Origin of the sequence: Metabacillus schmidteae (genome assembly GCF_903166545.1) — a bacterium.
GTDB classification, from domain to species: Bacteria; Bacillota; Bacilli; order Bacillales; family Bacillaceae; genus Metabacillus; species Metabacillus schmidteae.
This window is the reverse complement of the sequence record NZ_CAESCH010000001.1, coordinates 3,425,296-3,481,762: the sequence shown is the minus strand read 5'-3', so window position 1 is coordinate 3,481,762 and position 56,467 is coordinate 3,425,296. Positions and strand designations below refer to the sequence as shown.

General features: G+C 33.8%; 70 protein-coding genes (2 of these 70 running past the window's edge). 49 read left to right on the top strand and 21 right to left on the bottom strand.

Annotated elements, in window-relative coordinates; translation table 11 throughout:
• A protein-coding gene (locus tag HWV59_RS16905) for a S1C family serine protease (RefSeq protein WP_175639565.1) crosses the window boundary here: on the top strand, positions 1-572 show its 3' portion. 550 nt of this gene lie to the left of the window's left edge; 572 of the gene's 1,122 nt are visible here — the last part of the coding sequence; its start codon lies beyond the left edge, outside the window; its stop codon occupies positions 570-572.
• A gap of 45 nt (positions 573-617) precedes the next feature.
• The gene (gene ypmT, locus HWV59_RS16900; protein WP_102229034.1) at positions 618-806 is read left to right on the top strand and encodes a protein YpmT; all 189 of its coding nucleotides are present in this window, start codon (positions 618-620) and stop codon (positions 804-806) included.
• Positions 807-853: 47 nt separating this feature from the next.
• On the opposite strand, the gene HWV59_RS16895 is transcribed toward ypmT, so the two are convergent.
• Positions 854-1,027, bottom strand: a complete 174-nt coding sequence (locus HWV59_RS16895; RefSeq protein WP_175639564.1) for a hypothetical protein — start codon at positions 1,025-1,027, stop codon at positions 854-856.
• A 311-nt stretch (positions 1,028-1,338) separates the two neighbouring features.
• Between HWV59_RS16895 and HWV59_RS27320 the strand changes: the two genes are divergently transcribed.
• On the top strand, positions 1,339-1,464 hold the full coding sequence (locus tag HWV59_RS27320) for a hypothetical protein (RefSeq protein WP_268921770.1): 126 nt from the start codon (positions 1,339-1,341) through the stop codon (positions 1,462-1,464).
• A 55-nt stretch (positions 1,465-1,519) separates the two neighbouring features.
• On the opposite strand, the gene HWV59_RS16890 is transcribed toward HWV59_RS27320, so the two are convergent.
• The gene (locus HWV59_RS16890; RefSeq protein ID WP_102229033.1) at positions 1,520-1,765 is read right to left on the bottom strand and encodes a DNA alkylation repair protein; all 246 of its coding nucleotides are present in this window, start codon (positions 1,763-1,765) and stop codon (positions 1,520-1,522) included.
• 176 nt (positions 1,766-1,941) lie between these two features.
• The gene (locus HWV59_RS16885) at positions 1,942-2,364 is read right to left on the bottom strand and encodes a MarR family winged helix-turn-helix transcriptional regulator (protein ID WP_102229032.1); all 423 of its coding nucleotides are present in this window, start codon (positions 2,362-2,364) and stop codon (positions 1,942-1,944) included.
• Between the two features lie 178 nt (positions 2,365-2,542).
• Here HWV59_RS16885 and msrA point away from each other — a divergent pair, with 178 nt between their 5' ends.
• From msrA to HWV59_RS16855, 6 genes are all read left to right on the top strand, one after another.
• Complete coding sequence (gene msrA / locus HWV59_RS16880) at positions 2,543-3,499, top strand: peptide-methionine (S)-S-oxide reductase MsrA (RefSeq protein WP_102229031.1); 957 nt, start codon at positions 2,543-2,545, stop codon at positions 3,497-3,499.
• Positions 3,500-3,592: 93 nt separating this feature from the next.
• Positions 3,593-3,970, top strand: coding sequence for a VOC family protein (locus HWV59_RS16875; RefSeq protein ID WP_102229030.1), 378 nt, complete (start codon positions 3,593-3,595; stop codon positions 3,968-3,970).
• Between the two features lie 153 nt (positions 3,971-4,123).
• Positions 4,124-4,246 carry a YjcZ family sporulation protein gene (locus HWV59_RS16870; protein ID WP_102229029.1) on the top strand — a complete coding sequence of 41 codons (123 nt, stop codon included), beginning with the start codon at positions 4,124-4,126 and terminating at the stop codon, positions 4,244-4,246.
• A gap of 123 nt (positions 4,247-4,369) precedes the next feature.
• The gene (gene bioB, locus HWV59_RS16865) at positions 4,370-5,347 is read left to right on the top strand and encodes a biotin synthase BioB (protein WP_102229028.1); all 978 of its coding nucleotides are present in this window, start codon (positions 4,370-4,372) and stop codon (positions 5,345-5,347) included.
• Between the two features lie 231 nt (positions 5,348-5,578).
• Entirely contained in the window at positions 5,579-5,806 is a 228-nt protein-coding gene (locus HWV59_RS16860; protein WP_102229027.1) for a YozE family protein, read from the top strand.
• Between the two features lie 162 nt (positions 5,807-5,968).
• Positions 5,969-6,658 carry a hypothetical protein gene (locus HWV59_RS16855; RefSeq protein WP_175639563.1) on the top strand — a complete coding sequence of 230 codons (690 nt, stop codon included), beginning with the start codon at positions 5,969-5,971 and terminating at the stop codon, positions 6,656-6,658.
• 2 nt (positions 6,659-6,660) lie between these two features.
• On the opposite strand, the gene HWV59_RS16850 is transcribed toward HWV59_RS16855, so the two are convergent.
• Positions 6,661-6,846, bottom strand: a complete 186-nt coding sequence (locus HWV59_RS16850) for a hypothetical protein (protein WP_102229025.1) — start codon at positions 6,844-6,846, stop codon at positions 6,661-6,663.
• Between the two features lie 165 nt (positions 6,847-7,011).
• On the opposite strand from HWV59_RS16850, the gene HWV59_RS16845 reads away from it, so the two are divergent.
• Complete coding sequence (locus HWV59_RS16845) at positions 7,012-7,188, top strand: YozD family protein (RefSeq protein WP_102229024.1); 177 nt, start codon at positions 7,012-7,014, stop codon at positions 7,186-7,188.
• A 169-nt stretch (positions 7,189-7,357) separates the two neighbouring features.
• Here HWV59_RS16845 and HWV59_RS16840 read toward each other — a convergent pair whose 3' ends face one another.
• On the bottom strand, positions 7,358-8,410 hold the full coding sequence (locus HWV59_RS16840; RefSeq protein ID WP_175639562.1) for a DUF2515 family protein: 1,053 nt from the start codon (positions 8,408-8,410) through the stop codon (positions 7,358-7,360).
• Positions 8,411-8,560: 150 nt separating this feature from the next.
• On the opposite strand from HWV59_RS16840, the gene HWV59_RS16835 reads away from it, so the two are divergent.
• The 9 genes from HWV59_RS16835 to HWV59_RS16795 all read left to right on the top strand — a co-directional run bounded on the left by HWV59_RS16835 (position 8,561) and on the right by HWV59_RS16795 (position 14,212).
• The gene (locus HWV59_RS16835; RefSeq protein WP_102229022.1) at positions 8,561-8,740 is read left to right on the top strand and encodes a hypothetical protein; all 180 of its coding nucleotides are present in this window, start codon (positions 8,561-8,563) and stop codon (positions 8,738-8,740) included.
• A 5-nt stretch (positions 8,741-8,745) separates the two neighbouring features.
• A complete protein-coding gene (locus HWV59_RS16830) occupies positions 8,746-9,537 on the top strand; it encodes a serine/threonine protein kinase (protein ID WP_235991766.1) in 792 nt (263 codons plus the stop codon).
• 12 nt (positions 9,538-9,549) lie between these two features.
• Positions 9,550-10,320, top strand: a complete 771-nt coding sequence (locus HWV59_RS16825; RefSeq protein ID WP_175639561.1) for a sporulation protein — start codon at positions 9,550-9,552, stop codon at positions 10,318-10,320.
• Between the two features lie 171 nt (positions 10,321-10,491).
• Complete coding sequence (locus HWV59_RS16820) at positions 10,492-11,682, top strand: CapA family protein (protein WP_235991765.1); 1,191 nt, start codon at positions 10,492-10,494, stop codon at positions 11,680-11,682.
• A gap of 148 nt (positions 11,683-11,830) precedes the next feature.
• The gene (locus HWV59_RS16815) at positions 11,831-12,550 is read left to right on the top strand and encodes a YebC/PmpR family DNA-binding transcriptional regulator (protein ID WP_102229020.1); all 720 of its coding nucleotides are present in this window, start codon (positions 11,831-11,833) and stop codon (positions 12,548-12,550) included.
• 131 nt (positions 12,551-12,681) lie between these two features.
• Complete coding sequence (locus HWV59_RS16810) at positions 12,682-12,822, top strand: hypothetical protein (RefSeq protein ID WP_175639560.1); 141 nt, start codon at positions 12,682-12,684, stop codon at positions 12,820-12,822.
• Positions 12,823-12,867: 45 nt separating this feature from the next.
• Entirely contained in the window at positions 12,868-13,008 is a 141-nt protein-coding gene (locus HWV59_RS16805; protein ID WP_175639559.1) for a hypothetical protein, read from the top strand.
• Positions 13,009-13,219: 211 nt separating this feature from the next.
• A complete protein-coding gene (locus tag HWV59_RS16800) occupies positions 13,220-13,855 on the top strand; it encodes a phosphatase PAP2 family protein (protein WP_102229019.1) in 636 nt (211 codons plus the stop codon).
• A gap of 48 nt (positions 13,856-13,903) precedes the next feature.
• Positions 13,904-14,212 (top strand): YodL domain-containing protein, encoded by a 309-nt coding sequence (locus HWV59_RS16795; protein WP_102229018.1) that lies wholly within the window; start codon positions 13,904-13,906, stop codon positions 14,210-14,212.
• An 84-nt stretch (positions 14,213-14,296) separates the two neighbouring features.
• Here the strand turns inward: HWV59_RS16795 and HWV59_RS16790 are convergent, their stop codons facing one another.
• Both HWV59_RS16790 and HWV59_RS16785 read right to left on the bottom strand, forming a co-directional pair.
• Complete coding sequence (locus HWV59_RS16790) at positions 14,297-14,437, bottom strand: hypothetical protein (protein ID WP_175639558.1); 141 nt, start codon at positions 14,435-14,437, stop codon at positions 14,297-14,299.
• Between the two features lie 12 nt (positions 14,438-14,449).
• Positions 14,450-14,587, bottom strand: coding sequence for a hypothetical protein (locus HWV59_RS16785; protein WP_175639557.1), 138 nt, complete (start codon positions 14,585-14,587; stop codon positions 14,450-14,452).
• A 191-nt stretch (positions 14,588-14,778) separates the two neighbouring features.
• Here HWV59_RS16785 and deoD point away from each other — a divergent pair, with 191 nt between their 5' ends.
• The 3 genes from deoD (at position 14,779) to HWV59_RS16770 (ending at position 17,051) form a co-directional block, all read left to right on the top strand.
• Positions 14,779-15,486, top strand: coding sequence for a purine-nucleoside phosphorylase (deoD, locus tag HWV59_RS16780; RefSeq protein ID WP_175639556.1), 708 nt, complete (start codon positions 14,779-14,781; stop codon positions 15,484-15,486).
• Positions 15,487-15,698: 212 nt separating this feature from the next.
• On the top strand, positions 15,699-16,520 hold the full coding sequence (locus HWV59_RS16775) for a M15 family metallopeptidase (protein WP_175639555.1): 822 nt from the start codon (positions 15,699-15,701) through the stop codon (positions 16,518-16,520).
• A 12-nt stretch (positions 16,521-16,532) separates the two neighbouring features.
• Positions 16,533-17,051 (top strand): mismatch-specific DNA-glycosylase, encoded by a 519-nt coding sequence (locus HWV59_RS16770; RefSeq protein ID WP_175639554.1) that lies wholly within the window; start codon positions 16,533-16,535, stop codon positions 17,049-17,051.
• 40 nt (positions 17,052-17,091) lie between these two features.
• Here the strand turns inward: HWV59_RS16770 and HWV59_RS16765 are convergent, their stop codons facing one another.
• The 3 genes from HWV59_RS16765 to HWV59_RS16755 form a co-directional block, all read right to left on the bottom strand.
• Complete coding sequence (locus HWV59_RS16765) at positions 17,092-17,346, bottom strand: hypothetical protein (protein WP_102229014.1); 255 nt, start codon at positions 17,344-17,346, stop codon at positions 17,092-17,094.
• An 84-nt stretch (positions 17,347-17,430) separates the two neighbouring features.
• Positions 17,431-18,141: a class I SAM-dependent methyltransferase gene (locus tag HWV59_RS16760; RefSeq protein WP_175639553.1), complete on the bottom strand. Its 711-nt coding sequence runs from the start codon at positions 18,139-18,141 to the stop codon at positions 17,431-17,433.
• A 54-nt stretch (positions 18,142-18,195) separates the two neighbouring features.
• Entirely contained in the window at positions 18,196-18,468 is a 273-nt protein-coding gene (locus HWV59_RS16755; protein ID WP_102229012.1) for a hypothetical protein, read from the bottom strand.
• Between the two features lie 240 nt (positions 18,469-18,708).
• On the opposite strand from HWV59_RS16755, the gene HWV59_RS16750 reads away from it, so the two are divergent.
• Positions 18,709-20,100: a S41 family peptidase gene (locus HWV59_RS16750; RefSeq protein WP_235991764.1), complete on the top strand. Its 1,392-nt coding sequence runs from the start codon at positions 18,709-18,711 to the stop codon at positions 20,098-20,100.
• Positions 20,101-20,145: 45 nt separating this feature from the next.
• Here HWV59_RS16750 and HWV59_RS16745 read toward each other — a convergent pair whose 3' ends face one another.
• The gene (locus HWV59_RS16745; RefSeq protein WP_175639552.1) at positions 20,146-20,769 is read right to left on the bottom strand and encodes a nitroreductase family protein; all 624 of its coding nucleotides are present in this window, start codon (positions 20,767-20,769) and stop codon (positions 20,146-20,148) included.
• Between the two features lie 144 nt (positions 20,770-20,913).
• Between HWV59_RS16745 and HWV59_RS16740 the strand changes: the two genes are divergently transcribed.
• The 3 genes from HWV59_RS16740 (at position 20,914) to HWV59_RS16730 (ending at position 22,302) form a co-directional block, all read left to right on the top strand.
• Positions 20,914-21,249, top strand: coding sequence for a winged helix-turn-helix transcriptional regulator (locus HWV59_RS16740; RefSeq protein WP_102229010.1), 336 nt, complete (start codon positions 20,914-20,916; stop codon positions 21,247-21,249).
• A complete protein-coding gene (locus HWV59_RS16735) occupies positions 21,246-21,986 on the top strand; it encodes an SDR family oxidoreductase (protein WP_175639551.1) in 741 nt (246 codons plus the stop codon). The genes HWV59_RS16740 and HWV59_RS16735 overlap by 4 nt, the downstream gene beginning before the upstream one ends.
• Before the next feature lie 112 nt (positions 21,987-22,098).
• Positions 22,099-22,302 carry a hypothetical protein gene (locus HWV59_RS16730; RefSeq protein ID WP_407941584.1) on the top strand — a complete coding sequence of 68 codons (204 nt, stop codon included), beginning with the start codon at positions 22,099-22,101 and terminating at the stop codon, positions 22,300-22,302.
• Positions 22,303-22,412: 110 nt separating this feature from the next.
• Here the strand turns inward: HWV59_RS16730 and HWV59_RS16725 are convergent, their stop codons facing one another.
• Positions 22,413-22,862: an Hsp20/alpha crystallin family protein gene (locus HWV59_RS16725; protein WP_102229008.1), complete on the bottom strand. Its 450-nt coding sequence runs from the start codon at positions 22,860-22,862 to the stop codon at positions 22,413-22,415.
• A 163-nt stretch (positions 22,863-23,025) separates the two neighbouring features.
• On the opposite strand from HWV59_RS16725, the gene rarD reads away from it, so the two are divergent.
• Genes rarD through bshB2 form a run of 4 tightly spaced genes read left to right on the top strand, consistent with a single transcriptional unit; the run spans position 23,026 to position 25,318 of the window.
• A complete protein-coding gene (rarD, locus tag HWV59_RS16720) occupies positions 23,026-23,964 on the top strand; it encodes an EamA family transporter RarD (protein ID WP_175639550.1) in 939 nt (312 codons plus the stop codon).
• Between the two features lie 11 nt (positions 23,965-23,975).
• Entirely contained in the window at positions 23,976-24,263 is a 288-nt protein-coding gene (locus tag HWV59_RS16715; protein ID WP_175639549.1) for a hypothetical protein, read from the top strand.
• Positions 24,260-24,610, top strand: coding sequence for a YojF family protein (locus tag HWV59_RS16710; RefSeq protein WP_175639548.1), 351 nt, complete (start codon positions 24,260-24,262; stop codon positions 24,608-24,610). The genes HWV59_RS16715 and HWV59_RS16710 overlap by 4 nt, the downstream gene beginning before the upstream one ends.
• Before the next feature lie 42 nt (positions 24,611-24,652).
• Entirely contained in the window at positions 24,653-25,318 is a 666-nt protein-coding gene (gene bshB2, locus HWV59_RS16705; protein ID WP_175639547.1) for a bacillithiol biosynthesis deacetylase BshB2, read from the top strand.
• Between the two features lie 91 nt (positions 25,319-25,409).
• Here the strand turns inward: bshB2 and HWV59_RS16700 are convergent, their stop codons facing one another.
• Positions 25,410-26,774: an MATE family efflux transporter gene (locus HWV59_RS16700; protein ID WP_175639546.1), complete on the bottom strand. Its 1,365-nt coding sequence runs from the start codon at positions 26,772-26,774 to the stop codon at positions 25,410-25,412.
• A gap of 297 nt (positions 26,775-27,071) precedes the next feature.
• Here HWV59_RS16700 and cdaS point away from each other — a divergent pair, with 297 nt between their 5' ends.
• The 7 genes from cdaS (at position 27,072) to HWV59_RS16665 (ending at position 38,354) form a co-directional block, all read left to right on the top strand.
• Complete coding sequence (gene cdaS / locus HWV59_RS16695; RefSeq protein ID WP_235991763.1) at positions 27,072-27,695, top strand: sporulation-specific diadenylate cyclase CdaS; 624 nt, start codon at positions 27,072-27,074, stop codon at positions 27,693-27,695.
• Positions 27,696-27,938: 243 nt separating this feature from the next.
• The gene (locus tag HWV59_RS16690) at positions 27,939-29,000 is read left to right on the top strand and encodes a C40 family peptidase (RefSeq protein WP_175639544.1); all 1,062 of its coding nucleotides are present in this window, start codon (positions 27,939-27,941) and stop codon (positions 28,998-29,000) included.
• Between the two features lie 149 nt (positions 29,001-29,149).
• Positions 29,150-30,037 carry an AAA family ATPase gene (locus HWV59_RS16685; protein ID WP_102229002.1) on the top strand — a complete coding sequence of 296 codons (888 nt, stop codon included), beginning with the start codon at positions 29,150-29,152 and terminating at the stop codon, positions 30,035-30,037.
• 10 nt (positions 30,038-30,047) lie between these two features.
• On the top strand, positions 30,048-31,967 hold the full coding sequence (locus HWV59_RS16680) for a vWA domain-containing protein (protein ID WP_175639543.1): 1,920 nt from the start codon (positions 30,048-30,050) through the stop codon (positions 31,965-31,967).
• A 529-nt stretch (positions 31,968-32,496) separates the two neighbouring features.
• Positions 32,497-35,337 (top strand): 2-oxoglutarate dehydrogenase E1 component, encoded by a 2,841-nt coding sequence (gene sucA / locus HWV59_RS16675; RefSeq protein ID WP_175639542.1) that lies wholly within the window; start codon positions 32,497-32,499, stop codon positions 35,335-35,337.
• 125 nt (positions 35,338-35,462) lie between these two features.
• Positions 35,463-36,716 (top strand): 2-oxoglutarate dehydrogenase complex dihydrolipoyllysine-residue succinyltransferase, encoded by a 1,254-nt coding sequence (gene odhB, locus HWV59_RS16670; RefSeq protein WP_175639541.1) that lies wholly within the window; start codon positions 35,463-35,465, stop codon positions 36,714-36,716.
• A gap of 291 nt (positions 36,717-37,007) precedes the next feature.
• The gene (locus tag HWV59_RS16665) at positions 37,008-38,354 is read left to right on the top strand and encodes a sodium-dependent transporter (protein ID WP_102228999.1); all 1,347 of its coding nucleotides are present in this window, start codon (positions 37,008-37,010) and stop codon (positions 38,352-38,354) included.
• 163 nt (positions 38,355-38,517) lie between these two features.
• On the opposite strand, the gene HWV59_RS16660 is transcribed toward HWV59_RS16665, so the two are convergent.
• Together HWV59_RS16660 and shc are read right to left on the bottom strand one after the other, a co-directional pair.
• Positions 38,518-39,420: a superoxide dismutase gene (locus HWV59_RS16660; RefSeq protein ID WP_175639540.1), complete on the bottom strand. Its 903-nt coding sequence runs from the start codon at positions 39,418-39,420 to the stop codon at positions 38,518-38,520.
• 102 nt (positions 39,421-39,522) lie between these two features.
• The gene (gene shc, locus HWV59_RS16655; protein ID WP_175639539.1) at positions 39,523-41,427 is read right to left on the bottom strand and encodes a squalene--hopene cyclase; all 1,905 of its coding nucleotides are present in this window, start codon (positions 41,425-41,427) and stop codon (positions 39,523-39,525) included.
• Between the two features lie 211 nt (positions 41,428-41,638).
• On the opposite strand from shc, the gene HWV59_RS16650 reads away from it, so the two are divergent.
• The 4 genes from HWV59_RS16650 to HWV59_RS16635 all read left to right on the top strand — a co-directional run bounded on the left by HWV59_RS16650 (position 41,639) and on the right by HWV59_RS16635 (position 44,524).
• Complete coding sequence (locus HWV59_RS16650) at positions 41,639-41,848, top strand: DUF6501 family protein (protein WP_175639538.1); 210 nt, start codon at positions 41,639-41,641, stop codon at positions 41,846-41,848.
• Positions 41,849-41,971: 123 nt separating this feature from the next.
• On the top strand, positions 41,972-42,502 hold the full coding sequence (locus tag HWV59_RS16645; RefSeq protein ID WP_175639537.1) for a helix-turn-helix domain-containing protein: 531 nt from the start codon (positions 41,972-41,974) through the stop codon (positions 42,500-42,502).
• Positions 42,503-42,608: 106 nt separating this feature from the next.
• Positions 42,609-43,118 carry a GNAT family N-acetyltransferase gene (locus tag HWV59_RS16640; RefSeq protein ID WP_175639536.1) on the top strand — a complete coding sequence of 170 codons (510 nt, stop codon included), beginning with the start codon at positions 42,609-42,611 and terminating at the stop codon, positions 43,116-43,118.
• Positions 43,119-43,315: 197 nt separating this feature from the next.
• A complete protein-coding gene (locus HWV59_RS16635) occupies positions 43,316-44,524 on the top strand; it encodes a DHH family phosphoesterase (RefSeq protein ID WP_175639535.1) in 1,209 nt (402 codons plus the stop codon).
• A 28-nt stretch (positions 44,525-44,552) separates the two neighbouring features.
• Here HWV59_RS16635 and HWV59_RS16630 read toward each other — a convergent pair whose 3' ends face one another.
• The 3 genes from HWV59_RS16630 to HWV59_RS16620 form a co-directional block, all read right to left on the bottom strand.
• Positions 44,553-44,714, bottom strand: a complete 162-nt coding sequence (locus HWV59_RS16630) for a hypothetical protein (RefSeq protein WP_217708471.1) — start codon at positions 44,712-44,714, stop codon at positions 44,553-44,555.
• A 66-nt stretch (positions 44,715-44,780) separates the two neighbouring features.
• Positions 44,781-45,227: a cupredoxin domain-containing protein gene (locus HWV59_RS16625; RefSeq protein ID WP_102228993.1), complete on the bottom strand. Its 447-nt coding sequence runs from the start codon at positions 45,225-45,227 to the stop codon at positions 44,781-44,783.
• Positions 45,228-45,366: 139 nt separating this feature from the next.
• Positions 45,367-45,711 (bottom strand): general stress protein, encoded by a 345-nt coding sequence (locus tag HWV59_RS16620; protein WP_102228992.1) that lies wholly within the window; start codon positions 45,709-45,711, stop codon positions 45,367-45,369.
• Between the two features lie 348 nt (positions 45,712-46,059).
• Here HWV59_RS16620 and proC point away from each other — a divergent pair, with 348 nt between their 5' ends.
• The gene (proC, locus tag HWV59_RS16615) at positions 46,060-46,860 is read left to right on the top strand and encodes a pyrroline-5-carboxylate reductase (protein ID WP_268921769.1); all 801 of its coding nucleotides are present in this window, start codon (positions 46,060-46,062) and stop codon (positions 46,858-46,860) included.
• 60 nt (positions 46,861-46,920) lie between these two features.
• Here the strand turns inward: proC and HWV59_RS16610 are convergent, their stop codons facing one another.
• The 3 genes from HWV59_RS16610 to HWV59_RS16600 all read right to left on the bottom strand — a co-directional run bounded on the left by HWV59_RS16610 (position 46,921) and on the right by HWV59_RS16600 (position 48,723).
• Positions 46,921-47,130 (bottom strand): cold-inducible protein YdjO-related protein, encoded by a 210-nt coding sequence (locus HWV59_RS16610; protein ID WP_102228991.1) that lies wholly within the window; start codon positions 47,128-47,130, stop codon positions 46,921-46,923.
• 173 nt (positions 47,131-47,303) lie between these two features.
• Positions 47,304-47,486 (bottom strand): H-type small acid-soluble spore protein, encoded by a 183-nt coding sequence (locus HWV59_RS16605; RefSeq protein ID WP_102228990.1) that lies wholly within the window; start codon positions 47,484-47,486, stop codon positions 47,304-47,306.
• Between the two features lie 97 nt (positions 47,487-47,583).
• Positions 47,584-48,723, bottom strand: coding sequence for a DUF418 domain-containing protein (locus tag HWV59_RS16600; protein WP_175639533.1), 1,140 nt, complete (start codon positions 48,721-48,723; stop codon positions 47,584-47,586).
• 93 nt (positions 48,724-48,816) lie between these two features.
• Here HWV59_RS16600 and HWV59_RS16595 point away from each other — a divergent pair, with 93 nt between their 5' ends.
• The 7 genes from HWV59_RS16595 to HWV59_RS16565 form a co-directional block, all read left to right on the top strand.
• Positions 48,817-49,452, top strand: coding sequence for a DUF421 domain-containing protein (locus tag HWV59_RS16595; protein ID WP_102228988.1), 636 nt, complete (start codon positions 48,817-48,819; stop codon positions 49,450-49,452).
• A gap of 301 nt (positions 49,453-49,753) precedes the next feature.
• Positions 49,754-50,320, top strand: coding sequence for a tetratricopeptide repeat protein (locus tag HWV59_RS16590; RefSeq protein WP_102228987.1), 567 nt, complete (start codon positions 49,754-49,756; stop codon positions 50,318-50,320).
• Positions 50,321-50,322: 2 nt separating this feature from the next.
• On the top strand, positions 50,323-52,434 hold the full coding sequence (locus HWV59_RS16585; protein ID WP_175639532.1) for a tetratricopeptide repeat protein: 2,112 nt from the start codon (positions 50,323-50,325) through the stop codon (positions 52,432-52,434).
• Positions 52,431-53,765: a phenylacetate--CoA ligase family protein gene (locus HWV59_RS16580; protein WP_175639531.1), complete on the top strand. Its 1,335-nt coding sequence runs from the start codon at positions 52,431-52,433 to the stop codon at positions 53,763-53,765. The genes HWV59_RS16585 and HWV59_RS16580 overlap by 4 nt, the downstream gene beginning before the upstream one ends.
• 11 nt (positions 53,766-53,776) lie before the next feature.
• On the top strand, positions 53,777-54,532 hold the full coding sequence (locus tag HWV59_RS16575) for an amidohydrolase family protein (protein ID WP_102228984.1): 756 nt from the start codon (positions 53,777-53,779) through the stop codon (positions 54,530-54,532).
• Between the two features lie 13 nt (positions 54,533-54,545).
• Positions 54,546-55,799, top strand: a complete 1,254-nt coding sequence (locus tag HWV59_RS16570; RefSeq protein ID WP_175639530.1) for a phenylacetate--CoA ligase family protein — start codon at positions 54,546-54,548, stop codon at positions 55,797-55,799.
• Between the two features lie 20 nt (positions 55,800-55,819).
• On the top strand, positions 55,820-56,467 hold the 5' portion of the coding sequence (locus tag HWV59_RS16565) for a 3-dehydroquinate synthase II (protein ID WP_175639529.1). It continues 459 nt past the right edge of the window; 648 of the gene's 1,107 nt are visible here — the first part of the coding sequence; its start codon is at positions 55,820-55,822; its stop codon lies off the right edge, out of view.

Below are 56,467 nucleotides of genomic sequence, written 5' to 3'. Positions count from 1 at the left end.
AGTATGATAATGTCTATCAAATATCTGCTCCGATTGCTCCAGGGAATAGTGGCGGACCTTTAATTGATCGGAAAACAGGTAGTGTCGTGGGAATTAATTCGGCAAGAATTGAACAAGGAAGCATCGGATTTAGCCTTCCTATTGGAACTGTACTGCCATTAGTTAATAGCTGGTCAGAAACTCCTATGAAAAACTTACCGATTGTAGAAGCAGTTGACGAAGTTGAAGAAATCGATGAAAATAAAATAATTGAGACAGCGGATTATCTTGTCAGCTATTATATTGATAGTTTAAATTATAAGGATTTTGTGACAGCATATTCACTATTGGGAAGTAATTGGCAAACAAACACTGATTTTCAATCATTTAGAAACGACTATTTGAATATTATATCAATTAAGGTTGAAGAACTTAAGACTACTAAGAATGAAGATAAAATTCTTGTAGAAACAGTGTTATCGATTGTGGAAAAAACAGGAAATGGACAAAAAAACACTTCTAAAAAAGTAAATTACGTTGTAGCTTATGAAAATGACCAAGCTAAAATTATTTCTAAGGAATATCTTGATTAGTCAGAATGCAATAGATAAATAAAGTAACAAGAGGGGGTTCCATTTATGAAAAATAAATTCATGGTATTGGCACTTGTTGCAATTCTTGTTTCGCTCATTTTTGGTGGAATAGCGTGGCAGAAACTTGTTGCTGAGAATATGGATGAAGTATATTTAAATCTTGCATATAGTACGATGTGTCTTAGTGTTGCATTTTATTTATGGCATATAAAAGATGAAAAATCAAAATCATAAGAGTAAAAACTGAGAGGATGAAAACCTCTCAGTTTTTTATATTTATCTTAAGATCCTTCTTCTTCAGTTTCTGTTTCTTCAGTGGTTTCTTCCTCAGTTCCTTCTTCTGTTTCTTCTACATTTGTTTCTTCCTGTTCAGTATCATCTGTGTTGTTACATGCAGCCATTAAAAATACAACAAGTAATGATGCTCCAATTTTTAATAATAAGCTCTTCTTCATTTTAAGATTCCTCCCATGTAACGAATAATGATTATCTTGAACCAGCTGGCTCAATCTAATAATAATGGAAAATTTGGGCATGTATACTGATTTTACAAAAACTGAACAGTATCTTAATAAATTCAAAATAGATTAAAAATTTATTAATATTTTTTACAAAAAAATAGTGTGAAATTAGGAAAATTAGTCCTTTATGTAAATCATCTCTCAGTCTGAAGTCTTGTATATGGTTTTATATTAAAAATTACATATATTTTATCTTGTCCGGTAAAAATGAGGATATTGTAATTGATAAAGAAAGGATGAGAATATTGAAAAATGAAAAATTAAGTTATGAGTCAGATGGAAAAATGGGAAAGGGTAAAGAGAAAAGCCAAAATAAAAAGAATAAAAGCAAAGATAAGATGTTTTTTAATACAACACAAAATAGTGAATGAAAAAAAAGAGGTAGAGAGAAGAATCAATTATTTTCTCTACAACCTCTAACTTTGTTTATTGATTGATTTGCGCTCGTTTTATAAAAGAGATTTCATCCTCAATTAAGCCACAAGTTCCGCATTGAATCCGATAATCTGGTCCTTTATATGAGAGGTGAAATGGGTCTAATGCGGATTGATCGATTTCTTCCAAAACATCTCCGGTTTGGGGATTTAATTTTACAGATTTAACTTGTTGTTCAATAATATTAAATCTTGTTCGATTCGTTTTGCAATTAGGACATAAATATGGTGATGACATAAACCATAACCTCCTATGTGATTTTTTTTATTTTTCACATTTGTGGTTATTTTATGTAAGAAAAACTATTTTGTAGCTGCGTTTTCGATGTGAAAAGTGATAGTGTTACTCATTATTAAATTAATGAAAATTAACTTAAAAAGGATGACCATAAAAGTCATCCTTACCACGAAAGTTTAAGCTTTTAATAGTTTGTTAAACAAAATAATAAAATTCTTTATATCTTCCTCGCTAAACTCATTAAATTTATCTAATAAAAAATCTGTTTTTTTCTTTTCAAACATTAGAAGTGTGTTTTTTCCGTTTTCAGTAAGGTGAATATCTACAATTCTACGATCTTGAACAGAGCGAACACGGTCAATCCATTTTTTTTCAATTAGAGAGTCTGTTATGGCTGTAATATGAGATGCAGAGACATTTAACATTTTAGATAGATCGGAAGACTTTTTTGGGCCTTGTTCATACAAAGTCTTTAATATAAAAAACTCGTTTCTTGACATTTCGTTATCATAAACAAGATTCATTTCTTGACGTAATTTTCTATATACATTTCGCATTAAAGCTTCCATTTCATACATTTTTTCTTGACGATTATTCAAACCTTTTTCCTCCGTACAATCATATTATCCTTTTATTTAGACTAAGGAAGTTCAGTGGATGTGTCAAGGGATATCACAAACAAGATACTTTATAATAAAGCAGTTTACTTTTCTAAAAAACAATCCATGCTATATAATATAAATAAATAGCTAATAAGAAGGTAAGGTGATTGAATCAATGAGCAATAATCATAATTTAGAATTAGCTACTTTTGCAGGAGGATGTTTCTGGTGTATGGTCCAACCTTTTGATGAATTACCAGGTATTGAGAGCGTGATATCGGGTTATACAGGTGGAGAAAAAGAAAATCCTACATATGAAGAAGTTTGTTCAAATACAACTGGACACTTAGAAGCTGTACAAATAACATTTAATCCTGATATTTTTCCGTATGAAAAGTTATTGGAATTGTTTTGGCAACAAATTGATCCGACTGATGAAGGCGGTCAATTTTATGATCGCGGGGAATCATATCGAACGGCTATTTTTTATCACTCCGAAGAGCAGAAGAAACTTGCTGATCAATCTAAAGAAAGTCTCGAAAAAAGTAACAGGTTTTCTAAACCGATTGTAACTGAAATTCGTGAAGCAAAGCCTTTTTATCCTGCTGAAGAATATCATCAGGATTTTTATAAAAAAAGTACAGGTCGGTATAAGCAATATCGGACCGGTTCTGGACGAGATCGTTTTATTGAACAACATTGGCAAGATAAAGATTATCTAAAATCTTCTTTAACACCAATGCAGTACGAGGTCACTCAAAATAATGGGACAGAGCCGCCATTTCACAATGAATTTTGGAATCATGATGAAGACGGCATATATGTTGATATTGTTTCTGGAAAACCCTTATTCAGTTCAAAGGATAAATATGACGCAGGATGTGGATGGCCAAGCTTTACTAAGCCTCTTCAAGATTATGAAGTAGTTGAAAAGCTAGATACTTCTCATGGTATGGTTAGAACTGAAGTGAGAAGTAAAACGGCTGATTCACATCTGGGTCATGTATTTGATGATGGGCCTGGACCAAGTAGGTTAAGATATTGTATTAATTCTGCAGCATTAAAATTTATTCCAAAGAGGGATTTGGAAAATGAAGGTTATGGAAAATATATTCCTTTATTTGAAAAATAATGTGAAAGGCTGAAATTCAGCCTTTTTTTATATAGACACACAAATCTACATTAAATAGAATTAGAATATATTTCAAGAAAGGGAGTGGACTTCGTGGCTGTTTTAGGTTTCGAACATGTAGGGATTCAAATAGCTGATATCGATCGATCAATTACTTTTTATCAAGAGGTGGTTGGCTTAAAACTTTTAGATAGGTTTATACATACAGATGGAAAAATGAAATTGGCATTCCTAGGAGTGGATAACCAAATCATAGTCGAATTAATTGAAGGGTATAATCCGAACCTACCTGATGAAGGAAAAGTACATCATATCGCATTTAAGGTTGATAACATTGAAGATGAGAAGAAGAGATTACAGAATGCAAATGTAGAATGGATTTTTGAAGATATTACTGTATTGCCAAATGGTGCAAAGTATATTTTCTTCCGTGGACCTGATAAAGAATGGATAGAATTCTTTGAAAATTAATGTGAGAAAACCGTGCTGGTATCCTAAGCACGGTTTTATTTTAGTTTAAGAATAATATTTTTTGCCTAGAAAATGGGCGAATGCACATACAATACAACCTACCTAAAGCATAATGTAAAGGGAATTCTAAAAACTTTTGAGGAGTGAATCACTATGCATTGCTATTCTGATTGTGGTTATCCATATGCTGGTGGGTATGGTTACGGAAACAGCTTCGTATTAATCGTTGTACTTTTCATCTTATTAATCATCGTAGGTGCAGCGTATATTAACTAAATAGTTAAACACTCTAGGAGCTCCGAAATAGGGGCTTCTTTTGTAAACTTATTTTTAAAAATAGTTGACATATATATACCCACTCATTACCATAATTAGTAGACTGATAGAGGGGGAATACTAATGAATTGGGACTTAGTGGCTGATGAAGTAATAAACGGAAAAGTTTTAACAAAAATTGAGGCTCTCTCCATTTTAGAATGTCCAGATGAAGACCTGTTAAAATTATTGGATGGTGCATTCAAAATAAGAAGACATTATTATGGGAAAAAAGTTAAGTTAAATATGATTATGAATACAAAATCAGGATTTTGTCCGGAAAACTGTGGATATTGTTCCCAATCCATCATATCAAAGGCACCTATTCAGAAATATCGTATGCTGGACAAAGAGACAATTTTAAAGGGAGCAGAGCAAGCGTACCATCTTCAAGTAGGCACTTATTGTATTGTGGCAAGTGGTAGAGGACCAACTGATAAAGAGGTTAACCATGTTGTATCTGCTGTTGAAGAGATTAAAGAAAAATATGGTTTGAAAATTTGTGCCTGTTTGGGCATTCTAAAACCGGACCAAGCAGATAAGCTAAAAGAAGCTGGAGTTGATCGATATAATCACAATATTAATACCTCAAGAGAACATCACAAAGAAATTACAACTTCGCATACATATGAGGACCGATTGAACACTATTAATATTGTGAAAAAAAGTGGGATTTCACCATGTTCCGGAGTGATTGTAGGAATGAGGGAAACTCTTCAAGATGTAGTTCAAATGGCTTTTAGTTTGAAAGAGCTTGATGCAGACTCTATTCCGGTTAATTTCTTACATGCTATAGATGGTACTCCGCTAGAAGGAACAAATGAATTAAATCCAATGTATTGCCTAAAAGTACTAGCACTATTTCGGTTCATAAACCCAAGTAAGGAAATCAGAATTTCCGGCGGACGTGAGGTAAACCTTGGATCGCTTCAACCACTTGGATTGTTCGCAGCAAATTCAATATTTGTTGGAGATTATTTAACAACAGAAGGGCAAGCAAGTACTAGTGATCACAAAATGTTAGAGGACTTAGGATTTGAAGTTGATTTCCAATATCAGTAATCTTTGGTAATAATTAATTTGATTGATGAAACATCTACTTGTATGATAGCTCAAGTAAATCCATTGTTAATGGAGGACTTGAGCTATTTTTTTACATAAATACTGTTAATATAATCACTTCATTGTAACTACTTACACTTTATTGAAATAACATACTACAAATGGTTATTAGTTTCTTTCTTTTCATAAACAGGCTATAATAGTACAAAATTGTCACAGGGGGAATGACGAATGAAATCTTTTTATCATTATTTAATGAAATATCGTCATCCTAAGCCACAGGATGAACTTTCTAAATTTGCTAATGATGCATATGCAGACCACGGTTTTCCGAAAAATACGGATGATTATGATGAAATAAGCTCTTATTTAGAAATGAATGGCTCTTATTTAAAAAGCATGAATGTTTTTGATGATGCATGGGATAGGTATGAAAATGAAGTCTTAAACAATATTTAAATTTTATAGGCATAGGGTAATATCTTTAGACATTATCCTATGTCTTTTAATTTTTTAAAAAACTTGCATCGATCCGTAATGATTCTAAAGAGCCCATGACGAAATAAAAAATACAGCATATACTATCTTATCCTTACAATCACGACAAAGGAGAGATGGGAAATGAACAATAATCATCATAGTAAACCAAAGTTTAAAATTGGAGATATTGTCGTGATTATTATGTATGGAACGGTTGGCACGATAACAAAGCTTCATCTGATAGATCAGCAATTTGTCTACGAAGTGAATCATGGAGATATATTATTTTACGAAAATGCACTTCAATTATTTTCGGAATATGATGGGACGGTCATAGAGACAGAAAAGATAAGCATAGAAGTTCTCTATCAAATTGGTGATATCGTTTTAGTAAAAGGTTATGGCACCTCATTATTTAGAATTATAGGTATACGAACAGAGGTGTGGAGGTATGCTGAAGACGGGTGGGAAGAAATAACATATGAGTTAACAAGAATGTCAGATGGAGAATGGTTAGAGGCGACAGAAGATGAAATGAGCCTAATGATTAGCAATCAAGAGGCTGAGGAGTATATGCAACAAGTTCATTTGCATAACACAATCTCTGATGAAAGCCGTTACTATGCTTCTCTGATTCATCAATATATTGGACTTGAACCCTCAAGGGATTCAGAAAATACAGATCAAAAACAATTGATTGATGAAATGCTTGATCTATACAATGACTATAAAACACTTTACAACCTTTTTCATGATCAAGAATATTTAGACATGATGAACTTGGTATTAAAAAGCTTATCAAGATACAAGGACATTGATTCGATTCATTAATATCATAAAGACATCATAATAAAGATGAAATAAGGAATACAGAAAAAAATAACACCATAAAATAACCCTTTTAGAGTATAGCTTAATAAACGGTCAAATCCATCCCCATCAATAAAATCCAAGAAACTTTGTTTCTCAATAACTTCTACCTTACGATTGATCTTTGTGCTAGTAACTTCATTTATCATCTTATTTTCCTCCATCTCTTTGAGTGCTTGTCCATTTAAAACTATTTATATGAAGAGAATCTATGTTTATTCCATTTTCTTTTTTATTAACCCATAAAAAAAATCTTCACTTGAGTTGCATATGTCCATGAAGATGGACATAAAAAATAGTAGGGGGGCGATATTGTGAAGGAAATTGAAGTAATAATTGATACTGAGGAAATTGCGGAGTTCTTTTACAATGAGCTCACAAAAAGAGGGTATGTTCCAGGCGAGGAAGAACTTGGAGAGCTTGCTGATATAACATTTGATTACCTTCTAAACAAATGTATTATCGATGAAGATTTAGATTTTGACGAATAAGATTAATGCTAAAAATTAAAAAGAGGATGTCTTATAAGGTTCTTTAATTTACTGACTTTTCTATATATAGCATGATGCTACATGGTACTAAGCTGTATGTAGAAAGGGGAGTTAGGACCTTATAAAGAGACATCCTCTTTTCATTCGCCCTGGGTAATACTTCTTAAAATTATTTCATCAAGTTTGGAACTTTACCTAAAGACTTCAATAATTTTAGATCCCGCTTAACATCTCTCGTTATATCCTTGAAATCCACTTTATCTTCATCTTTCCAAGATTGAATCTGTGAGAAATTCGTATACCAATCCTTGTTCTTAGGATAATGATGTTTAACATTTTCCCATACAAGACAAAGTGTTGGGCTGAAAATTTTTGATTTATTCTGCCTTGTCGTATATTCATGCGGCCAATAGTCAGAACGGGAACCTGAATGTACTTGGTTCTTGGCAAAATCAAAAGTAGAAGAATATGAGTGCTTCGAAAACAGGATTTGATATAGTTTTTTTCCAATATTGATTCGAGTTTGTACAGATTGAAAGTTGTGTACTTCAATACCTGATAATGAATATTTTCTTAAAAATAAATATCGTTTATAAGGAAAAATAACATGGGTAAACCCTAATGTTTCTTGTATCAAATACATAAAAGTGTGAAGAATGGATTGTTTTGTCTCGTTTAATGACATGAGATGGTTTTCAACATAATGTTGCTCATTTGTAATTAGTGCATATGTCAGAAGAATAGGATCTAATTTGTTTTGTAAAAAATATTCCCAAATCGGAATCATAAATGTAGAGACAGAAAAAACAGGTAGTAAATGAAAATAGGATGTATTTTCTTCTTTGCTTTTTTTATATAGAAGCAGTTGAGGATAGGCATCATGAAAGATTAATGAATTAGCACGTTCAAGGAAATGGAAAAGGGTAACTTGTTGATTTGGAGTTAAAAAGGGTGATAGTAAAGAGCTTTTTAAATCTGTCATATTATATCCGCCATTGCGTGAAACCATATGAGCCAAAAATGCCCAATGAATTTCCGGGAATTCTAAATAAAAAGAAAGGTAAGCTTTTGTACGGGTTATATTATTTTTATTTAATAATTCTGTTTTGTATTTAATTTTTGATATGAATTCTTTTTCTTTTTTGGTTATTATGATGGGTGTTTTATTTGTAAGTACAGTCTTTAACACCTGATCCAGTTTAATGGTCATTTCATCTTTCATGCATATCATCCCTTTATATAAGCGATAACCTAGTTCACTACTATTTGTATGGATGTAAATAAAAAATGTGAAACTTTTATTTGTTCATCTCGTATATAAAGGAGAATAAAATAAAAAATAATTAATCGAACTTAAAGAGAGGGATTCGATATGTTAAAAAAAATCCTAAAATCAGTCATTTCAAATAACCTTTCACATTCTTATCGAAAATATAGTTCAAGTGACTTTAAACGACGAAGCTATAAACAACATCATCCATCAAAATATGGGCATCATTATTACAAGAAAAAACACGGGTCAAGTAGTTTTTTTAGTTCTTATAGCAGCTAATGAATGTGTTAATCAATAAGTGGATCGAGCTAGTAGAAAAACCACTGAATCCTCTAACAGTTGTAGAAAATAAATATATGATCACCGAAATACTAGGAAAGGGAAGCTATGGATTTACGTATTTAGTTGAAGATGAACAAAAAAATCAAAAGGTTCTAAAACAATTAAGAAAATATAAAAGACTTGATCATGCAGGAAGCATGGCGTTTGATCGGGAGGCCTTCATATTAAGTGATTTTAAACACCCAGCTTTTCCTCAATTCCATGAAAATTTTGAAGATAAGAACCAAAAGAGATTTATTGTTATGGAGTATAAAAAAGGTAAGACATATGAACAATTAATCTTTGATGATGGTGTTCGGTATACCGAAAAAGAGTCATTAAAAGAACTCTACGATGTCCTTATGCTTGTGAAGATTATCCATGAAAAAGGATATATCCATCGGGATCTTAGAATTCCTAATATATTAAAACATGAGAATACCCATTATATTATTGATTTTGGTTTAGCAAGGAAATCTACTGATCGAGTTGAAAAGGAAGAAAAACTAAAACGATTGGACAAAAAATTATTTCGAGAAATCTCCTATAAAAGTGATTTTTATGCATTAGGACATTTTCTATTATTTCTGCTTTATTCATCATATGAACCTGAATCTTCTAAAAAGAAAACATGGGAGGATGAATTAAGGATTTCTAATCAATGTAAAATGATTTTGCGAAAAATGCTGCAATTAGATGAGCCTTACGAGGAAGTTACTCAAGTTATACATGATGTGAAAAAATGTCTTCATTAGGGAGGAAAAACGATGTCTTTTTTTAATAAAATGTTAGCTAGTGTTGGGATTGGATCTGCTAAAGTAGATGCAAAACTATCAGGTTCGACTATTAGAGTTGGAGAGAAGGTAGAAGGAATCATTGAGGTAAAAGGCGGGAATATTGAACAATCAATTGATGAGTTATATCTAACAGTTAATACAAATTATGAAAAGGAAGAAAATGATAGAGTTGTTCACAAAGAAGCAGTTATTGCTAATATAAAGCTTAATGAGCCATTTGTTATCATGCCTGGCGAGACAAAAACAATCCCATTTACATTTGAGCTACCACTGGATACTCCTATTACGATGGGGTCATCGAAAGTTTGGTTGCAAACAGAAGCTGATATAAAGGGATCTTTAGATCCGTCAGATCGGGATATTGTCATTATCGACCCACATATCTTAGTTGATAAAACTCTCAAAGCACTAAATGATCTTGGGTTTTCATTAAGAAAAGTTAAAAATGAAGCAGCTTCCTATAAGGTAAGAAAAAGATTACCATTTGTGCAGGAATTTGAGTTTGTTCCAACAACCGGTCAATTTAATAAAAAGTTAGATGAAGTAGAAATCATGTTTTCTCCCCTTAATGAATCAAATATTGAGATATTCCTTGAAGTTGACCGAAAAGCTAGAGGTATTGGAGGACTCTTCTCTGAAGCACTTGATTTGGATGAGTCTATGGTGAAATTTACTCTCCATGAAAATGAATTAGGCAATATAAAAGAGATTTTACAGGATATCTTATATAAACATAGCTAAAAAACATTGAAGCAATTAAAGCGTACAAGACTTCTTGTCCTTTAATTGCTTCTTTTTTATAAAAATAATAGGTAAATAGAATTAATTTAAGTAACAAATAACTAGATTCTTACGTTATAAATGTATTAGAATATTTTTATTTATACTTTTAATTTCGTGAGGGGAAAAGGGATGAAGGAGAATCATACGGCATTATCGAGAACAAGGTCAAAGAAAGGGAAAAAGCGAAGAAGGTTAAAGAAAGTTTACAGACGATTGTTAACAATGTTTTGTTTTGTCATCATTGTCCTATCAGTATACAATTACATAAAGTCAGACAAACAGATAGAAACAATCAAAACTCATGAAACCAAAGAAGCTAAAAATGATCAAGAAAAAGAAATAGAAAAACAACCAATAAAACAAACAAATACAACGATAACAATAAGTGCTGCCGGTGATTTTACATTAGGAAGAGATGAAACGTATGCTTATCAAGGATCATTTGACGATGTAGCTACTCAAAACGGCTTGCCATATTTTTTAGAAGGTTTGAATTCTCTTTTTTTAGAAGATGATTTCACAACCGTAAATCTTGAAACAACATTGACAAATTCAAATGAAAAAGCTGATAAAACATTCAGATTTAAAGGAGATCCTAAATACGCTGAGATCTTGAAAATGGGTGGAATTGAAACCGTTAACTTAGCAAATAATCATATATTTGATTATTTAGAGCAGGGCTATAAAGATACAAAGACAGCATTAGAGAATGAGGAAATTGGATACTTTGGCTATGAAGATTCCTACATAACAAAAATAAAAGGTGTAAGGATTGGGGCTTTAGGATATGAGGGTTGGCAAGACACTTCAGTTATTCGAGCTCAAATTATGGATGATATTGAAGAATTAAGAGAACAAGGTGCTCAAATTATATTAATTCACTTTCATTGGGGAGATGAAAAACAGTATGTGCCAAATGAAACACAAACCTCATTAGCAAAATTCAGTATTGATTCTGGAGCAGATTTAATTCTTGGGCACCATCCCCATGTTATTCAGGGGATTGAAGAATATAAAGGGAAATTTATTGTCTATAGCTTAGGGAATTTTATGTTCGGAGGTAATAAAAATCCATCAGATAAAGATACATTTGTTTTCCAACAAACATTTTATATTGAAAATGGGATATTGAGTGAAAAGAAAGAGATTAACGTGATTCCTTTTTCAATTTCTTCCGTCACTTCCCACAATAATTATCAACCAACTTTGCTTAATGGAAAAGAACATGAAAGAGTAAAGGAAAAAATTATTCTTTATTCAAACCAAATAACAGAGTCAGATTGGCTCGTTTATGAGAAAGATTCAGAGACTTCTGAATAAATTCAAGCAGGAATTGTTACACTTAACAAACTTAGCAATTTAGGTATAATAGAATAAGTGAGTAAAAAATAGACGAACGTTTCGTTAATTAAAACGTTGGAGTCTTACAGTAGATGGTAGATTTAATCTTTGAAAGTGAGTGTTCATTATGGGACGTAAATGGAATAATATTAAAGAAAAGAAAGCTTCTAAAGATGCTAACACAAGTCGTATATACGCAAAATTTGGCCGCGAAATTTATGTGGTTGCCAGACAAGGTGAACCTGATCCAGAAGCAAACCAAGCCTTAAAAGTAGTTCTTGAGCGAGCTAAGACGTATAATGTTCCAAAAACCATTATAGATCGTGCGATTGAAAAAGCCAAAGGTGGTACAGAAGAAAATTATGATGAGCTTCGCTATGAAGGCTTTGGACCAAATGGTTCAATGGTCATTGTCGATGCTCTAACTAATAATGTGAATCGTACAGCTTCAGATGTTCGAGCGGCATTTGGTAAGAATGGTGGTAATATGGGTGTGAGCGGTTCTGTCGCCTATATGTTTGATGCAACAGCAGTAATCGGGGTTGAAGGAAAATCATCTGATGAAGTGCTTGAAATTTTAATGGAAGCAGATGTTGATGTACGGGATATTCTTGAAGAAGAAGATTCTGTTATTGTTTATGCTGAACCAGATCAATTCCATTCTGTTCAAGAGGCATTTAAAACAGTAGGGATAACAGAATTTACAGTGGCTGAGCTTACAATGCTTGCACAAAGCGATGTTACTTTACCAGAAGAATCAAAAGTGCAATTTGAAAAAATGATTGATGCTCTTGAAGACTTAGAAGATGTTAGACAGGTTTATCATAACGTAGATCTAAGTGAATAATTTCTAAAAAGCAGACCTAACTAACAAGGGTCTGCTTTTTTTATGTCTGAAAAACAATTGTGAAAGGAATGTAATTAGTTTTTTTAGTTAAACTAATTATTGATATAAAAATTCTTAATGGAGGTTCTTATATGTCAAAGAAAAAGAACACACCTTCTTCAGAAGTAGATCAAAAAAAACTAGTGGATGATAAAGCAAAAGCAGCAAGAGAAAATAATTTTGAAGATCAGCACATTCGACGTGTTACACCTAATGGAGCAGATGGTCAATAGTATAAAAATTCAGATGGAAAACTACTGAAAAGAGGTGAAAAAAAGATGTCAAAAAAACATCACAATAGTCCTGAACAAAAGGCTGTAATGGCTAACAAAAAAGACACTGAAATGGGAAGTGAGTATGCCTACAAGTCAAAACCAGCCCCAGGGCATAAAGAACAATCGAAGCATAAAAAGATATAAATAAGTATGAACAAAGAAAAAAGGTCAGGTCTTCATGATTAAAAATATATAGTCCTTTGATGATGATTAAAGATAAGGCTATATATTTTTGGTAGGAGATTTGGCCTTTTTCTGTATGAAATAGGAGAAAGCAATTTATATAACTTTCCATTAAGCTCATTTTGTGGGATGATCGAAAGTAATACTACATAACAAGAATGGAGGAAATAGAATGAAAATAATGGTGGTGATTGCTTTGCTTTTATTTGGCTTTTGCTCAATTGTTTATTCTGTGGAGTATTTTTCTGCAATTGACAATAATGTAACCTTGTTTTTCGAGCAGATCAGGTTACCTATTGCGACAGAGCTTTTTTTGTTCATATCTGATATTGGATCAATTAAGTATGCCTTGCCAATCTGTATTGGGATAGCCATCTTTCTTCTATACAAACGGAAATGGCTTGATGTTGGATTGTTATTTCTCTTATTCTTTAGTGTGAGACAAATGAATTATTTTCTTAAAGAATTGTTTTTGCGAGAACGCCCCTCATACGATGCCGTCTATCAGGCTACACATTATAGTTTCCCGAGCGGACATTCCATGAACTCTGCAGCAATATATGGTTTCTTATGTTACTTAATTTTATCTTATTTTGTCAGAAGTAATAATCAAAAAGTGATGACTTTAACCCTTACGATTTGTCTTGTTATGTTAATTGGTGTAAGTAGGATTTATTTAGGCGTACATTATTTAACAGATGTACTAGCTGGTTGGAGTGCAGGATTCATTTGGCTGATGCTGTTTATTACAATTAAGAATATTTTCGACAAAAAAAGAGGTTTTTATCTAAAGGAATCTTTCAGGTGAGTAGCTAATTATAGTATTAATACTACTTAAGTGAAGGAGAGAGAGACCTTGTATTCTTTACTGTTAAAAAAACGAATCACATCATACGATGTAACCATTTTTCAAACGCCGAAGTTTGGAGATAAGAAAGGATATCAAGATGTATATCGATTTGTGATAGAAGGAAATAATCACAATGATGCATTACATAAAGTTTTTCAAACCTTCAATGTTGCAGATAGAATGCCAAATGATTACCATGCAAGATATTTAAGTACCGGTGACATTGTGCTAATTGATGAGGGAAAAAAGGGGCAGCATTATTATAAGCTTTTTCCACAGGATTGGAAAAAAATTAACCGCATGCATGTTAGATAAGCAAAATGACGAATGCTATCACAAACAATCATACAGCTTATTTGTGATAGCGAATACTTTTTATTGTCACGTTCCTTATGTCATTTATACATTGTTTCCAGGTCCATTTTTTCTTTTTCCAGAGGAATGTTCTTTTGCATGAGCTGTTTCTTCTGCTTCTAATATATCAGGTGAAATATGATTATTTTTCTTTGGAGTGTTTCGATTGCGATGTTTTTTCCCCATCATTTCATCTCCTTATATTTCATTTGTTTTGTTAGTTGCATGTGTTTTCTGTTTTCTAGGCTTTTTAGATTCATGTGGTTGTGTTCCATTTCTGGAACCAGGATTTGTTTCATTCGCATGTTGAATGGCTTGCTCTAATTTTTTCTTCATTTGTTTCCCTCCTAAAGAGATTACGCTTATATCTTTTCCTATTGCCCAAAAGCTATAGCTGACAAAAAATGTATAGCTTTTTTTCTTGAGATTTGAAAATGGTAATAATGAAAAAATTTAATTGTCTTATCTAGATATGATATAGTAAATTGGCAATGGGGTTTTAACATTATCTCAAGGAGGATAAAAAAATGAGTGTACATATTGGTGCAAAAGAAAATGAAATAGCGGAAACAGTACTATTACCAGGAGATCCATTACGTGCAAAATATATTGCCGAAACATTTTTAGAAGATGTATCATGCTATAATGAAGTTCGAGGAATGCTTGGTTTTACAGGCACATATAAAGGTGAAAGAATTTCTGTCCAAGGAACGGGAATGGGAGTTCCTTCTATATCTATTTACATAAATGAACTTATGAATAGTTACGGAGTACAACAATTAATTCGTGTAGGTACTTGTGGAGCTATTCAAAGAGATGTAAAAGTACGAGATGTTATTTTGGCAATGAGTGCATCGACCGATTCCCAAATGAATCGTCTTACATTTGGAGGAGTGGACTATGCTCCAACTGCGAACTTTGATCTACTAAAAAAAGCTTATGATGCCGGACAGGAAAAGGGTTTGAATTTAAAAGTAGGAAATATTTTTACTGCAGATATGTTTTATAATGATAATGCTGAACATGAGAAGTGGGCCCAATATGGGATTTTAGCAATAGAAATGGAATCAGCAGCACTTTATACATTGGCCGCTAAATTCAATCGTAAAGCATTATCTGTATTAACTGTAAGTGATCACATTTTAACGGGAGAAGAAACAACTTCTGAAGAACGTCAAACAACGTTTAATGATATGATTGTCGTGGCGTTAGAAGCAGCTATTAAAAAAGGATAATCTCACCTCGATATTAGAAAGTATGCGATTGCATACTTTTTTTCTATGCTTTTTTTAAAACATCACAGTTTTTGTCGAAAAGAAAACCTTGCAAATACGTTTTATTCACTAGGTATAAAGGTAAAGATGAAGGTAGTTACTTAAATATCATTTCTTTAGCTTGTATTTAGTGTTAAAATAGCTTTGTTATCGAACAAGAATAGGGTGGTACTATGTTTTATTACAAATGGAGCGTTATTTTATTAATACCGGTCGCTCTTTCAGGTTGTACAGATTTTTCAAAATCTATGCCTTTTCTAAGTGGTCAGCAAGGGCAAAACTATACTCAAACAGAACAAATTGAAAAAAATGATGAAATAAATGAACCTAAAGAAGAAATTGATGAAGATTTTTTATTGGAATCTGAATATTTTAATCAAGTAAAACAAGTTAATGGTAACAATATCATTGAAAATCCGACAAATTTACTCGTTATGGTAAATAAAGACTTCGTCCTTCCTTCAGATTATGAACCTAATGATTTGGTTGTACCTAATGTTGAGTTTTCTTTCGGAGATCAGGATGTTCCAAAAAAATATATTAGAAAAGTAGCAGCAGATGCTCTTGAAGAGCTTTTTCAATTAGCTGATAAAGATGGAATTGAATTATTTGCAGTATCTGGTTATAGATCATATTCCAGACAAGAAGGAATTTTTAACGTAGAAAAACAAGATAAGGGTGAAGAATATGCATTACAGGCTGTTGCTCTTCCAGGACAAAGTGAGCATCAGTCAGGTTTAGCTATGGATATTTCAAGTCGAAGTGTAAATTTGGAGATTACCGAAGAATTCGGTGAGACAAAAGAAGGAAAATGGGTGAAAGAAAATGCTCATCGTGCCGGATTTATCATTCGATATCCCGATAATAAAGAATCAATAACAGGCTATCAATATGAACCGTGGCATCTACGTTATGTAGGAAAAGAAAAAGCAGCTATCATGTATGAAAAGGATTTAACTTTAGAAGAGTACTTTTTGAAAGTGAAAAAGATCTAACGGTGATAAAGCATGAGTGAAAATTTGGACAAACTACAAAAGAATCTGGACATCATGTTCATCGGCTTTAATCCAAGTTTGGTTTCCGGAGAAGTTGGACATAATTATGCCAATAAACATAACCGTTTTTGGAAAATACTTTTCTTAGCTGATCTTACAGAACGTATTTATCGTCCTGAAGAAGATGGTGATTTACTCCAAAAAGGATTTGGGTTTACAAATATAGTGTCAAGGCCAACGCGTGCTGCAGATGAAATTACACAAGAAGAATATCGTGAAGGTAGGGAAATCCTAAAGCAAAAAATAGCTTATTACAAACCAAAGGTTGCTTTTTTTGTTGGAAAAGGTGTTTATCTTCAATATAGTCAACATAAAAAAGCAGGGTGGGGTAAGCAACGTATGAGTGTAATTGAAGGTGTAACAGATTTTGTTGCTCCTTCTTCCAGCGGGTTAGTTAGGATGAAACTTGAGGATATAGTAGAGATTTATAAAGGTGTTATACCTTTATTAAATGATAAAGAAATACGATAAGGGGAAGTCCAATAACTTCCCCTTATTTTTATCTGGAAGCTTACCAAAAAAGCAAACCGCCTAAAACAATTCCAGTAATAAATCCTAATCCAATCCCATAAGCCGGTCCATAGCCCCATCCATATCCATAAGGTCGATAATAACCGAATCCACCTCGTTGAATTCGAGGCTCAATAAACACCTTATTTGATGTAACACGACAAATTCGGCCTACATGTGTGCGGCCGGAACGATCAGTGATTCTCACCACTTTTCCATTATAGCGACAGCAAAGATCATAATAGTGTTGTGACATGCTTTTTCCCTCCTTAGCTTTTAGTCTCCATATTTTATGTTGATGGCCAAGGAGGGATTGTACTCATAACTATATTTCCTTGAATTAGACGGATCGCCGTGCAAAAAATACTCGATAAGATAATTTATCTCTATATTGTAGTGTTAATTCCTCATGCCTTGACATTACGTTGAATACAGATGGAGGAATTGAATCTGTTATGTGAAATTCTGTAGTCGGTTCATCAGTCTTATAAGAGGAAAAGTCTTCTTCAGATTGGATTTTATAAATCGATAGCCCACATTTCATAAAGACTTTCTTCCATTCATCAATAGATAAAATGGAAGGATTCCCATAGAATTCAGTGATTTCAGAATACCCCGTATTCGATAGGGGTCCTATACGGGTCATTTCAATCGCAATGATGATACCATTTGGCTTTAAGATTCGTTTTATTTCTGGTAATGTTTGTTCCGGATTTGTAAAATTAAGAACAGACTCAGATAAGATAACATCTACTGAATGATCTTTTAATGACGTTGAAGTTATATCTTCTTGAAGATATAAAATATCACATTGACATTCTTTGTTCCTATTTAATGCATGTTGTATCATTAGAGGACTATGATCCAGGCCGATAACATTAAAGCCTAATTGATCTAGAAAATAGCAGGTTTGTCCAGTTCCACATCCCACATCAAGGATTGTATGACTAATTGGAAATTGTTCTTGTTCAAAGATTTCTTTTGTTATCGAAATTCCACCAGGATGTGCTCCGCCTACACCGAGTAGAGATAGCATTTGTAAATAATTCAATTTATTCCCTCCATTCTAATCCTTCATTTTATGAAGAAACAGAATGGAGGGTGATTAGAGACATTGTAATAATCGATGTTTTTCAAAAAGTATTTTTAGCTTAGGATTAATCATATTATGAATTTCAGCTTTGTAAATGAATTGAAGCGAGCTTTTAACATGTAAGGTATGAATATAGTGTTCGACTTGGTCATTAATATAAGTTGAAACCTGATTTTGGTAAAAGAAGATATTTTGTTTAATTTTAGAATCAATTTCTTTTATTAATGATAATGAAAAGTGAATCATATCATACTCAGTTTTGCCAATGTAATCTGATAAATGCATATGAAAGCCTCCTGACATTTACATTGTTGTAATAAACTTTACAATAAATTAATAAAAAAGTATCGTGGTTTTTGTCGAAGAAAAGGTTCTAATTTTGTCGTGAACTATCCTCTAATATATGAAATGATGAAAAAAACGTTTCTAATTCAGTTGGGAAATAATTAAACTACACAAATTAATTGACGTTTTCATGTGGCTTAGACATAATAAGTACATACATAAAGGTGGTGCAAAGTAGTCGTGAAAAATAGCAAATTACTAATTTCAGTACTTGTAACAGCGGTAATTACAGCAGGAATTACATACAATGTTGTCAAGCCGGGTGAAAGTATGCTAAGTGCCCAAGAGAACGATCCTTTTGGAAAACTAAAATCAACCTATGGAATTCTTCAGTCAAACTACTATAAAGAAGTAGATACAGATAAGCTTGTTGAAGGTGCTATTAAAGGTATGGTTGAATCCTTGGAAGATCCATACTCTGTTTATATGGACGTTGAAGAAGCGAAAAGTTTCAACGAAAATATATCGTCATCTTTTGAAGGAATTGGTGCTGAAATACAAGAGAGTAATGGAAATATTATGATTGTATCCCCAATTAAAGGATCTCCTGCTGAGGGGGTAGGGTTAAAACCAAAAGATATCATTCTTAAAGTAGATGACAAATCTGTTGAAGGCTTGTCAGTTAATGAAGCCGTTATGAAGATACGTGGTGAAAAAGGGACAAAAGTTGAACTACAGATCCAACGTGCAGGTGTAGGAGAACTTTCATTTACCATCACAAGAGATACGATCCCTTTAGAAACTGTTTATTCAGAAGTAATTGAAGACAACATAGGGAAAATACAGATCACAAAATTTTCTGAGACTACAGGAAAAGAGCTTGCTAGTGCTTTAGAAGAATTGGAAAATAAAAATGTAAAGGGCTTAATTCTAGATTTAAGACAAAATCCTGGAGGATTAATGGACCAAGCCCTGCTCATGTCTGATTTATTTGTTTCAAAAGGAAAAGCAATTATGCAAGTAGAAGATCGATCTGGGGCAAAGGAAATTTTTAAAGCGGAAAATGATCAAGATGTTGACCTTCCAATAACTGTTTTAATTGATGGAGGAACTGCAAGTGCAGGAGAAATTATGGCGGCAGCTTTAAATCAGTCTGCAGGAATCCCGTTAGTTGGGGAAAAAACCTTTGGTAAAGGTACAGTTCAAACAGCAAATGCTTTTGATGATAATTCATCTGTCAAATATACAACAGCTAAATGGTTAACACCTGATGGTACTTGGATACATGAAAAGGGAATTGAGCCTACTGTGGAGGCGAAGCTTCCTGATTATGCAAATTTACCTTATATAAATCCTGAAAATGAATTAAAAGTCGGTGTTTCTAATACTGAAGTAAACGCAGCTCAAAAAATGCTAGAGGCACTTGGTTATAATGAAGTAAGTGAAAAAGGATATTTTGATAAAGCAACTGAAAACATCGTAAAGCAATTTCAAAAAGATCATAACCTTGAGGTCAATGGTGTCATAACAAAAGATACTACGATAAAGATAATGGAATTATTACAGAAAAAAATTCAAAACAATGATACACAAGTAGAAAAAGCAATATCCGTTTTAAAGGAAAAAATGTAAAAAAAGCAGCTTATGCAAATGCATAAGCTGTTTTTTATTGGAGATTTAAAGCCATGTGGAAACTTGGTCTAATTCTAATCGATTACTTTTGTGTGCAGGCTTTACGGCTTTTCCAATAGAAATTAACATAATCGGAACATATCTTTCAGATATTGAAAACTCTTTGGTAAATTGTTCTTTATTAAAACCACCAATTGCACAAGTGTCATACCCTTTCGCCTTTGCGATTATCATCAGTTGCATCGCAGCTAAAGAAGCATTTGTAAACGCAGCATCTCGAGCAAAAACATTGTCAGTATAAGCACGACTAATTTGGCCAGCAAGAGTTTCTTTAATCTCTGCTTTTAAATGACCTGCTTGTACAAGCGGATCATACACAAGGTCAGTATTTTCATTTGCTTCTAAATCACCTAAGATAGCAACAACCGCCGATGATTCAACAATTTGACTCTGATTATAAGCAACAGGTAATAATTTTTGTTTGGCCTCTTCACTATGAAAAACAGTGAAATGCCAATGTTGTAAATTCCAAGCGGATGGTGCATTAGTAGTATTTGTTAAGATTTCACTTAATTCTTCCTTTGTAATTTTTACAGTTTTATCGTAATGGCGTACAGAAGTACGACTATTTATAACTGTCATCATATCTTCAGCAATCATTGTATTCATGATAAATCCTCCCTAGTTGAATTTGGTTCATGTATGTTTTATACTAAAAGTAATATACTAACTTTTAGTAAGTGTTATCATATCTACATATAATAATGGAAGTGTAGATATGAGTCAAGAGATAAGGAATAAGGGGAGATCTGTGTGAAAATAAACCTTTGCCCAAAATTAGAAACTGCATTTAGATTATTAGGTAAACGCTGGACCGGCATTATTATTCATGTGTTACTGGATGGACCAAAAAGGTTTAAAGACTTGACAGAGATTATTCCTAGTATTAGTCAAAAGATGTTATCTGAACGGCTTAAAGAATTGGAAAATGAAGGTCTTGTGGAACGATTAGTGATAGATGAGATACCAGTCAAAGTGATTTATCAGCTAACTGTTAAAGGGAAAAGTCTGGAAGGTGTTGTAAAAGAAATTGGCATATGGGCAAATTCATTTTGCTCTGTAGAAGAAAAGAATGGAGGAGAAAAATGAGTAGGACAGTTATTATAACTGGTGGTGCAAATGGGATTGGCAAAGAATTAGTCCTTCAATATGCAAAGAAGCATTACAAAGTTGTTATTGCTGATGTTAATGAACAGGCTGGTAAAGAACTGGAAAAACTGTGCTTAGACAAACAATATGATGTTTATTTTGTTAAAACAGATGTTTCTGAAGTAAAAGAAATCGAACAATTAATTACATCTGCAATTGATCGCTACAGCACTTTAGATATCCTGATTAACAATGCAGGAATATCAAAGTGGAAATCTCCATATGAAATTACAGTTGATGAATGGGATAAAGTAGTGAACACGAACTTAAGAAGTGTTATGTTTGCTTCAAGAGAAGCTGCAAAAATAATGAAGGCAAATGAAAATGGTGGAAAAATAATCAATATTGCCTCAACAAGAGCATTTATGTCGGAGGAAAATTCAGAGGCATATGCTTCAACAAAAGGTGGTATTGTTGCATTAACACATGCACTTGCAGCTTCATTTAGTCAAGATCATATACAAGTAAATGCCATTTCTCCAGGATGGATTGAAACAGGTGATTACAACTCTTTAAGAGAAATTGATCACTTACAACACTTTTCTAACAGAGTTGGAAAACCATCAGATATTGCCAAAGCCTGTATGTATTTAACAAGTGAGGATAATGAATTTGTAACAGGAACGAATTTAATAGTTGATGGTGGTATGACAAAAAAAATGATCTATGAAGAGTAGGTGTAGAAGAGAAAAGTTATGTCATTTACCTATTATATAGGTGTAAGCCCACTCAAATGATCACCTTTATGAATACTTATTAGTGTAGGTATTTCAAGAGGAGGTTAAAAAGATGGGTCCGTATATGATGAGAAATGATTTCAATAGACCTTACCCGGGGGGCAGATTTTTTTTCGGTGCACCGTTTGTTGGCGGTCTTTTGGGTGGCTTAGTTGGAAGTGCGATTTTAAGACCAAGACCATTTTATCCATATCCTCCATATCCTTATTATGGCTATGGTTATGGCTATCCATATGGTGGTTATCCTTATTATTAATGTAAAAAACTACCTGCAAATGAGTGCAGGTAGTTTTCTTTCTTTCGATAAAAGTATTCATTCTTTTCTTTAGGCTGTATTTGCAAAGATGGTGGCTTATAAATTATATCTTAGGTTATATCAATCTCAGATAAACTATTTTCACTTAGCTTAATAAACTGGATTTCAATTCGGTCATCTAAAAATCTTGCCTTAGTGCCTTTTCTTTTTACAGGTGATGGAAGCATATATTTTGTTTGTTCAGATTCCTTAGGAAAGTTAATGATGAATAATTGATGTGTGGTATGTTGCAGCTTAATTGCTTCTCTATCCGTATCGGTTAAAGGAATGTTTACATAAACATAGTCGCTGGTTTCAAATATTTCAGGTTTTCGTATATTTGGAGATTCTTTTTGAGAATACTCTCCTTGAGAAGGGAAATCGCCATGTGAATAGTCTCCACCGAATACATTCTTCATTACTTGTTGAATGTAGTTTTCCACTTCCTTTGGGTTCATTTTATTTAATTGTTTTGTAAAACCTGATTGACCAAAGGGAAATTGTTTATCCCATGGGAACATATGATCACTTCCTATTTCGTATCAATATTTTTTATATCATATGCGACGATCCGAAATGGGTTATAGTGCATATCTGTTGTCGGACTTGATCTAAGATGTATATAATGGAATTTGAAAAATGAAAATAACAGCTTTGTGTTGACATGAATTGTGAGGTCGTAATATGAATACTGATGAAAATTCATATAAGAAGGGCTTATTTTATACTGCCTTTTCTTATTTGTTATGGGGGATACTTCCTCTTTATTGGAAGTTAATACATGATGTAACTTCAGAAGAAATTTTGGCACATAGAGTTTTTTGGTCATTTCTGTTTATGCTCGCCCTATTGACCTATTCTAAGGAATGGCCAAATGTAATTGATGCTTGCAAGAGAATGACGAAACAACCCGGTTTAGTTTTACTTCTTATTTTATCTTCTGTTTTAATTAGTATAAACTGGTTTGTGTATATTTGGTCTGTAAATCATGAGCACTTGATTGAAACGAGCTTAGGATATTATATAAATCCACTTATAAGCGTATTATTAGGGATGATATGTTTTAAGGAAAAATTGAATCTTTGGCAGAAGTTATCTTTTATCATTGCAGGTATTGGTGTCTTATATATGACATTGAATTATGGACAAATTCCATATATCGCTTTAACACTTGCCATGAGTTTCGGATTATATGGTCTGACAAAAAAGATGACGAAATTAAGCTCTGGAATAGGGTTAACATTTGAAACAATGGTTGTGACACCAATTGCTATAATCTATCTAGGAGTAATCGCTTCAAAAGGAGAAATGGTTTTTCTGCAATTTGACTTAGCAACAAATTTATTATTAATCGGAGCAGGTATTGCTACAGCTGTCCCATTACTTCTATTTGCAAGCGGTGCTCAACTAATACCTTTGTTTATGGTCGGTGTTTTGCAATATATTGCGCCAACTATTACATTAATTATAGGTGTTGTACTATATAAGGAACCATTTACTACAACTGAGTTGATTACCTTCTCTTGTATATGGACTGCCTTATTGCTTTTTACACTTTCTAATTCAAGATATTTTAAAAAGGTTGAATTAAAATTCAAAAAGCCAAATTCAATTGAAATGTAGGAGTGGAGACCATGACAAGAATTGAACTATTAGAAGCTTATAAATCACTTTGGTCAAACCGGGCGTTACCGATGGATGAAAATCCCGCTCTTACATTAAAAAATGCGGTTGAAAAGGAATTAAATGATGAAATGACTCATCCAAGATTACGCAAAACACCGCACCAAAAGTTTTCTTTATCTGTGAAAAGAATAGTTACCTCTTCATTAGATGATAATCAAAAAATACAACTTATTGAATACCATCTACATATTTTAGAAGAGCTGGAAAATGAAACGATTAGAGGGGGTTCACTATGAAAAGTATTACAAAACAAGACGTTCAAGCATATCTAGATCATTTTTTAGATAAACAAGTATATATTCATTTAGAAACAACAACAGGTTCCTATTCTGCGCATAAAGATGAAAAAAATATGACCGTTGTGGCTTTTATCCGCAATACAAAGGTAACCTATCATCAAGCTAAAATAACAGGAAATGGCCCATATCGTATTGGTCTGAAATTAGAAGATGGTTGGATTTACGCAGAAGGGTTAACAGATTGGACCTTTACTGAAGAAGGTCAATTATTAACTGCAGGTCATAATTCAGAAGGGCAATTAGCGATTGCTCTACAAATAAGTGAAAAGCCATTTCACAATTAAGGTTAAGCAGCCTTAAAAATGATTTCTAGAGGAGAGTATAACATGAAGGAACATGTTTTAGTTATATTACCACACCCCGATGACGAAGCCTTTGGAGTTGCTGGTTTGATTGCGCAAAAACGTAAAGCAGGTATACCTGTTACCTATGCATGCGGGACATTAGGTGAGATGGGAAGGAATATGGGGAGCCCCCTTTTCGCGAATCGGGAATTACTGCCTCAAATTCGTGAAAAAGAATTAATTGATGCATGTAAGGCAATGGATATTCAAGATTTACGAATGCTCGGACTTCGGGATAAGACGCTCGAATTTGAAGATGATGAACAGTTAGCAGATCTTTTTGAAAAGATTATCGATGAAGTTCAACCAACCCTAATTGTTACTTTCTATCCGGGACATGGTGTACATCCTGATCATGATGCATGTGGCGAAGGTGTTATTCGCGCATTAAGGCGTAAACCAATAGAAGATCGGCCTGTTACATATTGCATGGCGATTACGAAGAATAGATTTGAAGTTATTGGCTATCCTGATGTTGAAATTAATGTAACAGATGTAGCAGATATTAAACTTAATGCATTAAGAGCACATCGTTCCCAAACAGAGGGAATGTTAAAAGCAATGGAAGAGAAATTCTTAAATAAAAACCCGGAAGTTATGCATTGGTTTGAAAAAGAAGTATTTTATACGTATAAATGGAATGATTAATGCTAAAAAGAGAGTCCCACTTCAGTTGAAGTTGAGACTCTCTTTTTTAGTAAGAACAGTAAGTGAAAAACTTTTATGGATAGTAGTCTTTCTAATTATTTTGTGCAAACGACATATCATATTTTTTCTGAATCCTATAAAGTCGAACAGATAATCCAATAGCCCCAGCGGCAAGACCTGAAATAAGACCGATCCAATATCCGAACGCATCTAGAGAAGTAAAAGTTGCAACAAGATACCCAACTGGGAGTCCGATTACCCAATAAGAGATAAGGGCCATGATAAATGTTACATTCACATCTTTATAGCCTCTGAGAATGCCTTGAATAGGGGCAGCAATCGCATCAGATAATTGAAAGAAAATAGCATAAATTAAGAAGTCTTGAGTTAGCTTTAGTACTGCAGCATCAGAAGTATAAATGGATGCAATTTCCGGTCTAAAGAAATAAATAAGTGCTGCTGAAATTGTGGATAGCAAAAGTGCTAATCCTATACCTAAATAGCTATATTGCCTTGCATCTTTTATTCTTTTTGCTCCAACTTCTTGACCAATGACAATGGTGAGAGCCAGTGAAATACTTAATGGAAGCATGTAAAGGAAGGAAGCGAAATTAATAGCTGCCTGATGGGAAGCAATTGTGACTGTGTTATATTGACTCATAAGTAAAGTGACAGCTGCAAAGATACTAGTTTCAAAGAATATTGAAAGTCCGATAGGTACACCGATTTTTAAGATCTCTCCCCATGCTTTAAATGAAATTGGATAAAGAGTCTTAAAAATATTGTATTCTTTAAATGGAGACCGCTTTTTTATGATGAAAATCGCAATGGCTGTTATACACCAATAGGTAATAGCAGAAGCTATACCTGCACCGATTCCTCCTAGTGCTGGAAATCCAAACTTACCAAAGATAAAAAGGTAGTTGAACACAAAGTTTATTGGTAAGGAAGCAAGAGTAATAATCATTGTTACTCTAGTAAAACCTAGTGCATCAATAAAACATCTTAAGACGGCATATAAAAACAATGGGAAAATCCCCATTGATAATGTTATTAAATACCACTTTGCTATATGGCGAACCTCATACTCAAGCCCCATATTAGTTAAAATAGGGTCCAATATGAAAAAACCAGAGACAAGTATAATTACTGAAATAAAAATACTAACATATAGCCCCTGTACAACCATATATGGAACATTTTTTGTGTTTTTTGCACCAACTAATTGCGCAACAATAGGAGTTATAGATAATAAAATACCACTTAATCCTGTATAAACGGGTACCCATAAACTTGATCCTATCGCAACACCTGCTAAGTCATTGGGATGAACCTTACCTGACATGGTTGTGTCAAAAAAGTTCATGGAAAAGAGACCTAGTTGAGTGATAAGAATTGGAAATAAGATACTTGAAAGATACATTATTTTTTTCTTGTTTAAAAAGTTAATTTTCATGATACATCCTCATTTCAAAAAGTTACCTAGAGAATTATAACATGAAAAAAATAAATAAAGACTATTTTGGTTGATTGTTGTCAGATTTACGCGACTCGCCTTTGAACATCTGATAATAAAAAAATCCTAGCGATATAACCCCTAAGATACTGAACGTATATTGAAGTATTTTTTGAGTAACCATCCATACACCTCCCACAATTAGTATGGATTAATAAATGGAAAAAATACACAGACTGAAAAAAACATAAAAATTTTTGAATGAAAAAGACTAATCAAAAGGGAGGATTGAGTAAATTGGAACATAATCAAACTTTTACTTCTATAAAAAACCACATTGCTGTTCACCTAAGTCAGATAATTGAGGAAACAGAAGCAATGCGGGATTCTCTTGGTGAAAAAGAATATTGTCTTTTATGCGAACTTGCTCATATTCGTGATCATTTTAATGAAATACAATCTTCTGCATCTTTCTTTTATTTAAAAGCGTATATAGAAAAATTCACTAGCGAATACATAGAGATAGCAAAAGCAATACAAAATCTGGCTGAAAAGAGACATGGGGCACTAATTGTTGTTGAAAGAGGGGACTCAGTTGATAATCATATTCAAGGAGGTATTCCCTTAAATGCAACGATTTCCAATCGATTGATCGAAAGTATCTTTTTTCCAGGAAATCCTTTGCATGATGGTGCCATTTTAGTGAAGGGTGATTATATTATTTCAGCTGCAAACGTTTTACCTTTAACAAATCAAGATTTTGGTGCAGAAAAAGTAGGGACAAGACATAGAGCTGGTATTGGTCTCACGGAGATAACAGATGCATTAGTGCTCATTATATCAGAGGAGACAGGAAAAATGTCGTTTGCATTAGGTGGAACTCTTTATCCTATTATTTCTACAGGATCTACTCTCCAATAATTTAAAAGACTTAAAAGTCAGAACAAAAGATTCTGGCTTTATTTTATTCGAAAGAAAAAAATGGAAGGACAAGAGTTTACAAATAAAATAGAATGATTGTCTTTATATGGATTATTTTGTATAGTAAAAAGGAAAGTTTTGTATCATTTTACCTATTTTTATTATATTTCTTTATAAATGTGTAGTTTTATGTCTGATAATCTATTAAACTAGGCTTATGATGAGTAGGAGGTAATAGTAAAAATGAAACAAAAAATATTAGGATTGACTGCTACAGCAGTAGTAGGATCATCATTATTTGCTTCAGTCGCTGCAGCAGATGAAAAGATAAAAGTAAAAAGTGGTGATACACTCTGGGATCTGTCAAGAGAGTATGACACAACTGTTAGTAATCTAAAGCAATGGAATTCATTAAATAGTGACTTTCTTCAGGTTGGACAAGTTATTACAGTTAAAGCAACGACGTCTACAAGCAAACAACCAAGTAGTACAACATCAAGTTCGTCTGCATCTACACCTGCTAAAAATGTTACATATACTGTAAAAAGCGGTGATTCATTATGGGTAATTGCAAGAGCACATAACACATCGGTTGCAGAGCTAAAGAAACTAAACAACTTAACAAGTGATTTAATCCGCATTGGCCAAAAACTAACCGTAAAAAAACAAGCTGGTCAAACTACTCAAGTAAATGAAGAAAAGGTTAATGAAAATACAACCCAACAGGAACAATCAAAAGTCGTTTCTACTTATAAAGTTATTCCTGGTGATTCCTTGTGGAAAATAGCCAATAAATTTGACATAACAATTGCTGAAATAAAAGTAGCAAATAATCTTAAATCAGATGTTATTAGAGTTGGCCAGGTATTAAAATTAAATGGTGACAAAACGATTGATCAAGATACATCTAGTTCCGTTTCTAAACCTGCACAATCACAAAATCAATCCTCAAAAATTGATACAATGATAAGTGAAGCAAAATCATTAATGGGAACTCCTTACCGTTGGGCAGGGAATACACCAAGTGGATTTGATTGTAGTGGTTTTATTTATTATGTTCTAAATAAGGTTACATCAGTGTCTCGCTTAAGTACAGCGGGTTATTGGGATAAGATGAAATCTGTAAATAATCCTGCAGTAGGAGATTTTGTCTACTTCACAACATATAAAGCAGGTCCATCACATATGGGAATTTATTTAGGAAATAATGAATTTATTCATGCCAGCAGCTCTGGTGTTACAATAAGCAAATTAGATAATTCATATTGGAAGCAGCGCTATCTTGGTGCTAAACGTTATCTATAGAATCCATCCTAGGATTCTATTTTTTTTTATTAATTTAATTAGAATTAGTTATTAATTACCACCAAAAGTATATTTGTAAACTTTGAATACTTTAATGCTTTTTAGTATACTCATGATTGGTAGAAACGATTGAAAAAGGAAGGACTATTATGAATAACTTAGAATCTTATCAATTACCAACTGACATTCAGAAATTAATACAAGATAGATCAACAAGAGAAGTGAGTAAGGATGATGCATTACTAATTGGCGAGAGCGGATATACTCCATCTGATGATTCTATATTATATGATGCTATGATTGCATTGGCACTGGGGAAAAATGTCTTATTAAAAGGCCCGACCGGATCTGGGAAAACAAAGCTTGCTGAAACTCTATCAAATCTTTTTAGGCAGCCTATGCATAGCATTAACTGCTCTGTGGACCTGGATGCAGAAGCTCTTTTAGGGTTTAAAACAATTGAGAATCATCAAAATGGGACTTCGATTGAATTTGTTCCTGGACCTGTCGTAAAAGCAATGAAAAAAGGGCATCTCCTTTATATTGATGAAATTAATATGGCTAAGCCGGAAACACTTCCTATATTAAATGGAGTTCTAGATTATCGACGAATGATTACAAATCCATTTACAGGTGAAGTTGTTAGATCTCACAGCCACTTTGGCGTTATTGCGGCGATTAACGAGGGATATGTGGGAACAGTACCATTAAATGAAGCATTAAAAAACCGTTTTGTTGTTATAGAAGTTCCATATATTCAGGGTGATGAATTGCAATCTGTCCTTGAAAACCAATCAAAGCTTACAGATCCATTATTAATCAAAACCTTTACAAAGCTGTCTGCCGATTTGTTAAGCCTTGTTCAAAATGGTCAGGTTTCAGAGGAAGCAGCATCAATCCGAGCGTTAATTGATACATGTGATTTAGCAAGCTATCTTCCTCCGAAACGTGCTGTTGAAAGAGGAATTGTTGAAAAGCTGGAGGATGAAAGAGAAAAAGCAGCCATTAGAAATGTGGCTGAAACTCTATTTGAGTGAGGTTTTCGTTTTGAGATTTATTAAGTTCAACGATCAACAAGTTGATTCATTTCTTTTTATGGAACTATCTGATCTAGCAAAGGGACTAACAAAAAATGGTGAGATGGAAGTGGATTATAGTGTTCAATCTTACTTGGATCCATTTGAAAAGAAAATATATGTAAGTCACTTTTGGGATCATAGAGAAAGATCTGAAACAGAATTAGCTTTAAAAAGTGATATTTATTTACGAAGTATTGGGAATTATTTTCATACAGATTTTCGTGAGCTTGGTTTATTTGTAGAAAAGGTGAGACCTTTAAAACTTTGTAGTTTTGCCAAACAACTATGCATGCTTTTGGAAGATCTTCGACTAGAAGAGATATGTATAAAAGAAAGACCTGGCACAAAAATGGCGTTTCGTTTAAGAAAAAGGCTATATCGAAGACATTTCCAAAGTCAACTCATTATTCATAAGGAACGGAGTATTTTAACTGACGCTCTATTCAATGCAATCTATTTAATCCTGACAGCTGAATCTACTTTGGAACAGATACCTGACCTCTCAGAAAACCTGGACCGTACCTTACCATATATTCAATCTCAAATCTTCCAAGTTTTCGAAGCCGCTTCAACAGCTCATGTAATTAAGCTTGTTTTAAACATTGTAGATATATTAGAAGAGGTTCTCGAGCATGATATGCTTAATACGTATTTTTATTTAGCTGAGCTTCCATATGACTCTATAAAGGAATCTAGTCTTTATGATGAGTTAAAGAGAAAATCAAAGTTAAAGAATAAAGATCAAATTGAAGATGCCAAGAAAGGTGATGAAGATGTCCATAGTGATAAACTTCCAACCTGGCATAGCGAAACAAGTAAACCGACCAAAAGTTTCTTGCAATTTGATTTAGAGCAAGGGACAAATACTACGCTTAACGGTGACGGTACAGTTCGTGAAGGTGATGATTCAGATCAAGCACTTGCGATGGTACAAGGAACATCAGGGAAAGCGAAACGAAATGATTATTCAAAACTAGAAGCAATGGAGTCTCAAAAGGAAGAAAGATCTAGTACGGGAGAGCTTGCATATGGAAAGGAAAATAGATATGCAGTTCCAGTATTTGTCCAATCAAAGCCGCCATCAGCAGATGAAAGAGAACAATATCAACAAGACCGTAATGATATTCTTCTCTTTCAGAAAAAATTAAAATTAATGATACAGAAAACATTGGAGCATAAAAGAACTTTGCCGAGGTCAGATCTTCATATTGGAAGGTTAAATAAAAAACTTTTAAGAATAGTAACTGATGAAAATCCTAAGCTGTTTTATAAAAAACAGGAAAAGTCGCCAGATATTGATGCTGTTTTCACCCTCTTAGTTGATTGCTCTGCTTCCATGTTTGATAAAATGGATCAAACAAAGCTGGGAATTACACTCTTTCACGAAACATTAAAATCTGTAAAAGTTCCACATCAGATTGTTGGTTTCTGGGAGGATACAAATGAAGCTTCAAAAACCAGACAGCCGAATCATTTTCATACCGTTATTTCATTTAAGAACTCAATACAAAGACAAGTGGGACCAGAGATTATGCAGTTATCACCAGAAGAAGATAATAGAGATGGATATGCAATAAGACATATGACTGAGCAATTAACGAAAAGAAATGAAAAGCAAAAATTTCTGCTTGTATTTTCTGATGGTGAACCGGCAGCAACCGGTTATGAAAGGAACGGAATAATAGATACACATGAAGCTGTCCTGTATGCCAGAAAATTGGGAATTGAAGTAATAAATGTGTTTCTATCGACTAATGAGGTAGAGGAAGCGACCAAAAAAACAATACAAAATATATATGGTAGATACAGTGTTTTCGTCGAAAAAATTGATGAACTTCCTGAACAATTATATCCTTTATTAAAAAGATTGTTATTAAAAACAATATAGTTTTGATGTAATATTTAAAGGGTATACTAAACAGAAAATAAAGGACAAAATCTTATCATTCTCTCCTTAGAGAATAATTTGGGTTTTGTCCTTTTATTTTGAAATGATTTTTCTTTCTTTTCTACTATTATTTTCAAATAAATAGGGTAATGATTAATTATATAAACGTTCATCTGGACAATTCGAAAAAATCTTATAATTTACATTAAAATAATAAAAATTGTACTTTTTTTCCATGAAATTGTAGTATGATAGAAGTATGGAATATGGAGTATTATTTGATAATTCCAATTAATCGAATAATTGACAGCGCTAAGAATAGATAATGGGAATAGGACTAAATTTTTTAAAATTTTTCATACATCTATCTTGGAATGTGGAGACACCAATGTTAAAATAGTGTTGGAAGCGTTTTAATATCATACTACTATACTTGTAAGAGTGGTTAATATCGTAGGAAAATAAATTTTTTCCTATGTATCAGAATATTCTTTTCTGAACACTTATGAATCTTTGGGGGTAATGTAAGATGGCAGTAGGCAATAGCAAGCAAAAATTCCCTTGGGAAGACTTCCATGGACCAAACCTCGGCTATGTCATGGAACAATATGATCAATATAAAGTTGATCCAAACTCTATTGATATAGAATTGAAAGAAATATTTGATAACTGGGGTTCTCCTTCTCTACAAATGAAATCAACTAATCAACCAGCATTAGCTGAAAATGAAACAATTTCGGCTGATAAAATGAAAAAAGTAGCAGAAGCTGTAAAGCTTGTGACAAATATCCGCAGGTATGGTCACTTAAATGCAGCAGTGTATCCTTTCGAGGAAACTGGTGAGAAAAATGAATTTTTACGTCTTGAAGAATATGATTTAACAGAAGAAGATTTAAAGGATATTCCTGTACACCTATTATGTGAAGATGTTCCGGGACATGTAACAAATGGTCTTGAGGCATACCAATACTTAAAGGAAGTATACAAAGGTTCAATTGCATTTGAGTTCAGTCATGTACATAATTATGAAGAAAAAACGTGGCTTCTTAAAATGGTTGAGTCAGGAACTATTTTTAAAAACCTGTCGAAAGAAAAACGGGTTTCTATATTAAAGAGATTAGCAGAAGTAGAAGGATTTGAACAATTTCTACATCGGACATTTGTAGGGCAGAAGCGTTTCTCAATCGAAGGACTAGATATGCTTGTTCCAGTTCTTGACGAATTGATTTCGAATGCAGTCCAAGCAGGTACAGATACAATCAATATTGGAATGGCACACAGAGGACGATTAAATGTATTGGCCCATGTACTTGGAAAGCCATATGAAATTATCTTTTCTGAGTTTCAACATGCTCCAAATAAGGAATTAGTACCTTCAGAAGGATCTATAGGCATTAACTATGGCTGGAGTGGTGATGTAAAATACCATCTTGGTGCTAACAAGCAATTCAAGGATGAAAGCGTTGGACATGCGAAAGTAACGTTGGCTAATAACCCAAGTCACTTAGAATTCATTGATCCGATTGTTGAAGGTTATACTCGAGCTGCACAAGAGGTTCGTACAGAGAAAGGCTATCCTAGACAGAGTGTTAATGATGCGATGGCAATCTTAATTCATGGTGATGCTGCGTTTCCTGGTGAAGGAATAGTTGCCGAAACTCTTAATTTGAATAAATTAACAGGTTATCAAACAGGAGGTACAATCCATATTATTGCAAATAATATGATTGGTTTTACGACAGAGAGCCGTGATTCTCGTTCTACTAAATATGCAAGTGACCTTGCAAAAGGGTATGAAATTCCAATCGTTCATGTTAATGCTGATGATCCTGAAGCATGTATTGCAGCTGTATTTATTGCAATGGAGTATCGCAAAAAGTTTAAGAGCGACTTCTTGATCGATCTCATTGGTTATCGCCGATTCGGCCATAATGAAATGGACGAACCATCTATGACACAGCCTCAACTATATGAAAAAGTGCGCAAACATCCTACGGTTCGTAATTTGTATGCGAAATCACTAGAAAATGAGGGTGTAGTTGACTCAGGGGATATCCAGAAGATCAATGATGAAGTACAGGCAGCATTTGAGAAAGCATATCAGAAAGTTCCTGATAAAAATACTGTACAAACTCATGAAATCAAATTACCGAATTTTGTTAATAGTGGACTTCCTACTTTCCAAACTGCTGTTACCAAAGATAAATTGCTAAAGTTAAATGACGAGTTAGTTAAATGGCCTGAAAACTTTAATGTTTTCTCTAAATTACAAAGAATTTTAGAAAGAAGAGCTAATGCTCTTAAAGAAGAGGGAAAAGTAGAGTGGGCTCTTGGAGAGGCATTGGCATTTGCATCAATTTTGTCTGATGGAACACCAATTCGTTTAACTGGACAAGATTCCCAACGAGGTACATTTGCGCAAAGACATATCGTTTTACACGATGTTAACACTGGAGAGTTTTATTCACCATTACACAAACTCTCGGATGCTAAAGCATCATTTGCTATTCATAACAGTCCATTATCTGAAGGTTCTGTTATCGGCTTTGAGTATGGATACAATGTATATGCTCCAGAGACTTTGGTATTATGGGAAGCACAATATGGAGATTTTGCGAATGCTGCACAAGTATTTTTTGATCAATTTATTGCAGCAGGCCGTGCAAAATGGGGGCAAAAATCTGGACTAGTCATGCTATTACCACATGGTTTTGAAGGGCAAGGACCAGAACACTCAAGTGGAAGGTTAGAAAGGTTTTTACAACTTGCTGCCGAGGATAGTTGGCAAGTAGCTAATTTAACAAGTGCTGCACAATATTTCCATATTTTACGCAGACAGGCTGATTTGCTTAAACGAGAAGAAGTAAGACCGCTAGTGATCATGACGCCGAAAAGCTTGTTAAGAAATCCACAAACTGTGTCTGACCTAAATGAATTATGTGAAGGTGAATTCAAGCCTGTTATTGAACAACCAGGTCTTGGTCATTCTCCAGAAAAAGTGAAGAGACTTGTTCTATGTACAGGAAAAATCGCAACTGACCTAACGGATAAGTTGAATTCTTTAGAGGGTAATCAGGACTGGGTGCATATGTTGAGAGTGGAAGAATTATATCCATTCCCTAAGAATATAATCCTCTCAATATTAGAGAATTTATCTTCTCTTGAAGAAATCGTTTGGGTTCAAGAAGAGCCGCAAAATATGGGGGCTTGGACCTTTATTGATGCAAAACTGAGGGAAATTGCACCTGAAGGAGTTCCTGTTAATTATATTGGAAGAAGAAGAAGACAAAGTCCTGCAGAAGGTGATCCAAACATTCATAAGAAGGATCAAGAACGTATTGTGACAAAAGCATTGACTTGGAATAAGTAATATCGACCATTTATTAATTGACTAAATTGAAAAATGCGTAACTTGCTAATGATTAATATATCGCGTCTAATCGTAAATGTATGGGCGAAACTCTTAAAAAGCAAGTGCTCAAGGGGGAACCAACAATGGCTGAAATTAAAGTACCAGAACTAGCAGAATCTATAACTGAAGGAACTATTGCACAATGGCTGAAACAACCTGGTGATGCAGTAGAAAAAGGTGAGTATCTTTTAGAAGTTGAGACAGACAAAGTAAACGTTGAATTAACTGCTGAATTTTCTGGAGTTTTAAAAGAGCTACACAAAGAATCAGGTGATACTGTTCAAGTTGGAGAGACAATCGGAGTAATTGATGAGAGTGGAGAAGCTTCTAGCTCACAGTCAGAAGAAGTTAAGCAAGAAGCAAAGGCACCAGAAGCTGCTCAACAAAATGAAGGTGAAGATAAAAATGAGAAAATGCAACGTCCAATCGCTTCACCTTCTGCACGTAAACTTGCACGTGAGCGTGGAATAGATTTACAACAAGTACAAACAATTGATCCTTTAGGTCGAGTAAGAAAACAGGATGTTGAATCTTTCTCAGGTCAAAATGCACAAAATCAGCAGCAACAGGCTGAAACACCTAAAACTGCTGCTGCACCGAAACCGGCTGCTTCTGCTCAAGATGATGTACCTGGAAAACCTGTTGAGAGAGTTAAAATGTCCAGAAGACGCCAAACTATTGCAAATCGCTTAGTAGAGGTACAACAAACAGCAGCAATGCTGACAACATTTAATGAAGTTGATATGACAGCTGTCATGGAGGTTCGTAAACGTAGAAAAGATAAATTCTTTGAAACTCATGATGTTCGTTTAGGGTTTATGTCATTCTTTACAAAAGCTGTTGTAGCAGCATTAAAACAATTCCCGTTATTAAATGCAGAAATTCAAGGGAATGAAATTTTAATGAAAAAGTTCTATGATATCGGTATTGCTGTATCAGCACCAGAGGGTCTAGTTGTTCCTGTTGTTCGTGATGCAGATCGCTTAAACTTTGCTGGAATTGAAGGAGAAATTCTTAATCTGGCAACAAAAGCACGCGACAATAAACTAAGCTTAAGTGATCTACAAGGTGGAACTTTCACGATTACAAATGGGGGAGTGTTCGGCTCACTATTATCTACCCCAATCCTAAATGGTCCACAAGTTGGTATTCTTGGAATGCACAAAATTCAATTGAGACCTGTTGCAATTGACAATGAAAGAATGGAAAACCGTCCAATGATGTACATTGCTCTTTCATATGATCATCGAATTGTTGACGGTAAAGAAGCAGTTAGCTTCCTCGCAACTGTTAAAGAATTACTGGAAGATCCTGAATCATTATTACTTGAAGGTTAATCTAAAAAGATACGAAGGTTGGCACTGATTGATAGGTGTCAGCCTTTTTTGCTTGGATTTGGTTTGTAATGACTTTACTAGTCATTTTATTATTAAAGGATTTCTATAATGTTATTATGTAATCTAGAAGCAGCATGAAAATATTTTTATAATATAATTTAAATTATGCTAGTAAAATGTTAAAATGTAGACTTATATAATGTTTGTGAAGAATTGATAGTAAGGTCAAAAATAGAACTTTTGATAAAGATATTCAATAGTAGCAAACAAGTTTGCATGTGAGGTGATGTTGTGAGTAAATCAGTTGAACAATGGTCGTCAAAAATCTCGTTTATTCTTGCTGCAGCAGGTTCTGCGATAGGTCTTGGTGCGATATGGAAGTTTCCATATGTAGCTGGAACAAGTGGAGGAGGCGTATTCTTTCTTATTTTTATTCTTTTTACCCTGTTAGTAGGGTTGCCACTTTTACTTGGTGAATTTATTATCGGTAGAAGTACGAAAAGTGATGCGATTTTAGCCTATAAACAAATTGCTCCAAATTCATCTTGGCATCTAATCGGAAGATTAGGGGTAATTACTTGCTTTATTTTGCTGTCCTTTTATAGTGTAGTTGGGGGATGGATCCTCATTTACTTGGTAAAAGCATTAACTGGTGATTTAAGTGGTCTAACCGAGCAGCAATATGGGGAATTATTTGGAGCGAGTATTTCAGATCCTATAATAACGGTAGTAGCTCAGCTAATTTTTCTGCTTATTACGAGCTATGTAGTATCTAAAGGGATTTCAAATGGAATTGAAAAAGCAAGTAAATTTATGATGCCTGCACTTTTTATTTTATTTGTTTTTATCATTATTCGATCAGTTACATTAGATGGTGCAATGGAAGGGATTATTTTTTTCTTAAAGCCTGATTTTGCAAAGGTGACATCTGAAACAGTATTGTATGCAATGGGCCAATCCTTTTTCGCGTTAAGCGTTGGTGTTTCAGTTATGGTAACATATAGTTCTTATTTATCAAAAAATGAAAATCTGCCACAATCTGCTGTATCAATAGTAGGGTTAAATCTATTAGTAGCTTTACTAGCTGGTTTAGCTATTTTCCCAGCTGTATTTTCATTCGGATTGGCACCAGATGCGGGTCCTGTATTATTATTTAATGTACTTCCAACTGTTTTTAATCAAATGCCATTTGGGACTGTTTTCTTGGTTGCCTTTTTATTATTATTCTTATTTGCAACTTTAACTTCTGCCTTTTCAATGCTTGAAATTATTGTTGCACCAATTTCAAAAGGAAATGAAAAGAAAAGAAGGCTTTTTTCATGGGTTATAGGATTATGTATCTTTGCAGTGGGAATTCCGTCAGCATTGTCTTATGGAGTTCTTTCGGATATAACGATATTTGGGAAGTCTATATTTGATGCGGCTGATTTTCTTGTAAGTAATATGCTAATGCCATTAGGTGCATTGCTAATTGCACTATTTGTTCCTTTAAAAATGCCTAAAAAGGCACTGCTTGAGGAGCTACAGCAAGGCTCGTCCATTAGTAAAAAAATCTTTACGTGCTGGTATCTTTTACTAAAGTACGTTGCTCCTATTGTTATTATTGTTGTATTTTTAGATGTTTTAGGCATTATTTAAAAATGATTAGAAAAACTTTGCTTTTCGTCAAGTCCTAATGGTGAATGCCTTAGTTTTTCTTATCCTATCATCCATAAAATTAATATAATTTCTGATAGTAAATAAAAAGGGTAACTATGAATCTTTTCTAGTTACCCTTTTTTCTATTACAAGAAGTTATCTCTTAATATGGATTCCATTTCACTTGTTGTGAAACGTGAAAACGTCTTTCAACTTCCTTCCAGTTGACAACATTCCACCAATTATCTACGTATTTCTTTCGTTCATTCTTATATTGAAGATAATAAGCGTGTTCCCATACATCTAACGTTAACAGCGGAATAACATCCCATTGGCTTAGGTTTTGATGCTTTTCAGCTTGGAGAATTTCTAATCGATGAGATCGTGGTGACCAGACTAAAATAGCCCAGCCAACGGCTTCTACATTTTTAGCAGCTTCTGAAAAATGTTGTTTAAATTGCTCAAAGCTGCCAAATGATTGATTGATTTCCTTCATTAACATCCCAGAAGGCTTTCCACCTCCATTAGGTGTCATAACCGACCAGAAAATGGTGTGTAAGTAATGTCCTGCACCGTGAAAGGCTGCTTCACGTTCCCAATGTTTAATTAATTCGTAATTCCCTGTTTTTCTTGCCTTTTGCATTTCTTTCTCAGCTTTATTTAATCCATCAACATAGCTTTGATGATGTTTATCATGGTGTAATCGCATGATCTCCTGGTGAATATAGGGTTCTAGTGCATCATATGCGTATGGTAATGGAGGAAGTGTGTGACCTCCGATAGGCACAGATCTCATTTGATTTTGGATTCGTTCATGGTCCTGTCGCTCTTCATGATCAAAATACGAATTAAATTGGCTAAATAATTCATCTGCACGTTGATAAACATCTTTAGGGTCCAAATCGGATCTTTCTTCAATTTCTTGTTTTAAGTATAAAAGTTCATTTTTCCAAGATTCCAAACTTGTTACATCTTGATTGCGGTTTAGTTCTTGAAACGAGTCTTCATAACTTTTTAAAATATCATCACACCATTTTTTCATAGATGTCATGTATTGCTCTGACATGTAAAATCCCTCCTAGACATTAGTCCTAGAGACAATATATGCACAATTAAATAAAGGTTGATGATTTTCTTTGTGCACAGGATTGATTTTGAATAGAAGGAGTTAGTTATAAGTCTGGAAATTTCCGGTTGATTTAGTTTTTATTTTACTTCTATAATGTGCCATGACCAGTAAAGGGAATATATCATTATAGCTATGATAATGAATGTAAAATTGTCCAGGCAATCCAATACCAGTCGGATAAGTCAATGCAGTTTTAGAAAAAGAAGCTGGATTTAGCAAATGAGAGATTCCTTTTTGTACGGATATATTTTTGTATGCATTACTTTGAATTAAGGCATCAAGAGCCCAAGAAGTTTGAGAAGGTGTACTATAGGGAAGTGGTGTGTATTTTTTCTGTTCACTACTATAACAAGATTCTCCCCAACCGCCACTACCAAGCTGAACAGATTCTAGCCAATGGATTGCTTTTTGAATAACAACTGAATTTGGTGATACACCCACAGATATCATTCCAGTAACTGCAGCCCATGTACCGTATAGATAGCATACACCCCATCTGCCATACCAAGAACCGTCTTTTTCCTGATTCTTTTCTAACCAATGTATAGCAGCTTTAATACTTGGATGTTGTTTTGTTAGACCTGCATAAGTCCCTAAAAACTCAATTACTCTACCAGTTAGATCAGGAGTTGAGGGATCAATAGCGGCGTCTTCTGCATTTTCTAAGGGAATGAGGGTGAGTAACGCTAAATCTGTGTTTTTTTCAAAAGCTCCCCACCCTCCATCTGAATTTTGCATTGAAAGGAGGTATTTTACTCCTCTATACCAAGCATTTCGGACTCTGTCATTTGACCTGGCTGTACGCGTTATTGCACGTAATACTGCAGCTGTATCATCGTTATCAGGGTTTATCGTATTATTATGAGAAAACCCCCATCCACCGGCAGAAACGTTAGGATTATGAATTTTCCAATCTCCTTTTTTAGTATGCTGTTTTGATAGAAGATACGAAGTAGCTTGTTGAATCATATTTTCTTGGTCTGAGACTTTAGCTTCTTGTAATGCATAACTGAGCAGGGCAGTATCCCATACAGTTGAAGTAGAGTTTTCTAAATGAACTCCATTACAAGAAGTAGAAACTAATTGTTTTAAACCGTTTATAGCGTTGACGATTGTGGCGGAATTTTTGCTATATCCAAGAGATAGTAGGGCGAAGATCATAAAAAAAGTTGCACTTGCATAACTGTATAATGTGCCATCATCTTCGATTCTTTTTAACATATATCTTTCCGCACGCTCATACCCAAGACGATGGAGATAGTCAGGTAATGATAATAGTTTGTTCATTTCATTCATAAAAACTGATTTTGAGCGAAAATCGTCGAGGAAGTCTTGTGTAGATGGGTGTCGGTATAAGTGGTTGATTGCAGGTGTATAGGGAGACGATATTGTAAATTTTTTATTAGCAGCAATCATCATTGGGATAAAGTGGATTCTGGCATATGCACTAAACTGGTAAAAGTTTAAAGGGAATGATGTTGGGATAAGCAGAAATGTCATCGGGACATAAAAGAACGTAGGCCATGGATAAAGTCCGTTTACAGCAAGCATCCATTTGGTCATAAAATGTGCATTGTTTAACCCGCCCGATTCTTTGATAAAATGTTCAGCTTTTGTTAATGCAGGATGAGTTTGAGATAAAAAGCCTGAAAATAATAACGCACAATAAGCTTGTATTGTTGCCGATAGATTACCGCTTTTTTCATCGGGATAGGCTTTCCATGTTCCTTCTTTCGTTTGTTTTAGAAGTAATCGCTCCGATAAATCTTTTATTAACTGTTCTTCGTTTTTTATGTCTAAAGCTCTGAGCATAATAATCATAAACGCATCTGTCATTAATCCGCCTTCAAAACAATATTTCCAGGAACCATCATTCTTTTGTGTAGTTTTCAACTTATTGATGAAAGAATCAATGGTTTGGTCAAGCTTGTTGGTTGTAAGCATCTTTAATCGTCACCTCATCATAAGCTATGCTGAGAACAATTTGTATATGTGTGATGAAATGAAGGAGAGCTGAGATTAACTATTTTATATAAAAACATAGAGTTTTAGAATTTTTTAATTAAGATTATATAAAATAGTTTTCTTGCGTTGATTGGCATTTTAGGAAGAATCAGATAGAATGTTATATATGAATTGGAAAGGTGGATTTGTTGTGATACATAAAACATGGCAAGAATCTAAGGCATTAAAAAAAGTAAAATGTGTTCATACAAACGCAGCAAAATATATGGTAGACCGTGCACTAACTGCAGGTAAAGAGTATGATGTTCAAAATGAAACTGAAGAATTTTATTTTGTCATTGACAATACCGGCAAGGTTGGCGGCTACTATAAAGATTATTTTGAAATAGTGCCAAACTAATGTTACTGGGAATGGAAAAATAAATCCATTCCTTTTTATATGACATCAAGCAGGAGAAATTGACATCTTATTTATTATTATTATAATTGATAATAATAATAAATTTAGGGAGAGATCGCTGCATTGAACTCAAAAGCAAAAATAATCCTCCATCCAGTGAGAATGAAAATAGTACAAACATTAATTGGGAAAGAAAAACTAAATGTTCAGGAAATTCAAGCAAGATTAAATGAGGTTCCACAGGCCACTTTGTATCGTCATCTTAATAAACTATTAGAAGCTGATGTGATTCAAGTTGTTGAGGAAAACAAAATTCGTGGAACGGTGGAAAAATTTTATGCTTTAAATGAAAAAGAACAATCAACAACAGAAGACTTTCAAAAATTAAGCCGTGAGGAGCATTTAAATTTATTTTTAACCTTTATGACCCACTTACTAGGTCAGTATGAAGCATATTTACAGCAAGATGAAATTGACTTAATGAAAGATGGAATTAGTTTTAGGGAAGCAATGATTTATTTATCAGATCAAGAATTTCAAGAATTTATCTCTGAATTGTCGAAAGTCTATTTGAAAGTAATAGAAAATGAACCAACAAGTGAAAGAAAGGCTAGACATATTTCGACTATTATGATTCCAGATGCAAAAAAATAGTTTCATCTCTCATAAATTTTCATTATAATAAAATAATTATGAAACCTATCGACTAGTTAGGTAATGATTTTCATATGTAAGGCTGGTAAGAAGGGAAAATGACAAAATGAGCGAACAAACGTATATTATCAGAGATGCAAATATGGAAGATCTTCCACGAATTGTTGAAATTTATAACACATCCATCCCTGGTAAACTTGCTACAGCAGATTTAGAAGAGGTAACAGTTGATAGCAGATTAGCCTGGTTTCATGAACATAACTCACATCATAGACCACTTTGGGTTATTGAAGAAGAACGAGGTATTGTTGGGTGGTTAAGCTTTCAGTCTTTTTATGGTAGACCAGCATATAATGCAACAGCAGAAGTTAGTATTTATCTTGATCCTAATGTACATGGCAAAGGCTATGCTCGTATTTTAATGGATAAAGCAATTTCAGAATGTCCTGGTTTAGAGATTAAAACATTGCTTGCGTTTGTATTTGGGCATAATGCACCAAGTATTAAACTTTTTGAACATTATCAATTTGAGAGATGGGCACATCTTCCAAAAATCGCTAATATGGAAGGTGTTGAAAGAGATTTGGTTATTCTAGGAAAGAGGATCGTTGACTAACCTCCTTCCATTAGATAAAAATAAGAAGGATACAATTATTTATTTTGTATCCTTTTTTGTGTACTCGTATGGCTGTGCATTCATAGCTAGGTAAAATAATATAAGTTAAGCTGGAGGATATGTGGTCTAAAATTGAATAGTTAAGCAGTTAGTACACATACTTATAGAAAATGTAAAAAGATAGAGAAGGTGGACTCATGCAATATGTTTTATTAACGCATAATGATTTAGATGGTGTCAGCTGCGGAATTCTAGCAAAACTGGCTTTTGGTGAAAATGTAAATGTATTTTATCATTCAGTTAATAGTCTTGATTATCAGGTTGAGCAATTGATGAAAGAGCAAGGTGACATAAATCAAACACGTAAAATATACATAACTGATTTGTCAGTAAATAAGGATAATGAAGTAAGATTAAAAAAGTTTTATCAACGGGGTGGGCTCGTTCAATTAATTGACCACCATAAAACATCATTGCATCTGAATGAATATGAGTGGGGAAATGTCAAGGTCGAGGAATCAGAAGGAAAGCTCGCATCTGCAACTTCATTATTTTATGATCACCTTCAAGAACATAATTTCCTGAAAAAACATTCTTCCCTCAGCGAATACGTTGAATTGGTAAGGCAGTATGATACGTGGGATTGGGAGAGAAAGAAGAATATTAACGCAAAACGCCTAAATGATCTTTTATTTTTGCAATCAATTGAAGAATTTGAACAAAGTATGATTGAGCGTCTTTCAACACAGCAGTCTTTTTCTTTCAATGAATTTGAAGAAAAATTGCTTGATATTGAGGAAAAGAAAACTGAGCGATACATAAAACGAAAAAAGAGAGAATTAGTACAAACGTTTATTGGAGACAAGTGTGTTGGAATTGTTTATGCAGAATCATATCATTCAGAATTAGGCAATGAGTTAGGAAAAGAACATCCACATCTCGACTGTATAGCTATTATCAATATGGGAAATAAAAAGATCGGATTCAGAACGATCCATGATCATGTTGATGTATCTGAACTTGCAGCAAAGTATGGAGGAGGAGGACATGCGAAAGCTGCGGGTTGCTCGTTAACACAAGATGCATATCGGGAGTTTATAGATAAAACATTCTCTTTGAAACCACTAAGAATAGATTATCCTCATAATAAGATGAATGTAAAACAAAGATGTTCTTTATATGAAAATTATGAGAAAGAGCAATATCTACTCTATAAAAATAATGAAGACAAATGGCAGGTAGAAAAAAATTATCACTTACTTCCAGATCATTTCCTAAGTTTTGAGGAAGCAGAAAGATATATAAAAAGAACTTTCTCTGTTCATCTTTCAAAGGACGAGAAGCTTCTTCATTACTTACTTGACTCTATTGACACAAAAAAACATACCAAAAAAAGCAAAGCGTGACATCTCGCTTTGCTTTTTATCTTAAATATTAAGACACACTTGATTTTAATTGAGTTACTTCTGAACTATGCACGAGAATAATATCATCTAAATCCGAACCGGATTTTTTTAATTCATAATAGCCGCTAGAGTAAGCATAGAAAACCTCATACTGTTCTCCATTGTAGATCACAATGTTCAATTTAATCACCTGTTTCCTTTCTATAAACTATGTAACAGATTAATACCCAAGTAAAGAAAGATGAAGCAGATATATTTATTCAACAACAATATAGGCAATCATAGGTACAACATTGTGTTCTTCATGTGAGTGCGCATCACAAATTAGACGATAAGTTCCCTCTTCATTAAAGTTAAGAGAAACAACTGTCTCTTCACCCTTTTTAACGGTACCTTTTATATCTGTTCCTTCAATGTAAAAAGGATGCTCCTCACCATTTACACCAAAAATCTTTAATGTAACATTCTGATTCTTTGGAATAACGATGGTGCCTGGATCCCAGCGATATGCCTCTAGTTTTTTTCCATCAGCAGTTGTTGTTGAAAATTCACCAGTGACCATATTAACTGTGATTTCTTTATTAGAAGTTTGACTACTTTGGAACGTTGGAATCGTTTCGCTTGTAAAAAAGTATAAACTTCCCATTAAAATAGCAGCTATAACAAAAAATAACCATTTCTTACGAATAAAAACGAACCTCATTATTTCCCCCCCTTATAGCATGTCTACAATATTTATATGAGGGGAATGGGGGAAACTTGTCTAAATTTTTCATAGTTTCTACTTTTATTACATACGTTCATAAAAAAGAAAGGATAACCATTAAGGTCATCCTTTTCGTTTATATTAATTGATATTGCTCGGGATTTTTTACAATTAAAAGAGCTTTTCCTTGATCAAGTTTTTCCTCATACATTTCTGATTCTGCTGTAGAAAATCCCATTTCCTCTAGATTTTTTCGCAGCTCGTCCCCTTTATTAACGAATAGGTTCTCAAGCGTTTCGGTTAAACCTTTATCTTCGGTGCTAATTAAATTCGTATCTGCTTTATCAGAAATTCTTTCAGTTCTGTCATTATCATGTGTTAAAACATAGAGATCGTCAGCTTGTACACCTTTACTTTTTAACAAATCTACAGCTTGTTTTAGATTTTCTTCGTTATGATACTCTTCAACATAAGGCTTCATAAGTCTTTTTCCTCCTTTTGATTTTATATAGTATTCAATAACACAAATTTGGAATTATTAAACCTAAATTGTCAAGTAAACAAGTTATTTGTGTTATTTTAAAACTTCTACTTCCTATTTCAGTTTGTTTATGATATATTAATATAGCGATGAGCTGAATTGTGTAAGTCGAACAACATGCCGGAAGGCTAAATGCACGATGTGGCGTGCAGTTTTTCGCCTCAATACGCAAGACGTCTTTAATTAGACGTCTTTTTATTTTGCTGATTTTTAGAAGGATTGAAACTTTCAATCCTTTTCATATACTAATAAAAACTTGTATATTAAGTAAGAAGGGAGGAAGGTTTAGTGAAAAATTCAATTTTATTTATTGGAGCAGGCAGAATGGCAGAAGCAATTATTGCCGGATTAATAACAAGTAGTCATGAGCAAATCAATTCAATTTATGTTTCAAATCAGAAAAATACCGAAAGACTGCAAGAATTGGCTACTAAATATCAAGTCCAACCAATTGACAATTATGATGACATCATAGAAAAAGTAGATATGATTGTATTAGCGATGCCGCCTTCAGAACATGAAGGAGTCCTAAATAAATTAAAACATTTAATTACATCACAATTTGTTGTAACAGTAGCAGCAGGAATAAGTCCTTCTTTCATTGAGAGGTATCTTCCGGGTGGAACAGCGGTTGGTTGGATTATGCCAAATACTGCAGCAATGGTTAAGCATTCCATTTCATTGTATACATACGGATCTTCTGTAAGTGAAAAACATCATATGCAGATGGAGCTATTGGTCAACTCAATTGGAACATCTCTATACTGTTCTGAAGAAGAGATACACAATTTAACAGCTATAACAGGTAGTGCACCAGCTTTTTTATACCTATTTGTTGAATCCTTAATAGAACAAACAGAACAATACAATGTTTCAAGGGAAACAGCAGAAAAATTGGTCAAAGAAATGGTGTTCGGATCTGTTGAGATGCTAAAAGGGAATTATTCTCCAAAGGAATTAAGAGAACAGGTAACAACACCTGGAGGAGCAACTGCTGAAGGGATAAAAATATTAAGAACCGGTAATTTTGTTGAATTGTTACAGGAGGCTGTAATTGCTACAAATAAAAAGGCAAAAGGTGAGAATTAAAGAGGAAAATCCCATGCTGTAAACATGGGATTTCGCTTTAAAATATTGTTGATAATGAAATTATTCCTTTTTCTGGCTTACTGCTGAAAAGTTTTCCAGGACAGGTAATGTACGCTCGTCTTCAACCATTGCGTGTCCACATAGAGGACAGTCTGGATTTTCGTTCGATTTAAAATTATCACGCATCCACCCGTTACAATCATTTGAACCACAAGTCCATATTTTTAAGTTAACCTCTGGTGGCTTTTCGACTTGTTGTTGAAATCTCATATCAACACATCCTTCAGTAAGGAGATTTAGTACTACATACATTATACACATTTTTTCTAACAATATGTGTAAATGCTAACAATTTCCTTTTGAATAGTTGGAGCATTTTAGTGAAAAGTGTAATTATTAGCCTGCCAGCTATACAGATCGTAAGTAATCAGACTTATGAGGTATTAATCTATTTCTTTAAGTTCAGCTACACTTACTTGTGTTCTTTCCTCAAGTGGTCCTCTAAGGTGACACGTTACCATCTCTTGATCTTCATGTAATTCGTCAATCCAGACAGAAGCGCCATTATACATAACTTTTATGTCTGCAGAAGATGATAAAATCTGCTTTACACGATTAATATCCAATATAACAACCTCCTAAAATTTATCATTTTATTTTGTCCGTAATCAGCTCTTTTATACAAATAGAGAAAAATAACATTATAGTACTAGTATTTTATGATTATTTTTTTATGAAAGGGCTTATCTTTTTTAATGAAATGGATCTCCAAATCCATTCAATTGGCCCCTGGTAAAAATATGACAACCAGTATTTGCTAATGATAAGTTGGAAAAGAAAAACAAAAATGCTAATTATTAAACCTTCAGATAAACTTATATTGTTATAAAGGTTAAATACTCGAACGAAGCTTATTAAGAATATGGATTGAAAAAGGTAATTAGACAATGACATCCTTCCTACATATCGAAGTGGATAAAAAACGGTCTTAACAAATGAGTGGTCAAAAAAGACGTATATACTTGTTATGTACAAAATAGCCATTCCTATCCCACTTACGCTTGTTAACAAGTAAATAGAACTAGGCAAATAAATATGTGCAAACAACCTCAAGATAAGGAAACCAAAAGAAACAAATAAACTGATTCTCCACCATCTTTTAACCCTTACTATGTTTGAAGAAGTTCTTTCAAAAAGTCCTTCTTTCCCGACATATAACCCTAATAAAAACCAAGCAAGTACTGGGACAAAGGTAAATGGAAATTGAAACAATACACGAATAACTTCAATATCAAATCTATACAAAACCCAATCAATATATGGGGCTTCCTGGTAAATTGCATTGTAGTTCGAGAGCATTTCATAAAATTCACCTTGTTCTAATGGTGAATGTGTTGAAAAAAACGTACTCCAACTAAGCAAAAGATGATAAATCGTCAATAATGCAGCTGCCCAATATAAAATTCCTTTGCTATTAACTTTATAAAATAACAGCAGAAATATACTGATTAACGCATAAACATGAAGAATATCACCATACCAAATGAAAATAAGGTGTATGACTCCAATAATAAAAAGGATCAACATTCTCCTGGTAAATAAGATTACATCAAATCCCTTTCGTAAAAAAAGGTAAAAGCTTAATCCAAATAAAAATGAAAAAATAGGGTAGAACTTCATATGGACAAATATCCCATAGAAATTATGAATGATTTTATCAAGTTCTTTAAAATTGGGAGTGATACCATACATGGACTCTATAAATTCAGGAGAATTAAAGCTCCTCATATTCATTAATAGGATGCCAAAAAGAGCCAAACCCCGGATTATATCCACTATTAGAATTCGCTTTTGTTCCTTCATATTCGTCCCTTTCTACCTTAATTAGGCATAAAAAATGAACCTTTCACAGAACATAATGGTAATTATTTTTGTAAAGGTGGTATCCAAAATAACATGGATATGAACTTGATATGGAAAAGTGTTGTTATAGTAATAGGCGGTACGATTCTTCTAAGGGTTGCAGGTCGCAAGTCAATTTCTCAAATGACTCTTTCACAGGTTGTTATCATGATAGGAATTGGATCATTGCTTGTACAGCCGCTAGTAGGTAAAAATGTATGGACCACATTAATAGTTGGACTTACTCTGGTCCTTACCTTAGTAATTGGTGAATACAGCCAGATAAAGTCTGATAAGCTTGAAAAATTTATTTCTGGAAAATCAAAAATTTTAATTGATAATGGGAAGTTGCAAACAGATCAATTAAAAAAGTTACGTTTATCTGTTGATTTGTTAGAAATGAAGTTAAGGCAATCAAGTGTTAATAATTTAAATGATGTAAAATATGCAACTTTGGAACCGAATGGTCAGGTTGGGTTTGAATTAAAGGAACAAAAAAAACCTGCGACAAAAGAAGATATTACGTTTCTTCTTCAAGAGATTCAACATATGAAACAAATAATGGGAATCTATCCCCTTAAAGCATCGACAAATATGCCACAAAAACAGCCCTTTTCATCAGAAACAACATTATTTACAGAAGTTGTAAAAAACAAAAATGAGCCAGAACCACCTCAAAGATTACAATAACACATACACAACGTCCGGTTTATTATATTATCATGAAAATACCTCTTATCAGTAAAAAATGGGAGGATTTTTTGATTTCACTTTTACGAAATAAAATTTATTAAAAGGAACCTTAATAGACTATTTAATCAAGAAAATAAAAAACACAAAAATGTATGCGATTGCATTTTGGTCTCTATTATCAAAAATCTCTATTTCCATTAAAGTCTATCACTTTACGCTGACCAGCACATAAGTTGTAAATGTACTCTGAAGAGTCAAATAGAAAACAGCTCATGCATTTTAAAGGAGGTGGAATAATTTGGCATATGTAAAGAATGAATGGAAAAAAGAATTTGATGAAGCAATCAAATTCCATCAACAGGCCATAGATGGGAATAAGCAAGCAGCAAAGAAAGCATATGAAATCCTAAAAAAAGTCAAATTAAAAGCAGTTAATCATGCTCTTGTAGAAGCCTATTTTGGTAGTTCATCTGCTCTAATCGCAAGAGACCATCACGATTTAATGGAAAAAATGAACCTTGCAAAGAGAGGGTTAAAAGCCCTTGATAATGCTGTTAAGGCAGAGCCTAATAATACAGAAATTAGAATATTAAGAGGAAATGTGGCATTTCGCCTTCCTGAACAGTATTTTAAAAGAACAAAAACCGCTATTGAGGATTTTCAGTTTCTAACAAAAGGGTTTAAAGAAAAAAAGAATAAAATCTCAAAGGAACAATACAGTGAGTTTCTATTAAAGTTAGGGAGCGCCTATAAAGCAATAGGAGATAGTGAAAATGCTGAAAATACTTGGGAGGAACTTCTTAAGATGAATAGTAGTAAATACAAAAAGTTAATAGAACAGGCGAGAAAGAACGGAGGTGTTTAGGCTTGCTCTATAATAAAAAAAATGCGGAACTATTAAAAAGATTAGCGAAGGGAAACGGCTTTTTAACTGCTTCAAATAAACAATTATTGAACAAATTACCCATTCCAGCCAGAATTTTAGAAATGTCTAATAAAACAACGGAAAGTGTTATTAATCAATTGCTGGAAAGTGGAAAAATTGAAAGAAATAATCTTGCAAAGTTAAGAAAAGAATTATTAGATGCAGTAGAAAATCAACCAAAATCAAAAAAGAATCGAGAAAAGAGTTATAAAAAGCCGTCATATGTAGCTAAACCCAAAAAGGATAGAACAACTAATAAAAAATCAAAACCTAAAAATGATCGTGAATTAACAAACGTAGAAAAAGAAACGATTTCAACGAAGCCTCGGAATGACACAACAAAAATCGTAAACAAACCGGTATCAAATCAATCAAACAGTCTATCACTTCTAGAAGATGCAATAAAACTCCATGAGGATGGGATAAAAGGAAATAAAGTCGCTGTAAAAAAAGCATATACAGCCTTAAAAGAATTGCACGAACAGCAGCCTGCCGATCTTAAAATAAAATCCTATTATGGAAGTGCTACAACACTACTCGCGAGAGATGCAAGCAGTGTTACAGATAAAATGAAATATGCATTAGAAGGGTTAAAGCATTTAGACCAGGTAGTGGAAAGTTCTCCAGATTTTATTCCTGCTAGAATGCTAAGAGGCAATGTAGCCTATCGTTTACCGGAATTATATTTTCAACGTACAGCAACAGCAATAGAGGATTTCCGTTATCTTTTAGATGTAACTGAATCTGATGACTCAATTTTATCAGAACAAGAATATGTTGAGATGTTAAAAAACTTGGTTGAGGCTTATAAGCGAGTCAATCAATCTGAAAATGCGAAAATCTATCAAGAAAAATTAAAATTATTCAAACAAACTGATAGCTCAACAACGAATACAGAAACACAAAAGAAAAGTAGTGTAGATGAGCCAACTGGTGAGGGGTTAACAGAGGAAGCAAAAACTATTTACCAAAATGCCCTTGCTGGAGGGCAAACAGAAGTGAAAGAGGCATTATCATTTTATGAGGTATTTGTGTTAACGAACACTGCTCCTGAAGTAGAAATGACCTATATCGATCTTCAGTCAATGGTGGGAAGAGATTCTATTAACACTTATGAAATGTTTGGTTCTGCTATAAAGTCTATGAAAGCTATGGATACTCTCATAAACGAACATCCTTCGTTAAATGAACTACGTTTAATACGCGCTAGGCACAGTTTACGTTTACCAGAGTTATTCTTTAGAAGAGCAGCTATTGCAGTAAGTGATATAGAAATGCTTTTAAAAGATAAAAACTATTTAAATGAAGCTGGGCCAATGGTTCACCATCAATTGCTATTTGACTTGGGAACTGCATATGAAAAACTAGATATGATGGAAAATGCTCTTGAAACCTGGAACAATTTATTGACAATGCAACCAAATGAGGTATTGAAAAGTAAAATAGAAGAAAAACTAGAAGTACATTCATATAAAGAAGTAGGCATGCGAATTTTCTCAGCATACTCAAAAGAAAAAATGTACAACAAAGCAAAAGAAATTCATTTGATTGGTGCAAAAGGGAGTCGTATAGCTGCGAAGCAAAGTTTAGAAGTTTGGGAAAATGCAAGAAATAGATTTCCAGATTGTGAAATTGCAAACACTTATTATGCAGCTTCAGTTGCGTTAATGGGTAAGTATGCTGGTGATCCCCAAGAAATGTTTGGAGAAACAATTAAAGCTTTAAAGCTTTTAAAGTCATCAATTAAATCCGATAATCCTGAATTGAAGTTATTGCGCGGATATATCTACCAAAGTTTACCTGAAGGATTCTTCCATTCAAGTGCTAATGCTGTGAAAGATTTAAAGTCTGTTAAATTAGCATATGAACAAAATCCCGTTAATCCGCCAATTACAAAAGAGCAGTATGTGAAACTATTATATGATTTAGGTTTTCTCTACAAAAAAACTAGTTTTGTAGACAAAGCAATGAAAACTTGGAAAACACTTCTAAAGGCAGATCCTCAATCACAATATGCTAAAGAAGTTGCAAATCAGGTAGGTGAAGAAAAATGAGCTCTTTGTTTGAAAAAAAACTAAAAAAGGTTCGCATGCCTTTAACGATTAAACGTTTCTTTAATGGAACAATTCATCCGGATAAAATGACTCCAGAACAAATTGAATCCTATCATGTTGAATCATTAAAACAGATTGTAAAAAAAGCATATGAAAAGAATGAGTTTTACCGTCAAAAACTAGATGAAGCTAACGTGAAACCTAATAATATTAAAAAACTAAGCGATTTAAATAAACTGCCTTTTTTAACAAAAGATGAATTACGAGGAAAACCATATATTCTATTAACATGTGACAAAAAGGACATTGCCCTTGTGCAAGTATCAACAGGTACAACAGGTGGAGAAGAAATCTATATGATGTACACCTGGAATGATTACTATTTACACGACCTTGCTCCTAGATATCCTGAATTATTTGAGGTTGACCCAGGAGATGTTTGTTTAAATGCACTTCCATATGAAATGAGTGCAGCAGGCCTTGCTTTTCATAAAACGTTTATGGAAGGTTGTGAAGCGACTGTTATTCCTGCGGGTAAAGGTGGTGCTTATTCTACACCAAAGAAAACATTAAAAATGATAAGAGATCTCCAACCAAATGTTGTCATTACAACACCTTCATGGGCAATGCTTCTTGCAGAAGAAGCGGCTGAGCAGGAATTTGATTTGCAAAGCTTACAATTGAAAAAACTTTGGATCACTGGTGAAGGGTGTTCTCCAGCGTTTCGCGAAAGATTAGAAAACCTTTGGGGAGCTACGGCTAACTTCTTTTATGGAAGCCTTGAATGTGGAGTACTTGGGATTGAATGTGATCACCATGATGGCTACCACCTTGCACAAGCTCATGCTATTGTCGAGATTGTTGATCCGAAAACAGGTGAACCATTAGACGAGAGTGAAATTGGAGAAATTGTTGTAACAAGTGCTCTTCGCTATGATACACCGATTCTGCGATTCCGTACAGGTGATTTGGGCTATATCGAGTCAGAAAGCTGCCCGTGTGGAGTCACTATGCCAAAATTCTATCTTCGTGGAAGAGTCGTTGATCAAATCAAATACAATGGAACCTCTTTGTCACCATTTTATTTAGAAGAATTTTTGATGCGTGAGCCTGAAATCGGAAATTGGTTTGAATTTGTTTTAACTCCTGAAGGTGATAACGAGGCTATTCATGTTCGTTGTGAATTAACAGAAGGATTTGATGCAACTGAACATTTAGCTGATTCTCTAGCTAGTAAACTTGAGTTTGCTTCAGGAATTCCGTTCGAGTTGGAATTTGTTGATAAGCTTCCAAGATCACAAGGAAAAACTGTTCGTGTTGTATATGAATAGGAGGTGAAATAATGATCATTGATGCCCACACACATCTATCAGATACAGAATACGGCAACACAGAAACGTATTTGAAATTGATGAAAGAAACAGGAATTAATGAAGCAGTAGCGGTTCCTGGTGCAATGTTAGATGTCCGGAAAATGACGGAATATATAACAGGACGTGCAAAACCGGATAACCCGGTTCCTGATAATCTTTATGTTGAAAAAGCCTCCAAAACTAATCAAAGTATTCATGGATTTATTTGTCTTAACCCTCATGATAAAAATGTTTTGTCTCAATTAGATAAAGGGAAAAAGCAGGGATTTAAAGGTTTAAAGCTGTCACCGTTATCACATCAATTTTCTTTTGCATCAAAAGGGGTAACAGGATTGGCAGATTTATGTGGAGAATATGGATTTCCTGTATATTCCCATGTCGTTTACAGTCCTGGAGCTTCAACAACAAAATTTATTCAACTGGCAAAACAATTCCCAAAAACAAACTTTATTATTGGGCATATGGGATTTGGCCCTGCCGATCAGGAAGCATTAGAAGCAGCGGGAAATATGCCGAATTTTTATTTAGAAACCTCAACAGGTAATTTTCTTCATATTCAAGAAACAGTTAAGAAGATAGGGTCTTCAAAGGTAATATTTGGTTCAGAATACCCGTTATCACATCCTGGGATTGAGCTTGAAAAAATATTAAAGCTTAACATCAGTGACAGAGAACGCGAAGAAATTTTAAGCCAAAATATTAAATTATTACTTCAAATGAAATAGAGGTGTGTTTTCTGTGAACACACAAAAGAAGATCGATGCTTTAAATGAAGTTCTAACTTATGCTAAAACATCACCATATTACTCTAAACGAATCCAAATACCGCCACTTGATTCCCTTAATGATTTAAAAATAATTCCGCTTACTACAAAAGCTGAACTAAGAGAACAATCGCCATTTGGCTTACTACCAAATTCTTCAATGTCTTTGTCTCAATACCATGAATCATCTGGAACAACCGGAACACCAGTTTCTGTATGGTATTCCAAGTCTGATCTAGACGAAATTGCTCAAGGTATAACAAGTTGTGGAGTCAACTTTTGTGAACAGGACCTAGTTCTCATCCGTTTTCCATATGCACTCTCTACAATATCGCATTTTATGCACCGATCTGTTCAGCTGCAAGGTGGATGTGTGATTCCGGCTGATAGTCGTACAACTGTTACACCAATGCCGAAAGTAATTGATCTCATGAAAAGGTTAAATATAACAGTTCTTACTTGCATATCGTTGCAAGCGATTATGCTTGCAGAAATGGCAGAAATACTAGGGCTTGAACCAAAAAGAGATTTCCCTTTTTTAAGAGCGATTTGTACGGCAGGAGAACCGATAACACCTTATCGTCGAGAACTGATTGAAGATATCTGGGGCGTACCTGTGTTTGATAACTATGGTATGACAGAGGTCGGTACCGCAATGGTTGATTGTCACTTGAAGAAGTTGCACATGTTTGAAGATTGCTTTCATGTTGAAATTTTAAAGGATGATTTAGTGACTGACGTACAACCAGGTGAAGCTGGAAATCTTGTCATAACAACTCTACGCAAAAGAGCTACACCAATGATTCGGTACTCAACAGGAGATATTGTTCAGGAGATAAACAGCGCGTGTGCATGTGGGAAGGGACGTTCCTTTGTTATTAGAGGTAGGAAGGAAAACATTTTATCGATCAATTCTGTCACATTTGACTTATATGAATTAGAGAAGATAATTGCTCCTTTACCTGCAAGACGATTTTGGTCTGCAGGAAAGTTTAACAATTCTCTCTATCTATTTATTGAGAAGGAATCTATTACTGATACGATCTCTAGGGAATATGTTGATAAGTTGATGGAAATTTATGGGGTCAGCATTTCTATTATTCTATTAAATAAAGGAACATTGTATGACAGAGACGACGAAGTGTCTTTTGGTATGAAAGCAAAACCCCGATACTTTATGACTGATCAAGAAACAGCAAATTTATTAAATGAAATCAAAACTAATTAGTTTGGAAGGAGCATTTACAGATGCAACAAAAAGCTAGGCAAGTATGGTATGACGGAAGAGGAGTTTTAGTAGAAAATATGGATGTATGGGAACTTATTAACCATTCACCGATTGATAAAGTTTTGGTATCTCTGCAACAACGTCAAGATGGCTATTTTCCGCAAAAGATGACGTTTATTACGGAAGTAGAAAACATTGAGCAGTTAGAGGAAGTACCTGATGGCGATGTTGTTTTTTCTGATAAAGAAGAGATCCTTGAAGAAGCAAAAAAACGTGGATTTAAAACATGTATTTTTTACTCTGTTAATAATCGAGAGATGCTCGAGCGCTGCTCAAGAGAAGCAAGTCAGTATGATTTCGCAGCTGTAGACTTTGATTTACCAACAAATATCCCATTAGAGCTAATTATTGCCCGCTTAGAGGAAAGCAATACCATCCTTTTAAGAGCGGTAAATACAGCAATTGATACGGAGATCGCTTATGGAACATTGGAAAAAGGAAGCGATGGTGTATTATTTGCGACAACAAATGTTAGTGAAGTTAGACGACTAACAGAATTCATGTCAAAGCAAGCTTTACCGAAACTAGAATTACATCCTATGGTTGTTACAGAGGTAATGCACGCTGGTATGGGTGTCCGGGCTTGTATTGATACAACTGGTATTATG

Excerpts from the sequence above, each read along its gene's own strand:
- ypmT (WP_102229034.1), top strand. The coding sequence starts at position 618 with ATGAAAAATAAATTCATGGTATTGGCACTTGTTGCAATTCTTGTTTCG.
- HWV59_RS16895 (WP_175639564.1), bottom strand. The coding sequence starts at position 1,027 with ATGAAGAAGAGCTTATTATTAAAAATTGGAGCATCATTACTTGTTGTA.
- HWV59_RS16890 (WP_102229033.1), bottom strand. The coding sequence starts at position 1,765 with ATGTCATCACCATATTTATGTCCTAATTGCAAAACGAATCGAACAAGA.
- msrA (WP_102229031.1), top strand. The coding sequence starts at position 2,543 with ATGAGCAATAATCATAATTTAGAATTAGCTACTTTTGCAGGAGGATGT.
- HWV59_RS16870 (WP_102229029.1), top strand. The coding sequence starts at position 4,124 with ATGCATTGCTATTCTGATTGTGGTTATCCATATGCTGGTGGGTATGGT.
- bioB (WP_102229028.1), top strand. The coding sequence starts at position 4,370 with ATGAATTGGGACTTAGTGGCTGATGAAGTAATAAACGGAAAAGTTTTA.
- HWV59_RS16860 (WP_102229027.1), top strand. The coding sequence starts at position 5,579 with ATGAAATCTTTTTATCATTATTTAATGAAATATCGTCATCCTAAGCCA.
- HWV59_RS16855 (WP_175639563.1), top strand. The coding sequence starts at position 5,969 with ATGAACAATAATCATCATAGTAAACCAAAGTTTAAAATTGGAGATATT.
- HWV59_RS16850 (WP_102229025.1), bottom strand. The coding sequence starts at position 6,846 with ATGATAAATGAAGTTACTAGCACAAAGATCAATCGTAAGGTAGAAGTT.
- HWV59_RS16840 (WP_175639562.1), bottom strand. The coding sequence starts at position 8,410 with ATGAAAGATGAAATGACCATTAAACTGGATCAGGTGTTAAAGACTGTA.
- HWV59_RS16835 (WP_102229022.1), top strand. The coding sequence starts at position 8,561 with ATGTTAAAAAAAATCCTAAAATCAGTCATTTCAAATAACCTTTCACAT.
- HWV59_RS16825 (WP_175639561.1), top strand. The coding sequence starts at position 9,550 with ATGTCTTTTTTTAATAAAATGTTAGCTAGTGTTGGGATTGGATCTGCT.
- HWV59_RS16820 (WP_235991765.1), top strand. The coding sequence starts at position 10,492 with ATGAAGGAGAATCATACGGCATTATCGAGAACAAGGTCAAAGAAAGGG.
- HWV59_RS16815 (WP_102229020.1), top strand. The coding sequence starts at position 11,831 with ATGGGACGTAAATGGAATAATATTAAAGAAAAGAAAGCTTCTAAAGAT.
- HWV59_RS16810 (WP_175639560.1), top strand. The coding sequence starts at position 12,682 with ATGTCAAAGAAAAAGAACACACCTTCTTCAGAAGTAGATCAAAAAAAA.
- HWV59_RS16805 (WP_175639559.1), top strand. The coding sequence starts at position 12,868 with ATGTCAAAAAAACATCACAATAGTCCTGAACAAAAGGCTGTAATGGCT.
- HWV59_RS16800 (WP_102229019.1), top strand. The coding sequence starts at position 13,220 with ATGAAAATAATGGTGGTGATTGCTTTGCTTTTATTTGGCTTTTGCTCA.
- HWV59_RS16790 (WP_175639558.1), bottom strand. The coding sequence starts at position 14,437 with ATGGGGAAAAAACATCGCAATCGAAACACTCCAAAGAAAAATAATCAT.
- HWV59_RS16785 (WP_175639557.1), bottom strand. The coding sequence starts at position 14,587 with ATGAAGAAAAAATTAGAGCAAGCCATTCAACATGCGAATGAAACAAAT.
- deoD (WP_175639556.1), top strand. The coding sequence starts at position 14,779 with ATGAGTGTACATATTGGTGCAAAAGAAAATGAAATAGCGGAAACAGTA.
- HWV59_RS16775 (WP_175639555.1), top strand. The coding sequence starts at position 15,699 with ATGTTTTATTACAAATGGAGCGTTATTTTATTAATACCGGTCGCTCTT.
- HWV59_RS16770 (WP_175639554.1), top strand. The coding sequence starts at position 16,533 with ATGAGTGAAAATTTGGACAAACTACAAAAGAATCTGGACATCATGTTC.
- HWV59_RS16765 (WP_102229014.1), bottom strand. The coding sequence starts at position 17,346 with ATGTCACAACACTATTATGATCTTTGCTGTCGCTATAATGGAAAAGTG.
- HWV59_RS16755 (WP_102229012.1), bottom strand. The coding sequence starts at position 18,468 with ATGCATTTATCAGATTACATTGGCAAAACTGAGTATGATATGATTCAC.
- HWV59_RS16745 (WP_175639552.1), bottom strand. The coding sequence starts at position 20,769 with ATGAATACAATGATTGCTGAAGATATGATGACAGTTATAAATAGTCGT.
- HWV59_RS16735 (WP_175639551.1), top strand. The coding sequence starts at position 21,246 with ATGAGTAGGACAGTTATTATAACTGGTGGTGCAAATGGGATTGGCAAA.
- HWV59_RS16730 (WP_407941584.1), top strand. The coding sequence starts at position 22,099 with ATGGGTCCGTATATGATGAGAAATGATTTCAATAGACCTTACCCGGGG.
- HWV59_RS16725 (WP_102229008.1), bottom strand. The coding sequence starts at position 22,862 with ATGTTCCCATGGGATAAACAATTTCCCTTTGGTCAATCAGGTTTTACA.
- rarD (WP_175639550.1), top strand. The coding sequence starts at position 23,026 with ATGAATACTGATGAAAATTCATATAAGAAGGGCTTATTTTATACTGCC.
- HWV59_RS16715 (WP_175639549.1), top strand. The coding sequence starts at position 23,976 with ATGACAAGAATTGAACTATTAGAAGCTTATAAATCACTTTGGTCAAAC.
- HWV59_RS16710 (WP_175639548.1), top strand. The coding sequence starts at position 24,260 with ATGAAAAGTATTACAAAACAAGACGTTCAAGCATATCTAGATCATTTT.
- bshB2 (WP_175639547.1), top strand. The coding sequence starts at position 24,653 with ATGAAGGAACATGTTTTAGTTATATTACCACACCCCGATGACGAAGCC.
- HWV59_RS16700 (WP_175639546.1), bottom strand. The coding sequence starts at position 26,774 with ATGAAAATTAACTTTTTAAACAAGAAAAAAATAATGTATCTTTCAAGT.
- HWV59_RS16690 (WP_175639544.1), top strand. The coding sequence starts at position 27,939 with ATGAAACAAAAAATATTAGGATTGACTGCTACAGCAGTAGTAGGATCA.
- HWV59_RS16685 (WP_102229002.1), top strand. The coding sequence starts at position 29,150 with ATGAATAACTTAGAATCTTATCAATTACCAACTGACATTCAGAAATTA.
- sucA (WP_175639542.1), top strand. The coding sequence starts at position 32,497 with ATGGCAGTAGGCAATAGCAAGCAAAAATTCCCTTGGGAAGACTTCCAT.
- odhB (WP_175639541.1), top strand. The coding sequence starts at position 35,463 with ATGGCTGAAATTAAAGTACCAGAACTAGCAGAATCTATAACTGAAGGA.
- HWV59_RS16660 (WP_175639540.1), bottom strand. The coding sequence starts at position 39,420 with ATGTCAGAGCAATACATGACATCTATGAAAAAATGGTGTGATGATATT.
- shc (WP_175639539.1), bottom strand. The coding sequence starts at position 41,427 with ATGCTTACAACCAACAAGCTTGACCAAACCATTGATTCTTTCATCAAT.
- HWV59_RS16640 (WP_175639536.1), top strand. The coding sequence starts at position 42,609 with ATGAGCGAACAAACGTATATTATCAGAGATGCAAATATGGAAGATCTT.
- HWV59_RS16635 (WP_175639535.1), top strand. The coding sequence starts at position 43,316 with ATGCAATATGTTTTATTAACGCATAATGATTTAGATGGTGTCAGCTGC.
- HWV59_RS16625 (WP_102228993.1), bottom strand. The coding sequence starts at position 45,227 with ATGAGGTTCGTTTTTATTCGTAAGAAATGGTTATTTTTTGTTATAGCT.
- HWV59_RS16620 (WP_102228992.1), bottom strand. The coding sequence starts at position 45,711 with ATGAAGCCTTATGTTGAAGAGTATCATAACGAAGAAAATCTAAAACAA.
- HWV59_RS16610 (WP_102228991.1), bottom strand. The coding sequence starts at position 47,130 with ATGAGATTTCAACAACAAGTCGAAAAGCCACCAGAGGTTAACTTAAAA.
- HWV59_RS16600 (WP_175639533.1), bottom strand. The coding sequence starts at position 48,723 with ATGAAGGAACAAAAGCGAATTCTAATAGTGGATATAATCCGGGGTTTG.
- HWV59_RS16595 (WP_102228988.1), top strand. The coding sequence starts at position 48,817 with ATGGATATGAACTTGATATGGAAAAGTGTTGTTATAGTAATAGGCGGT.
- HWV59_RS16580 (WP_175639531.1), top strand. The coding sequence starts at position 52,431 with ATGAGCTCTTTGTTTGAAAAAAAACTAAAAAAGGTTCGCATGCCTTTA.
- HWV59_RS16575 (WP_102228984.1), top strand. The coding sequence starts at position 53,777 with ATGATCATTGATGCCCACACACATCTATCAGATACAGAATACGGCAAC.